Source organism: Pseudomonas extremaustralis, from assembly GCF_900102035.1.
Taxonomy (GTDB): Bacteria; Pseudomonadota; Gammaproteobacteria; order Pseudomonadales; family Pseudomonadaceae; genus Aquipseudomonas; species Aquipseudomonas extremaustralis.
The window spans coordinates 2,040,517-2,097,379 of record NZ_LT629689.1; the positions used below are offsets into that span (position 1 = coordinate 2,040,517).

A 56,863-nucleotide genomic window follows, 5' to 3' on the forward strand; every position below is an offset into this window, starting at 1 on the left:
ACCCCCGACAGCTTCAATTCCTGGGCCTTGGCGGCGGTGCCGGCCCCCCAGCTGCACATGTACTTGTCGCCTTCGCGCAGCTCCCGTGCCTGCACGGCAGCCGCGCCGCCGGCCAATGAGCAGGCGATCAGCATGATTCCAACAGTGCGCATTTGCTTCCTCACCTAACCACCTGAAAATGAAAGCGATTCTGGCGAGGATTTTGTTACAAAGGGGCCATTAAATTGCCTTATCGGCTATCACCACCGGTAGGTCGCGCTCGCCTGCACCGTGCGCTGGGAGCCATACCAGCACCACGAGTACGAATAACACGACGCGACGTACTCTTTATTCGCCAGGTTGGTGGCATTGAGCGCCAGGCGCAGGTTGTCCTTGAGGCGGGCGATATTCGGGATGTCGTAGTGCACCGCTGCATCGAACAGGATGTAGCCCGGCACTTTCAAGGTGTTGGCGGTATCGCCCCAGGACGAGCCGACGTAGCGCGCGCCCGCCCCCATGCCGAAGCCTTTGAGGTTACCGTCGCGGAAGGTGTAGTCGGCCCACGCCGAGGCGGTATGGCGCGGGACCGCGTAGGTGGTGGTGCCTTCGGCGGAGAGTGCCGAGCCTACGCCGATATCGCTGACGGGCGCATAGCGCACGGTGTTATTGGACTGGCTGATGCGGTTGTCCAGATAGGCATAGGCCGCCGTGATGTCGAGGTTGTCGTTGAGACTGGCCTTGCCTTCCAGCTCGAAGCCACGGGATTGCACTTCGCCGTCCTGGCTCTGGCAGCGCCCGCTGCCGCACAGGTGGGTGGGGTCCGGATCGGTGGTCAGCACGTTGGTCTGGCGCAAATCGAAGATCGCCGCAGTAATAAAGCTGTTGCTGCCCGGCGGCTGGTACTTGATCCCGATTTCATATTGCTTGCCTTCGGTCGGCTTGAACACCGAGCCACCGTAACCGGTGCCCGACTGCGGGTTGAACGACTCCGCGTAGCTGGCATAGGGCGCCAGGCCATTATCGAAGAGATAGACCACGCCGACCCGTCCGGTAAACGCCTTGCTGTCCAGGGCGGACTGGCTCTTGGCCCCGGTGCTCAGGGTCCGGGTGCTGCTGTCGGTGCTGGCCCAGTCATAGCGACCGCCCAGCAACAACACCCACTTGTCCCACTTCATCTGCTCCTGCAGGTACACACCCGTTTGCTCGCTGCGTGAGGTGCCATCGGTGGTGTAGGCCGGCACCGGAACAGCCGCACCGTAGACCGGGTCGAAGATGTCCAGGGTTGGCCCGGCGGTATACGTGCCGGAGCCGGACAGGGTGTTGGTGCGGGTGTTCTGATAGTCGAGGCCCATCAGCAACGTGTGCTGCAGCGGGCCAGTCTCGAATTTGGCTTGCGCCTGGTTGTCGAGGGTGTAGGCATCCATGTCGACATCGGTGGCGATGGTAGAACGGCGGATGGTGCGGTAATCCGTCTGCAGGTAGTTGTTGTAGAGGCTGCGGTACTGGCCTTCGCTGCGCAGGTAACGCGCATTCTGGCGCACGGTCCACACGTCGTTGATGTGATGCTCGAACGCCCAGCCGATGGAGTAGTGCTCGCGGTCGCTCTTCTCGAAATCTTTTTCGCCGTCGTAGAAATCCACATCGATCTTGCGTCCGGTCGGGCTGTGCAACACCGATCCCCACGCCGGTACCGAGCCGTAGGACGCGCCTTTGGGGTCCTTCTGCAAATGCCCGAGCAAGGTCAGCGAAGTGTCTTCGTCCGGGCGCCAGGTAAAAGCGCTGGACAACGACTGACGGCGGGTTTCGGTGTGTTCGACCTGGCCGTCGGCGTCGTCGAAAAGGCCGGCGACGCGGTAGGCATACACCCCCTGATCGTCGATTGGGCCACTGAGGTCGAAGGTCGTGCGTTTTTTGTTGAAGGTGCCGTACTCGACGCCCACTTCATGAAACGGCGTGTCCAGCGGGCGCTTGCTGACCATATTGATCACCCCGCTCGGCGTGCCCTGCCCATACAGCACCGAGGCCGGGCCGCGCAGCACTTCGACGCGCTCCAGGTCGAACGCGTCCTTCTGCGGCAAGGCATCGCGACTCGATGGCATGCGCAGGCCGTCCAGATAAGTCGCCGGGGCAAAACCGCGGATGGTCAACTGGTCGAGACGCGACGCGGTGGCGCCACGGGTTTCCGGAATCACCGCGGCGCTGTAGCGCAGGATCTGGTTGAGGCTCTCGGCGTTCTGCGCGCGCATCTGGTCTTTGGTGACAATGGAGATCGACTGCGGGGTCTCGATCAGCGCGGTGTCGGTCTTGGTGCCCGACAGACTGCGGCTCGCCACATAGCCGGACACCGGCCCGGTGGGGCTTTCGGCCTGGTACGCGGCGCTGATGGTGGTGGCTTGCAACTCCATGGCTGCGCCCTGCTCGGGGATAGCTTCCAGGCGGTAGCGCTCGGCGGAGATCTTCAACGCTTGCAGGCCGCTGCCCGCGAGCAACTGGGTCAGTGCCACATCGGTTGCATATTGCCCGCTCACACCGTTGCTGTGCTTGCCCCGCGTCAGGCTGGCATCGAATGCCAGCACCAGGCCCGCCTGCTCGGCCAGGCTATTGAGCGCCTGGTTCAAGTCACCGGCCGGGATCTGGAAACGGCGCAAGGCGCTGCTGCTGTCTTCGGCGAAGGCGGTTTGGACGTTCAGCAACGGCACGGCGGCAAAAGCCATCGCCACTGACAGGGCCAGTGGGTGCAAGGGACGAGCGAGGCGCGACATAGGAAATCCTGGTTAATAGGGGTTCTATTAACCATGACGGCCATGTCTGAAAATCGGGCAAGGATGAGAGCGATTTTTATTTGAGAGCTTTTCAGGTGACGCGCCGCCACTCGACGCGGTCGCCTATTCCTGGGGCCAGAGCATCAGCTCAGCCCCACGCCACCACCAACAATCCAATCCCCAATGCCAGGCACAACGGGGAATAAAAGTAGGTATCCAACCTGGCGAAGCGCGATCCACCGACCTTTTTGAAAAAGCCCACCAACTCCGAATCCCCAATTGCCCTGGCAAACATCAGCACTGCAATCGCGCTGATCCCCCACTGCAATGCGCCATGGGACACCGGCGAGAAATACAGCCCAGCCCGCAGGCAGACCAGCAGTGCAATCGCCACCAGCCCCATCGCCACCAGAAAGGTGCCCAGGGCCGAGGGTTTGAAGGCGGGACGTGGCCCCGTGGCGAATTCGCCGGGCAGTTGGGGGATGGCCGCGAGGCTGCCGAGTTTGCCGCCGGCGGCCCAGTACAAGTGCACCATGCTGATGCAGGTAAACACCCCGACGATCCATCGTGCGACGACAAAGCTCATGGCGGTTCTCCCTGAAAAGATGCGAAACAGGATAGTCGCCCTGGGAATTTTTGCCGGTATTTCGTCGCAGACGGATGCAACTCAACGACCGTTATTTCAAGCTCGCCTCAACCTTCTGCGCCACGTCCTGCGGCAACCAGGCCTTCCACACCTCGGGATGTTCCTTGAGAAACGCCTGGGCCACCGCCCGTGGCGCCGTGTGCCGCTCGCTCATGGTCGCCAAGGCTTTGTTCAGCGGATCGATCGGAAACTCGACCTTCTCGAAAACCTGTGCAATCTGCGGATGCTCCTTCTGGAACGGCGCGGACACGCCGATGCTCAACTTGGAGGCCAACGACCGCGTGGGCTTCGGATCGGGGTTGTCCGCATCCGTCAGCGTCTTCCAGGCCTCGGCGTCGAACGGCGGCTCTTCCAGTTGAATCAGCTTGTAGCGTCCCATCAACGGCGTCGGCGACCAGTAGTAGAAGACTATCGGCTTGCCACGGCGAATCGACGAAACGATTTCGGCATCCAGTGCCGCCCCCGAACCGCTGCGGAAGTTCACGTAGCTGTCATCCAGGCCATAGGCCTTGAGTTTCTGTTTGTTGACTACTTCCGAGGTCCAGCCGATGGGGCTATTGAGAAAGCGTCCCTTGCCAGGGGATTCGGGGTCCTTGAACACGTCCTTGTAGCGCGCCAGGTCCGTCACGCTCTTGAGCTCCGGGGCCAGGGGCTTGATGCCTTTGGCCGGGTCGCCCTTGACCACGTACTCCGGCACCCACCAGCCTTCGGTGGCGCCCTTGACGGTATCCCCCAGGCCGATCACCTTGCCTTCGGCCTCGGCCTTGACCCACACCGGGCTGCGACCGGCCCACTCTTCGCCGATGACCTGGATATCATTCTTGGCCAGGGCGGTTTCCAGGGTGATGGTCGTGCCGGGCAAAGTGTCGGTGGGCAGGTCATAGCCCTTCTCGACAATAACCCGCAACACTTCGGTGATGAGGCTGCCGCTCTCCCAGTTCAGATCGGCAAAATGTATCGGCGCCTGGGCGGCCGAAACCGGCACAGCAGCCACGGACAAACCCAGGGTCGTCAGGGACGCGGCCAACAGCGTTCTCAATCCTTTCATGCCTTCGCACCTCGCGATATCGCTGCCAATAGCGCACGGCTTTGCTGCCAATGCGCGAAGCCTCTGAATAGTTAAGTCAACTCAACTGTAGTAGAGGTTCCGGAAGACAACGGATGTTCGAGGTGGTGGCTGATTACTCGCTGGCCTTGAAGGTGACCAGTTCACCCTTGCGCCATTTGGCGGCCTTGCCGGTCACGGCCTTCAGGGTTTTGGTCAGGCCTTCCTGCAGTTGCTCGTTGGCGGCGAACACCAGCATCACGCTGTGGCCTTCCTTGAATACGATGCCCTGGCCTTCAGCCGAGGAAACGAAGGCGTAATCGCCCAGGCCATACACCGTCAACTTGATGTCACGGAACTTCAATTCAAACTTGCCGCCTTCACGACTGGGCAATACCGCGGCGCGGAAATGATCGCCGACTTTGAGTTCCAGGTGTTGTTTGTCATCGACCACCAGGGCCGTTTCGGTATCGATCTCGGCGACGTAGATGCCTTCCGGCGTCTGTTCGGTGATGTAGACAAAACGTGATTGAAACTGTTTGACCAACTTCGCGCGCAAATCACCCAGCACGAATAACGCGTGCATATCCAGATTACTGACTGCCAAGGAAACGCCCCCATATTGAAAAGAGCGCTGTCCGCCACGGCGGGCAGCACAAAAAAACGGCCATCACGGCACGCGCACACAACACATTCGTAGAAAAAACTGAAGAAGATTCCGCTGTTGCGCCATGAGACTAGTACAGACATATGCGATGTACCTTATGCAAGGTCATCCGGCATTACAGGAAATCACAGGTTCAACGACCCGAGAATACGGGTCGACCAACTTCAGAAAACAACCCTATTAAAAACGCAGTTTTCAGACAGCCCACACAAAAGTACATACCTGCCAATGGAACCAGCGGTTGGCGGCCGACGACAATACTAAAACAGCTGCACCGCGCAAAACTACTCAAAACCCTACAGGCGGGTCAACCGAATCGATCGAAAGGAGCAGGCCATGCAACGACTCATCGACGACGCAATGTCTTCGCACAATCGCTCTTCATCTCAGCATGAGGCTCAATACTACCGCTTGCGCGGCTGCGACGGGTACTTGGATTCAGTTCTTTACCAAGTCGTACCTGCCGGTCGAAACTTTTTCCATATCCGTGAAGTACTCAGCGGACGCATAAAAGGCTTTCGCAGCGATCATATCCAAGCCTGCGAACTGGCGAAAAAACTTGAAGCCATCCTGCATGAATCTCCTGGGGGGATCGTTTCGTCACCTTAATGACTTTACTGCGCCGCCGACCCGCAACAACTGCCATACTGGCCCGTCCACTGAACTTTGCCCCTCCCCGGGCCAGGTTTCACCAGTGCAGTTATCTCCAAGGGAAGGCTATACGTGACGGAATTTGATATTGGCGAATTTTTCATCCATGGCGAAGCAAGAGAGGTTGAAGGTGAGTTTCAAGCGGTGATCGTGATGCGGGCCAAGCCGCCGCTGGCCACAATGACCGCGCACCAAGTGGAAAAAGATCGCTGGTTCAAAACCGCCGACGCCGCCGCCATGGCGGCCAAGAACGCGGCCAAGGCCCTCAAGAACGCCGTGGATGCCGGAGCTTTGAATTCCTGAGATTCTGCGACATCCGACAGAACTATGCCGCGTGACAAGCCTCCCATGCATAACGCCCCCTTGCATGGAGAACGAAATGGACGCACCAATCCCCACCCTTGAAACCCTGTTCGCACAATTGGGCCTGGACTCAACCCCAGGCGCCATCGATGCGTTCATCGCTGCGCATCCGTTGTCCGAGGAGGTGAAACTGATCGACGCCCCCTTCTGGTCCCCCCAACAGGCACAGTTTCTCAAGGAGGAACTTCGCGAGGACGCCGATTGGGCGATGGCCGTGGACGAATTGAATCAACGTCTGCATCAATCGCGCTGATTACACTGGCCCCGACAATCAATATGTACCCGATGCACCGCTATCGGGCTCCCCCACAAAGCGATAGCGGATCAATGCAGGCGGTCTGACTGCTCCTGGCGTAACAGGGCTTGCCAGGCAGCCTTGCACTCTTCGGCCTCATCCCGGCTGGAGAACGCGGTACCGCGCTGCTCGCCGTTGAGCAGCACGACCCAGCAGGCTTTCTGTCCCTGGGCACGCAGGGTTGGGGGTACGCCGCTGCCAATCATCACGGCGACATCGACTTTGGTTTGCATGGAACGTCTCCACCACATTAGTTAGCTGACTAACAATGCGCGCCATGCTACGGTTTTCTGCCCGTCGGAAAAAGCTATCCCCCGGAATAGCTTTATTGCACAAGCCGCAATAATTAGCGGCCCGCACCTATCTCAACGCTTGGCCGCCTCAGGTTTATAGCCCAGCCGCAGCCCGCCCCAATGCCGGCCCTTGACCATGATCGGCACCGACAGGTCATGCATCAGCTCGCCCGTATCGCGGGTGTAGGTCTGCAACAGCATCGCTTGCTGATGGCTGCCACAGCGAATACCGGTGCGGTCGTCGAATTTGCGCTTGGTGCGGTTATGCACGGCATCCACTTGGACGTCGCCGGTCAGCGCCTGGGAAAACGCCTTGTTGTGCGTCGGTACATACCCCTGGGGCGTGCAGGCAATGGCGAATACCAACCCTTCGTGACGCGGCAGCAGTGCCTCTTGGATCTGCGGCAATACCCGGTCGGTGTAGCCGTCAAACCGGCTGTGGTATTTGCTCGGGCTGGTATTGGGAATCAGCGTGTAGCTGCGGTCGAACAGGTCATCCTGGCTGATGCGGTTCTCTTGCAGATCGGCCTCGAACTGCGCGGCGATCTGGCTTGCGCCTTCACGCGCAAGGTCATAGATGCGCTGGTGATAGTCATCCAGACCGACTTCCGCCAGGCGTTCGCTGATGGTTTCGGCCTGGCCTTCCATCTGCACGGCGGCTTCCGCCAGTTGACGCGTCTGCTGGTCGCTCACCGTCAGGTCGCTGCGCATTTGCTCGACGGCATGGAACAGACTGTCGAGCTGGGTGCGGTTGGTGTCGGTGCCTTGGGCGATTTCATTGACCTGGCCTTCCACATCCGCAGCCAGGCTGGCGATCGTTTCCAATTGCTCGCCGGCCTGCTCGACCTGCTCCACCCCGGTGTGCAAATCCGCCGAAAGCTGGCGAATCTGCTCCACTACCTGGCCGGTGCGTTGCTGGATATCGGCGACCATCACCCCGACTTCATCGGTGGCCGTGGCGGTGCGCCCGGCCAGCCCACGCACTTCATCCGCCACCACGGCGAACCCGCGCCCGTGTTCACCGGCCCGCGCCGCTTCAATCGCCGCGTTGAGCGCCAGTAGGTTGGTCTGGCTGGCAATCGACTGAATCACCAGGGTCACCCGCTGGATTTCCTCGCTGCGCTGGCTCAGGGCCTCGATCAGCTCGCGGCTGGCATTGGCACGCTGGCTGAGCTGGTGCATGCGGGTGATCGACTGGCCCAGCACTTCACGACCCTCGGTACTGCGTTGATGGGCCTGGCTGGCCGCCGCCAACGCTTCCCGGCTGAGTTGGGAGGTGAGTTTCTCAGTGTCGATCATCACTTCGGCACTGCTGACAATCTGCTGGGCCGCGCCCAATTGCGACTGCACACGGGCCGCCAATTGCTTGACCGAGTAGGCCACGGCAGCGGCGGAGAGTGCATTATGACTGGTGGTATGGGACAGGTCGCGAGTCAGCTCACCAATGGCATCGGTGGCTTCGGACGGTGCCGCGCGGGGCGTATGACTTTTCAGCCGAGGCAGCCAGATCGCCAGCAGCGCCAGCGGTAGACAGAGATATATCGACAGGTTGGCAAACGCCAGGCCCAGCAGCACCAGCACCAAGGCGGTGCTCTGCAGGAGCGGCGTCAACCAGCCAGGCAAACCGCTCGCCACCGACTGCGGTGGCACAGCTGCGCCCATCAGAGTTCCGTCTGCAGCCATGTTCGTCACCCCACTGCTTGTCATTATTGTCTCTGCATTAAACGCCACTATCGGGCCATTATCCATGGGCCTTTAGTGGGGTAGCTTGCAGCAGGTCAATAAACGGAGCGTAGCAGGGTATTTACCGGGAATCGCTTTCTCTGGGGAACCACGCAGGCGATCCCCCAGCTTCACCGCATCAGGCTTGGCGCTGGTGCTTGTCGATCTGCTCGTGGCGCTCTTGCGCTTCGATGCAGTACTTGGTGGTCGGGCTGATCAGCAAGCGCTTGAGGCCGATAGGCTCGCCGCTGTCATCGCACCAGCCGAAGGAATCTTCCTTGATGCGCTCCAGAGCACGCTCGAGCTGCGGCAGCATGCGCTGGTCGCGGTCGATGGCGTTAACCAGCCAGGTACGCTCTTCTTCAACGGAAGCAGCGTCGGCCGGGTCGGCCGGGGTGTCCAGGCTTTCAATGGCGATACGGTTCTGTTCAATGCGCTCGTGGTGTTCCACTTTCATGTCTTGCAGCAACTGCTCAAAAAAAGCGTGCTGTTCGGCATTCATGTAGTCATCCGCCGGCATGGCCAGCAACTTTTCCTTTGTCATTGATTTCTCTATAAAAAATACGTGCATTAAGGCGAATAAGGGAGCGTTCCGAAGCGCCTGTGCAGGTCTCGGAAAGGCGCCGTCCATTTCAAGCGCCACTCGGCACTCAATTTACGAGGGGCGGCAGTCTAAGGCCGAGTTGAGGGCTCAGCAACTGAAATGACAGGCAATTTTTCCGATATAACCCCAAAAGACACCAGGACGGGCTTGGCGAATGGTTATCGGAGTGCGTTTATAGCAAGAAATTCAAGTTTGTGGAGCTATATAGAAGACAAACGGTTAGAACGGGCTCACACCGATCAACCTATAAGAGGGGCTTGCTGCCGATGGCGGGGTGTCAGTCGCGGGCAATCCCGACTGTCCCAGCGCAATCGGGTGCAAGCCCCCTTCCACATGTTCCACTGCGTCAGCGCTTGAGCTTGCGCTTGTTGCGGTACTGGTCGATCACCACCGCCACCACGATGATCAGGCCCTTGATGATGTCCTGGATATACGCATCCACGCCGACAAAGGTGAACCCGCTGGCCATCACCCCAAGGATCAACGCGCCGATCACTGTACCGGTGATGCGCCCTACCCCGCCCGCCAGGCTGGTGCCGCCGATGACCGCGGCGGCGATCGCGTCCAGTTCATAGGACATGCCCATGCCCGCCTGACCGGTGGCCGCGCGTGCCGAGGCGACCACGCCGGCCAGGCCGGCCAGCAAGCCGGCGATGCTGTAGACGATGATCAAGTGACGCTTGACGTTGATCCCCGAGGTCCGCGCCGCCTGCATGTTGCCGCCGATGGCATAGGTGTACTTGCCGTACTTGGTGTAGCGCAGGGCGATATGGAAGATCACCGCCACCACCAGAAAGATGATCACCGGCATCGCGCCATGGCCGATGGCCGTGTACGAATCCGAGAGCATGCTCACCGGTTGGCCTTCGGTGTAGTAACGCGCCAGGCCACGGGCCGAGACCATCATGCCCAGGGTCGCGATGAACGGCGGGATACCGGTGACCGCGATGATGCTGCCGTTGATCGCACCCGCCAACAGCCCCACCCCCAAGCCCATCGCCACCGGAATCCATACCGGCAAGTCAGTCAGGCTGGGAAACACCGCGCGGGAAAAATCCGAAGTTTGCGCCAGACTGGCAGCGATCATCGCCGACAACGCCAGCACCGAGCCTGAGGACAGGTCGATCCCCGTAGTGATGATCACCTGGGTCACGCCGATTGCCAGCAAGCCGATGATCGAGACTTGCAGGATCATCAGCACCAGGCGCTGGGAGTTCATCAGGAAGCTCTGGTCACGCACGATCCAGCCGAACACCTCAAAAACCAGGCCGATGCCGATCAGCACCAAAAAGATGCTCAGTTCGGTCGGCAGCCGCCGACGACTCTTGGTCGGCAGCGTCGCCGGCTTGTTATCGGTTATCGCGTTCATCACCCATCACCTTCTTATTCTGTGGCACGGACCAAACGCAGGCCCGCGCGTCTGTTCGTCAGTGGACCGCGGTCATGCCGGAGGCCAACTGCATGACTTTTTCCTGGGTCGCTTCAGCACGGTCCAGGGTGCCCATCAGTTCGCCTTCGTGCATCACCATCACCCGGTCGCTCATGCCCAGCACCTCGGGCAGTTCCGAGGAAATCAGGATCACCGCCATGCCTTCGCTGGCGAGGAAAGCGATCAAGCGATAAATCTCGGCCTTGGCACCGACGTCGATGCCACGGGTCGGCTCATCGAGGATCAGCAAGCGCGGATGGGTCATCAGCCAGCGCGCCAGCAGGGCTTTCTGCTGGTTGCCGCCGGACAAGGTGTCGATGCATTGCTCCAGGGACGGCGTCTTGACCCGCAGCTTCTTGCACATGTCTTCGCACAGGGCGCGCAGGGCCTTCTGCTGGATGAAACCGTTGCCCGAATAGTGCGGCAATACGGCCATTTCCATGTTTTCCAGCACCGACAGACACGGAAACAGCCCGCTGAGCTTGCGGTCCTCGGTCAACAGCGCGAAGCCTTTTTCGATGGCCATGTGCGGGTCGCTGATGCGCACCGGCTTGCCGTCAAGTTCGATCTTCCCGCCATCGCTTGGGGTGATGCCGAACAGGGTTTCCGCCACATTGGTGCGACCCGAGCCCATCAGGCCGGCGATGCCGAGGATCTCGCCGGCATGCAGGTCGAAGGACACGTCCTTGAACACCCCGTCCAGGCGCAGGTCGCGGACCGACAGCAGGCGCTCGCCGATGGGCGTCTCGCGCACCGGGAACAACTGGCTCAGCTCGCGACCGACCATCATCGAGATCAGGCTGTCGCTGTCCATGCTGTCGGCGCGCTGCAGGCCGATGTACTGGCCGTCGCGAAACACCGCCACTTCATCGGCGATGGCGAACACTTCGTTCATCTTGTGGGTGATGTAGACAATGCCTTTGCCCTGGGCCTTGAGGTCGGCAATGATCGAAAACAGGTGGGCCACTTCCTTCTCGGTAATAGCCGACGTCGGTTCATCCATGATCAGGATGTCGGAGTCGTAGGACACGGCCTTGGCGATCTCGACCATCTGCCGCTCGGCGATGCTCAGGTTGCCGACATGTTCCTCCGGGTCCAGGTTGATGCGCAGGCGCGCCAGCAGTTCGGCGGTGCAGCGGTGCATTTCGCGGTGGTTGACCATGCGCAGGCTGTTGAGCTGCTCGCGGCCGATCCAGATGTTCTCGGCGATGCTCATGTGCGGCATCAGGTTGAGTTCCTGGTGGATCATCGCGATCCCGGCCTTTTGCGCCGCCAGCGGCGTCTCGAACACGATCGGCTTGCCGCGCAGGCGGATTTCACCGGCGTCGGGCTGGTAGATACCGGCGATGATTTTCATCAGGGTCGACTTGCCCGCGCCGTTCTCGCCCATCAGCGCCAGCACCGAGCCTGGGCGCACGCGCAGTTGCACATCGGCCAGGGCGACGACGCCGGGAAAGCCTTTGCTGATATTGAGGATTTCCAGCAGGTAGGGCGCTTCCAGCGGCGGCGGCTGGATACCGGGAGGCTGCGAGACAGTCGCTTGAGCGAGCATAAGGAGGTACTCCATCTACAGGGCGGCCCATGCCGCCCTGCCGGCTTATTGTTGTGATGTCGGGGCTACTTGAAGTCTTTGACGTTGTCCGGGGTGATCAGCTTGAACGGGATGACGATGTTCTGTTCGATCGTCTCGTGCCTGGCCATCTTGCGTGCCGCCTCCAACGAGCCGACCCCTTGGCCCTTGGCGTCCTGGAACACCGACACGGTCATCTCGCCCTTGGAGATCGCATTCAAACCGTCCGGCGTGCCGTCGACCCCGGCAATCAACACGCTGCCCGGCTTGGTCCCGGCGGACTTGAGCGCCATGGCCGCGCCAATCGCCATCTCATCGTTGTTGGCCAGCACCGCGTTGAATTCGCGGCCCTGGGTCAACCAGTCGTTGACCAGGGTCATGCCGCGATCACGCAGCCAGATGCCGGTCTGTTCCTGCTCGATCTTGATGCCCGGGTATTTGGCGAGGACTTCCTTGATGCCCTTGGTGCGGTTGGTGGTGGAGTTGTTCGCCAGGTCGCCCAGCAGGATCACGATCTTGCCCTTGCCGCCGAGTTTGTCGGCGATGTACTGCATTTGCAGGCGGCCGGCTTCTTCGTCGTCGGAGGTCACAGCGGCCACGCCCTTGGGCAAGTCTTTCTGGTCGGGACGGCGGTTGACGTAGACCAGCGGAATCCCCGCCTCGATCGCCGACTTGCTGATGCGCGCCGTGGACGCGGTGTCCACTGGGTTGACGATGATCGCGTCGACTTTCTGGCTGATGAAATTCTCGACCTGACTCAATTGCTTGACCACGTCGGCGCGCGCGTCTTCGAACTGCAGTTGCACCCCATCGCCCTTGGGATAGGACTTGGCGTGCTTGTCCATGTACTCGCGCACGTTGGTCAGGTAGGTGTCATCGAACTGGGACATGCTCACGCCGATCTTCAGATCGGCGGCCAGGGCAGCACCGCTGCCCAGCAACAGGGACAAGGCCAGGGCGGTAAAACGGATCGGGGTCTTCATGAACGGTCTGTCTCCACTTTATTGTTGGTTTTCTGGACGTTGCGTTTATCAGAGCGAGGTGGGCAGCCTTACGATGGGGGCGCCGGGGATGCAGCAGACCAACGCGCCTTTGTTTTCGACGCACAGCACGTTGAGCAAGGAGAAGTAGAACGGCCGGGCGCGAGGCAGGTCGCGTGGCGTGTGGGCAGGGCGTAAAACTCGCAGTACAGCGTTGAAGATTTTCATCTGACGGTACCTGGTTGTTTTTGATCTTGTTTTTGTCGAGTCGTCCAGATCGAGTCCGGGACGTACTTTATGCAACCTGGAAAAGACTTTATTGGAAAATAATTTCTATATCAACATGTTTTAGAATTTTATTCTATTTTTGTTGAAACCACCTGCTGACGCTCGGCGCTCAGGCGTGCGGCGTCCAGTATCCGCGTGGTCTCCAGCGCGTCATACGCATCCACGGGCAGCGGCCCCTGGCCCTGCACGGCACGTTGCAACTGGCGATAGAACTGCGTCCAGCAACCCTTTTCCGATGGCACGCGCTCGCGCTCCGGCCCCTGTTCGAACCAGCCCCAGCGACGATGCTCCTCGGCGCCCCAATGTTCACCTTCGGTTTTCGGCGACTTGCCGGCTATCAATGCGTCCTCCTGGCCGTCCAACCCTTCGATGGTGTAGCAACCCAACGTGCCGCTGACGCGAAAACGCGGCGCCTGGCTGTTTTGCAGGGCGTTGCCCCACAGGTGGGAAATCACCCCGTTGGCGTGGGTCAGGGACACGAAGAAACCGTGGTCGAGGGCCGGATACTGCGGGCTGAACTGCAACTGCGCGAACACCCGGTCCACCGGGCCGAACAATTGCAGCGCCTGGTCCACCAGGTGGCTGCCCAAGTCACGCAACCAGCCGCCACCGCTGGCATTGCCCACGGCTTGCGGGCTGTAGCGTTCGACGCGGGACTCAAAGCGGGTGACGGTGCCCAAAGCACCGGCATCCATGAGTTTGCGCAGGGTCAGGTAATCCGAGTCCCAGCGGCGGTTCTGATAGACGCTGAGCAACACGCCCTGGCGCTCGGCGGCGGTGATCAGCGCCTGGGCCTGTTCCGCGTTGGCGGCGAACGGTTTGTCGCTGACCACCGCGACGCCGTGTTCGATGGCTTCCAGTACCAGGGCCGGACGGCCTTTGAGGGTGGTGGAAATCACCAGGGCATCGACGCCGGCCTCGACGATCTGGCCGATGGAATCGAAGGCCTTAAGGCTCGGGTGGTCGTTTGCCAGCTGTTGGCGACGTTCGGGGGAACGAGTCACCACGCCGACAAACGTCGCGCCGGGCAACGTCGCAATCAGCGGCGCATGAAAGAAGCGCCCTCCGTGGCCGTAGCCGACCAGTCCAATTCGCATGATTCACTCCTTCTGTGAAGTGCAAACCCAATCCACATGTGGGAGGGGGGCTCGCTCCCGATAGCAGTGTGTCAGTCAACTAATGTGTCCCTGATCCATCGTCATCGGGAGCAAGCCCCCTCCCACACTGATCGCGTCAGCCGTAGAAATGGGGGCGTTCGGGCAGGCTGACCTTGACGATCTGCCCACTGCCCTGCGCTTGGATGCACGCATCCGCCGCCACCGCCGCCGCAAACCCGTCCCACGCCGACGGGCCGCCGACCTGGCCGGCCAGCACGCTGTCGATGAACGCTTGCAACTCTACGTCGTACGCACCGATAAAGCGGTCCTTCCAGTCCATCAGAATCGCGTTGGACAGCTTGGCGCCACTGCGCAGTTGCACCTGGGACGGCTCGGGCAGTTTGGCGATACCGGTCTCCCCCACGACTTCGCACTGGATGTCGTAGCCGTACTGGCAGTTCACGAACACTTCCACATCGATACGCGTGCCCTTGGCGGTTTCCAGCAGCACGATCTGCGGGTCGCGCAGGTGGGCCAGGGCCTTACTGGTCTTGCGCGGGAACACCACTTGCACGGACACATAGTCGTCGTCGAGCAACCAGCGCAGCACATCCAACTCGTGGATCAGCGTGTCGGTGATCGCCATGCCGGTGGTGTAGTTTTCGCCGACGCTCGGGTTGCGGTGCGCGCAGTGCAGCATCAACGGCTCGCCGATCTGGCCGCTGTCGATCACCGCCTTGAGGGCGCGATAGCCTTCGTCGTAAGGGCGCATGAAGCCGACTTGCACCAGGCGCTTGCCGTGGGCGACTTCGGCCTCGACGATGTGGCGGCAACCGTCGGCGGTGACCGCCAGGGGTTTTTCGCAGAACACCGGTTTGCCGGCAGCGATGGCGGCGAGCACGAACGCCTCGTGGCTCGGGCCCCATGACGTCACGAGAATGGCTTCGACCTGCGGCGACTGGATCAGCGCATGGCCGTCGGGGTACACCTCGGCGTCCAGCTTCAATTCAGCGACCACCTTGGCCGCCTGTTCCAGATTGATGTCGGTCACCGCCACCACCTGGCTGTTGAGCAAGGTCTGGCTGCAACGCCGAATATGATCCCGGCCGATGGCCCCCGTCCCGATAACGCCCAGCTTCAAAGACATACGTTCACTCCTCTTGTTATTAGTACTGCCGGGCCTTGGCCAGCTGTTCATTGAGTTTTTTCGCTGCCGCGTTGGTCCGCTCGCTGGTGGACACCTGGGCCACACCCACGCGCCACCACGACAGGTAGCCGTGCACCATGGTCTTGGGCAGCACCTTGATATCGATCAGCGTCGACACCGTTTGCATGCGCGCATCGGCCAGGGCCGCCCGCAGCTGTTCCACGCTGCTGACCTTGTAGGTCTTGCAGCCATAGGCCGCCGCGCTCATGGCGAAATCCACCGGCACCAGGCCGCCGTCGAGCTTGCCGCTCTCGGGGTTGCGGTAGCGGAACTCGGTGCCGAAGCTGTCCATGCCGTTGCCGATCTGCAGGTTGTTGATGCAACCGAAAGCCATGTTGTCCAGCAGCACCACGTTGATCTTGCGTCGCTCCTGGATCGAGGTGGCCAGCTCCGAATGCAGCATCAGGTAGGAGCCGTCGCCGACCAGGGCATACACCTCTTTGGTCGGCTCGGCCAGCTTCACGCCAAGGGCGGCGTTGATCTCGTAGCCCATGCACGAATAGCCATATTCGACGTGGTAGGTGTTCACCCCTTTGCTGCGCCATACCCGCTGCAAGTCGCCCGGCAGGCTGCCGGCGGCGGCGACGATAATGGCGTCGTCGGCCAGGGTGTCGTTGAGCACGCCGAGCACGCGGCTCTGGGTCAGGCAGGAGCCGGTCAGTTCGATGAATTCACGCAGTACGGCGCGATCCAGGCGGTCATCGACCTCGGGCACGAACCCTTCGCCCTGATACTCAACCTGATGCACACGATCCACCTCTGCCTGCAACTGCGCCTTGGCCTCACGCACCTGCTCGCCCCAGCCGCTGCGGTAATCGCCGAGGGCATCGGCCAGCGCTTCGAGGGCGACTCTGGCATCGCCCAGCACTTGCACGCCGTCGAGTTTCACTGCATCGCAGGGGCTGATATTGAGGTTGAGGAACGTCACGTCGGTGTGTTTGAACAGGGATTTGGACGCGGTGGTGAAGTCGGTATAACGCGTGCCGATCCCGATGATCAGGTCCGCTTCCGGCGCCAGCAGGTTGGCCGCCAGACAGCCGGTCTCGCCAATGCCGCCAACGTTCAGTGGGTGACTGGAGACCACCGCGCTCTTGCCCGCCTGGGTTTCGGCGAAGGGAATCCCATAGCGTTCGGCAAAGGCTTGCAGCGCCGCATTCGCGCCGGAGTATTTCACCCCGCCGCCACAGATGATCAACGGTTTGCGCTTGCCCCTGAAGGCCGCCAGCGCATCGCCGATCATCGCCGTGGTGGGTGCACGCCGCTCGATACGGTGCACGCGTTTTTGCAGGAAATAATCCGGGTAGTCCCAGGCTTCGGCCTGCACGTCCTGGGGCAGCGCCAGGGTCACCGCGCCGGTTTCGGCGGGGTCGGTGAGCACGCGCATGGCGTGGATCGCGGCGCTCATCAGTTGTTCGGGACGGTTGATGCGGTCCCAGTATTTGCTCACCGAACGGAACGCATCGTTGGTGCTGATGCTCAGGTCGTGGAACTGTTCGATCTGTTGCAGCACCGGGTCAGGCTGGCGGCTGGCATACACATCGCCGGGCAACAGCAGCAGCGGGATGCGATTGGCGGTGGCCGTCGCGGCGGCGGTCAGCATGTTCGCCGCACCGGGGCCAACGGACGCGGTGCACGCATAGATCTTGCGACGCAGGTGCTGCTTGGCAAAACCGATGGCGGCGTGGGCCATGCCCTGCTCGTTGCGGCCCTGATGCACCACCAGGTCGCCGCTGTCCTGCTCCAGGGCCTGGCCCAGACCGAGCACATTGCCGTGGCCGAAAATCGTGAACACTCCGGCAACGAACTTGCTCTGCACGCCGTCGACTTCGATGTATTGGTTATCCAAAAACTTCACCAGGGCCTGGGCCATGGTCAATCGGGTTGTGCTCATGTCGCGCGCCTCAGAGGTCCAGCAGCCAGCTGTGCTGCGGGTCGTTATGGAAATGCCAGGCACGCTTGGGGCCGGCCATCACGTTCAGGTAATAGGACTCGTAGCCATACGGCACGCTGACCGGGTGATAGCCCTTGGGCACCACTACCAGATCGCTGTTTTCCACGGCCATGGCCTGGTCGATGCTGCGGTCATCGGTGTAGACCCGCTGGAACACGAAGCCCTGGGGCGGGTTGACCTGGTGGTAATAGGTTTCTTCGAGAAAGCTCTGGTGCGGCAGGTCGTCGGTGTCGTGCTTGTGTGGCGGGTAGCTGGACGAATGCCCGGACGGCGTGCGCACTTCCACCACCAGCAGCGAATGGGCCGGCTCGCTGTCGGGCAGGATGTCGCACACGTAGCGAGTGTTGGCGCCCTTGCCGCGCACGCTGCGCTTGCAGGCTTCGGGGCGGATCAGGCGCGGGGCGTAACCGGGCGCGCCGGGGGCGGCGCAGACGGCGATCTGCACATCGCTCAAGGCCGTGACCTGGGCGTCGGTGCCCGGTGGCAGGTAGGCGGCGAACGGGGATTTGTCCTCGAACACCGATTGACGATCACCGAGGTTCTGCCAGTCGAAGCCGTCGCCCTGGATAGTCACCCGGCCGCTGAGCAGCACCAGGCACAGCTCCCGATCACCGGCACTGACCGGCAGGGCTTCACCCAGGCTCAGGCGGTAAGCGGCAAAGCCCACATACTCCAGGCGCCCGTCTTCCAGGGCGACCATGGTGCGTCCGCGTTGGTTGCTTTTGACCAGCAAGCTCATCACTTAAGTCCTCTCGTTGAGCAGCGCGCGCAAGGTGTCGTAGCCCTTTTTCGCATAGACATAGCTGGGCGCCACGGCCGGGTCCTGCTCGGCTTCCACCACCAGCCAGCCTTCGTAGCCGGCAGCCAGCAGTTCGTCGAGCAGCGGCGCGAAGTCGATATCGCCATCGCCGGGCACGGTGAAGGTGCCGTTGACGATGCAGTCGGGGAAACTCCACATCTGGTTGCGCGCCAGTTGCACCACCGGTTTGCGCACGTCCTTGAAGTGCACATGGCAGATGCGATCGATGTGTCGGCGCAGCACCTCGAGGGGTTCGCCGCCCCCCATGTAGCAGTGGCCCGAATCAAATAGCAGGCCGACTTCGGGGCCGGTGCGGCGCATCAACTGGTCGATGTCTTGCGGGGATTCGACGTACGCGCCCATGTGATGGTGGTAAGCCAGGCGCACGCCCTGGGACAGGGTGAAGCGCGCCAGTTCGGTGAGTTTGTCGGCGTATTCCTGCCAGGCGTGTTCGCTGTGGAAACGCGGGCGTTCGATCAAGCGGATGCGCGAGCCCTGGATGGAGTCGGCGACTTCGCCGTACACCAACACGTTGGCGCCATTGTGTTTGAGCAGCTCGACATGGCCGGCGATGGCTTCGATTTCTTCGGCCACCGAGCGCCGCGCCAAGCGACTGGAGTACCAGCCGGAGACCAGCGCCAGGTCATAGGGGCGCAACACGTCGCCGACGCCTTTGGCGTCCTTGGGGAACTTGCCGTTGAGCTCGAAACCTTCGTAGCCGATGTCCTTGCCTTCGCTCAAAGCGGTGCTCAGCGGCGTTTCACCGCCCAGCGCCGGCAGGTCGTCGTTGCTCCAGGAGATCGGGTTGATGCCAATTCGGATGGCGGGCATGGCTGCACCTTTATTTATTGTTTTCAGCTATCACTGAGATCTGCTTTAGGTGGGAGGGGGCTTGCTTCCTCCCACCGTGGAATTGCATTGCACATTTAGAACGGCGATCAGGTCCGGGCAGTGCACCAGGCATCGATGAGCTGTTCGAAGGTGGCCTGGACCCGTTGAATCAACCGCTCGTCATCAATCTCCCCCGCCATCCACGCGCGGCTCGGTTCCTGGAAGATCGTGCGGCCCACCGCGAACCCTCGGCAGGTGCTGCTCTGGCGCGCTTGCCGGAAGCCTTCAGCCAGGCATTCGGCCGAGGCATTCAGGCCCAGCAGCACCACGCCACGGCAGTACGGGTCGCGCTCATGGATCAGCTCGTCGAGCTGTTTCCACGCCTGGGCCGACTGCGCTTCGATCTTCCACCACGCCGGGTAAATACCCAGGTTGTACAGGCGCTTGAGGCTGCGGTAGAGCACATCCGGGTAGGTCGACGGGTGATCCTTGGGCGGGATGACTTCCAGCAGCAGCTCATGGCCGCTGACCAGCGAGGCCTCGTACACCGCCTTGAGTTGCGCTTCCTGTTCCAGGCGCAGCATGGGTTCGTCGTCGGGGTGGAATTGCACCAGGCACTTGATGATCTGTTCCTGGGGCCAGGCGATCAGGTTGCTGCCGATCGAACGACCATGCTCGAACACCAGGGGCCGCGAGTTCTGCACTTCCACCGGGCGGCCAATCCACCAGCCACGTCCGCTGGCGGCGTTGAGCGCGTCCTGGCCGAAGCGCTGGTCGGCCAACAGGCCCACATCGGCTTCGATGCCTTGCTCAGCGAGCTTTTTCTCGACGCGTTCGATGGCCTGGATAAACAGCTGCTTGATCGCGCTGATGCGGCTCGGGTCCTGGCCGCCGCGTTGCGCCAGGTCCACCAGTTGCCAGCGGTGGTCGAAGGCGAACACGAACAGTTGCTTCCAGGCCTTGCGCGGCACGCTGACGCGGTGCAGGCGTTGCAGGGTCACGTCCTGATCCGGGCGCGTGATCGGCACCGGGCTGTTGAACAGGTATTCCAGCTCGGCGGGAGTCGGCATCGCCGGTGCACAGGCGTGGCGCGACACCACCAGACCGCCGCAGGCGTTGGCTAACTGGCTGCAACGCTCATCGCTGGCGTCGTTCAGCCAACCGCTGAGGAAGCCGGACATAAAAGCATCGCCCGCGCCCAGCACATTCAGCACTTCAACCCGCACGCCGGGGTAGATCGCCCCATCTTCCAGGCGCGCAGGGATCGCGCCGTGGATCACCGTGCAGCCTTGCGGGCCGAGCTTGACCACCAGGGTCGCCGGGGTCAGCTCGCGCACGGTGCGCAATGCGCTGAGCAAATCCTCGCTGCCGCCAGCGATCAAAAACTCTTCTTCGGTGCCGACGATTAGGTCGAAGCGCGGCAGGATGTTCTGCACGTGCTGGCTGACATTCCGGTCGGCGACAAACCGCGTCTCGCCGTCGGCCTTGCCCGCCAGGCCCCACAGCACCGGGCGATAGTCGATGTCCAGCACGCGCTTGACGTTGTGCCTGGCGGCGTAGTCCAGCGCCTGGACGCTGGCCTTGTACACGCCATCGGTGGAGAAATGCGTGCCGGTGATCAACAGCGCCTTGCTGGAGGCGATATAGGCTTCGCTGACGTCTTCGGCGCGCAGGGCCATGTCGGCACAGTTTTCGCGGTAGAACACCAGGGGAAAGGTTTCGCGGTCCTTGAGGCCCAGCAGTACCAGGGCGGTGAGGCGTTCCGGGTCGACCTGGATGCCGCTGACATCGCAGCCTTCGCGGGCCAGGGATTCGACCAGGAAGCGCCCCATGTGGTCGTCCCCTACCCGGCTCAGCATCGCCGACTTGAGGCCCAGCCGCGCCGTGCCGAAGGCGATATTGGCGGAAGAACCGCCGAGGTATTTGGCAAAGCTGGACACGTCCTCAAGCCGCGCCCCCACTTGCTGCGCATAAAGGTCGACGCCCAGGCGCCCGAGGCAAATCAGATCCAATTGACGCCCACTGGCAAAACGAGTCTGGCCCATGCTGGCTCCTGTTATTTTTATCAGCCTGCGTTGTGCCGCCGTGGCGACGGCAAACGCTCTTGGTGGGAGCAGACTAGAACGTCCGGCGGCCTCAATCAATATTTATTCCATAATTATTTTCAGTGGAATATTTTTTCCAATACGCCAACATAGACGCCTGCCAGCCGCCATGGATCGTTTCAGCAGGCCACGGCGGCCGTGATGCCGGGGTATTTTTTTACGCCTACCCTGTAGACTTGCGCCATTCACCAGCGCACCAGAAGAACACGCCAAAAGGATTGCCCATGTCCCGCACCGATCCCGAGACCCACCTGGAAGACACTGTCCCCAGCCCTCCGATCAATGCCGAACGCCTGCTGCAGCTGATCACCGACGAATACGAAAGCCTGCCGCGCCAACTCAAGCGCATCGCCAGCTACATGAGCCAGCAGAGCGACCGGATCATGGTCGATCGCATCAGCGACATCGCTCGCGAATGCGAAGTGCACCCGTCGGCCATCGTGCGGTTTTCCCAGCGTTTCGGCTTCAGCGGCTTCAGTGAGATGCAGGCGTTGTTCCGCGAGGCCTACACCCACAAGACCACGCCGGTGCAGAACTACCAGCAGCGCATCCGCAGCATGATCGCCAACAAGTCGCAGAAAGCCAGCGGCGGCGACCTGGCGCGCGAGTGCGTGAATGCCACGCTGTCGGGGATCGAGCGCCTGGGGCTGGAGCTCGATGACGCAGCTTTCGAGAAAGCCGTGGACCTGGTGGTCAACGCCGACAACATCTACGTGGTCGGCGTGCGCCGTTCCTTTGCGGTGGCCGATTACCTGGTCTACAACCTGCAGCACACCAACAAGCGCATCCACCTGATCTCCGGCCTGGGCGGCAGCTACCGCGAGCAGATGCGCAGCGTGCGCGCCAATGACCTGGTGATCGCCATCAGCTTCACGCCCTACGGCAAAGAAACCCAGCACTGCCTGCGCATCGCCCAGCATCACCAGGCCAAGACCCTGATCATCACCGACAGCAACCTGTCGCCCCTGGCCAAGCGGGCCAACGCGGTGTTGCTGGTCAATGAAGGTTCTTCGTTTGCCTTCCGCTCGCTGAGCGCCACCTTGTGCTTGTGCCAGGCGTTGTTCATTGCGGTGGCGTATCGGTTGGAGTTGAAGGTGGATGAGATCCACGAGCAGGTCGGCTTCGAAGACTGACCGGCCCCAAAAAGCAAAAAATGGGAGGGGCTTGCCCCCTCCCATATCGGACCGAGCGGAGCCCGGAATCAGTGCATGAAGATCGCGATCAGGATGATGACCGGGATCGGCACACCGAGGAACCACAGTAGTAATGAGCGCATGATGTTCTCCTTGAATTAACGAACGTAGGCGTCGGTTTCGACATACACCACCGCATCCCGACGACGACCGCCGAAGGTGGCTGCGAGGCTGGCGAAGAAGGCACCGATCAGCAGCGCCACGAATGTCCACAGCGAAGTCCAGGCGGCGACTTTGGCGGCGGTCTCGGCGGCTTGCTTGGCTTTGAGCTTGGCGTCTTCGATGGCTTTACGGGCGTCGCCGTAGACCTTGTCGATACGCGCCTCGGCCTCGGACTGGCTGAGGTTGGTGCGCTGGCTGATCAACTGCGCGAGGTACGCACGGTCTTCGCCGGCGAGTTGGCCGTCGTTGCTCAAGGTACGGGCGAAGATACGCGCGACGACACCGTGCACCGCATCATCGCTGACCGCCGCCGGGCGGTCGTCGCGGAACAGGCTGTCGACGTAGTAACCGAAGTCCTCGCCGTGGGCGCCCTTGGCCATGGTGCCCGCCGCCTGGCTGATCCCGCTGGCGGCACCGGAGGCCACGCGGGCACCGGCTTGCACCCCACCGCCGACCACACTGCTGACCGAGCCGACCACCAGGGTCGCCGTCACCAGCGTTGCCACGGCCCAGGCCAGGAAGCCATGGGCGGTGTCGCGAAAGTACACTTCATCGCCGTGCAGGTTGGCCCACTTCACCCGCAATCGGCCGGCGATGTAGCCGCCCAACCCCGATGCGACGATCTGGGTGAACGCCAGCCAGATAATGGTGGAAATGCCAAGCCCTTTGGCGCTGATGCCACTGTCGGCCCACGGCGACACCGCCGAAAAGCCCAGGCCGAAGCCCAGTAGCACCAGAATCAGCGAGAGTGCCGCTGCGGCGGCGGCCCCGGCAAAGATCGCGCCCCAGGAAACCCCGGAGCGCGCGCTCGATTCTTGCAGCGTGGATGACGATGTGATCATTGTTGTTGTGCTCCCGGCAGGAAAAATAGTGTTACAAGTCTCAAAAGGGACAGTGCAGCCGGCGTGCCAGGCGCGACAAAAATCAAAATCTTTATATTTCAACAAGTTAAGTAAATTGAACTTACTGAAGCCTTGCAACTTGCAAGAAATGATCGCTGCAGGCGTGCGTTATGCATTCCCAGGGCAGACGCACATGAAAGTTGTGTCAGTTTTGCCAACATGACGTTTTATTTAGGAAGCGTTCAGCCATTTCTTGGCAAAATGCCCCCAATTCCGTAGGAGCCGGCTTGCCGGCGATAGCGGTCTTCCAGTGTGAATCGCTCACCAGGTAACCCTATGACCCGCATTTTGACCATCGAGGATGACGCCGTAACGGCCCGCGAGATCGTCGCCGAGCTGAGTAGCCATGGACTGGATGTAGATTGGGTGGACAACGGCCGCGAAGGCCTGGTCCGCGCGGTAAGTGGTGATTACGACCTGATCACCCTCGACCGCATGCTGCCGGAACTCGATGGCCTGGCCATCGTCACCACCTTGCGCACCATTGGCGTGTCGACGCCGATCCTGATGATCAGCGCCCTCTCCGATGTGGACGAACGCGTGCGCGGCCTGCGCGCCGGCGGCGACGATTACCTGACTAAGCCATTCGCCTCCGATGAAATGGCCGCCCGCGTCGAAGTGCTGCTGCGGCGCAAAAGCACGGTCAAGGAATTCGAGACGGCCCTGCGCGTGGCCGACCTTGAGTTGAACCTGATCAGCCGCGAAGCCAGCCGCGCCGACCAGCCGCTGAGCCTGTTGCCCACCGAATACAAACTGCTGGAATTCCTGATGCGCAACACCGGGCAGATCCTGTCGCGGATGATGATCTTCGAGGAAGTCTGGGGTTACCACTTCGACCCCGGCACCAACCTGATCGACGTACACATCGGTCGCCTGCGCAAGAAAATCGATCCCCCGGGCCTCACGCCGCTGATCCGCACGGTACGAGGTTCCGGGTATGTCATTGCTGAACCCCTCTAAGGGCTGGCGTTCTTCCAGCAGTCGTCTGCTGGCGCTGTACAGTTCGTTGTTCGTGGCCTGGAGCTGCATCCTCATGGGGGTGCTGTACTACGAGGTGTCGGATTATCTGAGCGACCTGTCGCGCCACTCCCTGATGCAGCGCCAGCACTTGTTCCAGCGTTTCGACGGCGAAGAACTGGTGGAAGCCCTGACCACCAGCATGACCTTCGACATGAAGGGCGTGGACGCCTACGGACTGTTCGATGGACGATTCAACCCCCTGAGCGGGCCGATCCGCGCGATCCCACAGGACCTGCCCCTGGATGGCAAGATCCACACCCTGTCCAACTGCGTCGATTCCGACGACCCCAAACTGCCCAAGGACAGCTGCGACGCCGTGGCCACCCACACCGACGACGGGCGCTGGCTGGTGCTGGTGCGCGCCAACGGTTCGCTGTTCGGCGTTACGCGGATCATCTGGCATGCGTTGCTGTGGGCGCTGTCCCTGACGATCATCCCCGGCGCCGCCGGCTGGCACTTGTTGCGCCGCCGCCCGCTGCGGCGGATTCGCGGGATCCAGGCCAGCGCCGAAGCCATCGTCGCCGGCGACCTGACCCACCGCTTGCCACTGTCGAACCGGCGTGACGAACTGGACATGCTCGCGGCCATCGTCAATGCCATGCTCGACCGCATCGAGAAGCTGATGAACGAAGTCAAGGGCGTGTGCGACAACATCGCCCACGACCTGCGCACCCCACTCACGCGTTTGCGTGCGCAGCTTTACCGCATCAAGCAAGAGGCTGAGCAGGAGTCGGACTACGCGGTAAAACTCGACGATGCGATTGCCGAGACCGACACCCTGATGGCGCGCTTTCGCGGGCTGTTGCGCATCTCCGAGCTGGAAGACCACCAACGCCGCTCGGGTTTCCTGGTCATGGACCCGTTGCCGCTGTTACGCGAATTGCACGATTTCTACCTGCCCCTGGCGGAAGAAGGTGAATTGCAACTACGCCTGGAAACCCCGGACTCCCTGCCGTGGATCACCGGCGACCGCGCACTGCTGTTCGAAGCCCTGGCCAACCTGCTGAGCAACTCGATCAAGTTCTCGCCACCGGGCGGCGAAGTGATCCTGCGCGGGCTCAACGATGGCGGCAGCACACGCATCGAAGTGCACGACTCCGGCCCGGGCATACCGGCCGCGGAACGCGACGCAGTGTTCCAGCGCTTCTACCGCGTGGACGAAGGCGACCAGCGCGGCGGCTTCGGCTTGGGCCTGTCGATTGTGGCGGCGATCATCAACTTGCACGGATTCAAGCTGGAAGTGGGCAGCAGCGCAAAAGGCGGCGCACGCCTGATCCTGGAGTGCCGCCAGCAATTGATGCCCGACACCTGAGACCTATGTAGGGCAAATGTGGGAGGGGGCTTGCTCCCGATAGCGCAGTGTCAGTCACCAACAATCTCGACTGCTCCACCGCCATCGGGAGCAAGCCCCCTCCCACACTGGGCCTCGGTTGCCTGTCGGATCAGGCGGGGAAGTTGGCGCGCAGTGCTTCCAGCCCGCCGCTGTAGACGCCGGTAAACAGTGCCTCTGCGGCTTCGTCCGTGGTGCCCGGTGCCGGGGTGAATACGCCGGACCAAGTCACCTTCGCCGACGACTCCGTCAGCGCCTCGACCTGCAGGGTCGCCAGGTAAGCCGTGACCGGAAACGGCGATTCTTCGATGGTGTAGCTGTACGTGCGACCGACGTTGTCGAAGGTCTGCATACGCTCCACCACCACACTGCCGTCGGCGGTTTGCAGGTGGCGCACGCGGCCGCCGTCGAGGGGCTCGCTCTTGGCGATCAGCGGCAGCCAGTCTGGCAGGCTGTTGAAGCCACCGACCAATTGCCAGACCTGATCGGCCGATACCGGGATTTCAATCACTGCTGATGCTTTTGGCACAGTCAATCTCCACAAGTCGTAGGAAAACGTCGTCCAGACTGCCACGCCCGACGTTTCAATGCATCCATTCCCGCCACCGATACCACAACATCCCCAGCGCCAGCAGCGGCGAACGCAGCGCCTTGCCACCGGGAAAGGTCATGTGCGGCACCTGGCTGAACAGGTCCAGGCCGTGGCTGTGCCCAGCGTGTATGGCCTCGGCCAGCAAGCGCGCGCACCAGTGGGTCACATTCAAGCCATGCCCGGAATAGCCCTGGGCGTAGAACACATTCGGGTACTGCTGCAAGCGCCCGACCTGCGGAAAACGGTTGGCAGTGATACCGATCTTGCCGCCCCACTGGAACGCAATAGCGGTGTCGGCCAGTTGCGGGAACACCTTGAGCATTTTCGGGCGCATGTACGCGGCGATGTCCGCGGGATCGCGCCCCGAGTAATGACAGGCGCCGCCGAACAGCAGGCGGCGGTCGGCAGAGAGCCGGTAGTAATCCAGGCCGACTTTCTGGTCGCACAGCGCCAGGTTCTGCGGGATCAATTGGTGGACCATTTCAGCCGACAGCGGCTCAGTGGCGATGATGTAACTGCCCGCCGGCAGTACCTTGCCGCTCAGGCGCGGTTCCAGTTCATCAAGGTACGCATTGCACGCCAGCACCAGGCTGGCGGCGCGCACGCTGCCACCTGCGCAACGCACGCGCACGCTGTCGCCGTGGATCAGTTCCAGCACCTCGGTGTGCTCGAAGATCCGCACCCCCAGGGACTCGGCCAACCGCGCCTCGCCCAGCACCAGGTTCAGCGGGTGCAGGTGCCCGGAGCCCATGTCCACCAGGCCGCCGGCGTACTGCGTCGAATCCACCACCTCGCGGATGTCCTGCGGGCCCACCAGACGCGTCTCGTGGGGATACCCCATGCGGGCCAAACGCGTCTGTTCGTCCTTGAACGCCGCGAACTGCGCCGGGGTGTTGGCCAACTCGCAGAAGCCCCAGCGCAGATCGCAGTCGATGCCGTGCTTGCGAATGCGCTCGCCCACCAACGTCACCGAGTCGATTCCGGCCCGCTCCAGCTCGCGCACGCCCTCCTCGCCCACGTACTTGGCGAACCCCGAGACGTCATGGCCGATGCCGCGAATCAACTGCCCGCCGTTGCGCCCGCTGGCTCCCCAGCCGATGCGCCGGGCTTCCAGCAGAATCACCGACAGACCGCGCTGGGCCAGTTCGATGGCGGTGTTGACCCCGGTGAAACCGCCGCCGATCACACATACATCGGCGCTCAGGTCGGCATCCAGCGACGGACGCTCGGGCATGGCATGGGCCGAGGCCAGGTAATAGGACTGGGCGTGGTCGCTGGCGCGAATCATTTGTTGGTCTTCACTTTGCTCCACGCGCGGGTCATCAGGCGCATGGTCGTCGGGGTCGGCGTGGTGGAGATGTAGAGTTTGTCGAGCACGGACTGGGGCGGGTACACCTCAGGGTTGTTCACCAGTTCCGGGGCCATGAAGGCCTTGGCCGCCGGGTTGGCGTTGGCGTAACCCACCGAGGCGCTGACCTTGGCGATCACTTCGGGGTCGAGCAGGTAGTTGATGAACGCATGGGCCTCTTTCGGGTTACCGGCGTCGGCGGGGATCGCCAGCAGGTCGAACCACAGGTTGGAGCCTTCCTTGGGAATCGAGTAGGCGATATTCACCCCGTTCTTGGCTTCCTTGGCGCGGTTGGCGGCCTGGAACACGTCGCCGGAATACCCGAAGGCCACGCAGATATCGCCGTTGGCCAGGTCCGAGATGTACTTGGATGAGTGGAAGTACGTGATGTACGGGCGCAGCGTCAGCAGCTTGGCTTCGGCCTCTTCGTAATCCTTGGGATTCTCGCTACGCGGGTCCTTGCCCATGTAGTTGAGGATCGCCGGGAACAGTTCGTCCGCCGAGTCGAGGAAGGCCACGCCGCACTGGTTGAGCTTCTTGATGTTCTGCGGCTCGAACAGCACCGCCCACGAGTCGATATGGTCGATGCCCAGCACCTGCTTGACCTTGTCGACGTTATAGCCGATGCCATTGGTACCCCACAGGTACGGCACCGAGTGCGCGTTGCCCGGATCGTTTTTCTCCAGCAGCTTGAGCAGCTTGGGGTCGAGGTTCTTGAAGTTGGGCAACTGCGCGCGGTCGAGCTTGAGGAACGCGCCGGCCTTTACCTGGCGCGCCAGGAAGTGATTGGACGGCACCACCACGTCATACCCGGTGCGCCCCGCCAGCAACTTGCCCTCCAGGGTTTCGTTGGAGTCGAACACGTCGTAGATCACCTTGATCCCGGTCTTGGCCTGGAAATCGGCCAGGGTGGTCTCGCCGATGTAATCGGTCCAGTTGTAGACGCTCACCGTCGGCGCCGCCTGGCTGGCACTGCTGAACGCGGCCACGAGGGCCAGCGGGAGAAGCTTTTTCACAAGACGCATATCGACACCCCTTTGCTTGTTTTAGACGCTCAGCAGCAGGAACTCCCGCTCCCAGGAACTGATCACCCGTTTGAAATTTTCATGCTCGGCGCGCTTGACCGCGACGTAGCCGCGTACGAACTTGTCGCCCAGGTAATGCTTGACCGTGTCGCAGTCCTCCATCCGCGCCAGGGCGTCTTCGAGGGTGAACGGCAGGCGCAGGTTGCGCCGCTCATAGGCGCGGCCTTCGACCGGGGCGCTCGGTTCGATGCGTTCGATCATGCCCAGGTAGCCGCACAGCAGGCTTGCCGCAATCGCCAGGTACGGGTTGGCATCCGCGCCCGGCAGGCGGTTTTCCACGCGCATGGCGTCGGGGCTGGAGGTGGGCACGCGCAGGCCGACGGTGCGGTTTTCTTCACCCCACTCCACGTTGACCGGCGCCGAGGTGTCCGGCAGAAAGCGGCGGAACGAGTTCACGTTCGGCGCGAACATCGGCAGCAGCTTGGGGATGTACTTTTGCAGGCCGCCGATGTGATGCAAGAACAGCTGGCTCATGTTGCCGTCGGCGTCGACGAACACCGGTTGGCCGGTGGCGATGTCCACCACGCTCTGGTGCAGGTGCATGGCGCTGCCCGGTTCGTCGGCCACCGGCTTGGCCATGAACGTCGCGGCCACGTTGTGCTTGAGCGCGGCTTCGCGCAGGGTGCGTTTGAACACGGTGATCTGATCGGCCAGGTCGAGAGCGTCACCGTGGCGGAAGTTGATTTCCATCTGCGCCGGGCCGTCTTCGTGGATCAGCGTATCGAGGTCCAGGCCCTGGGCTTCGCACCAGTCGTAGACATCTTCAAACAGCGGATCGAACTCGTTGGCCGCATCGATGGAGAACGACTGGCGCCCGGTTTCGGCACGACCGGAACGGCCAATCGGGGTTTTCAGCGGCAGGTCCGGGTCTTCGCAGCGTTGGGTCAGGTAGAACTCCATTTCCGGCGCGACGATCGGCTGCCAGCCCTGCTCGGTGTAGAGCTGCAGGACCTTTTTCAGCACGTTGCGCGGCGACAGTTCGATGGGGTTGCCCTGTTTGTCGAAGGTGTCGTGGATCACGATCGCGGTGGGTTCGATGGCCCAGGGCACCACGTAGGTGGCGTTCGCGACGGGGCGGCAGACCATGTCGATATCGGCCGGGTCGAGCAGGTCGTAGTAGATCTCGTCGTCGACAAAGTCCCCGGTCACCGTTTGCAGCAACACACTTTCCGGCAGGCGCATGCCTCGCTCATGCAGGAACTTGTTGGTGGGCGCAATCTTGCCGCGTGCGATGCCAGTCAAGTCGCTGATCACGCATTCGACTTCAGTGATCTTGTGTTCTTTCAGCCAGGCCGACAGCTGATCGAAGGGGGCATTCATAGGGACCTCGTCATGGATGGGATGCGGCACCGGCTTGTACTGCCGGCGCATTGAGGTCTATCTTGGGCCAGCCTTCACGGGCCATCTATCCACTTTGCACGAACCACAGCGCACCAATAGAGTGCGCACGGATCATCCATGACACAGGCAACCGCTTTGCGCGTACAGGCCTTCACCACCGGTGACGTGGCCGCTCAATGCAGCGCGACACCCGGCTGGGTGCAGCACTACCAGCAGATGTCTCCAGGGCACTTTTTTGGGCAGATCCGTTACCTCGATCTGCAAGGCGTGCACGTCTACGAAGAGTCTATGAACACCCGCGTGGAGCAGCACTTCAACGCACCGCCGGGCGCCCTGGCGTTCTGTTTCGACGGCAGCGACAACGCGCTGTATCTGCTCAATGGCGAAAGCCGCAACACCTGGATCACCCCGGAAAACTACCGCGAAGTGGCGGTGGTGTTCGGGCCGCAGTTCGTACAGCGCCATGGCCTGGACCTGGCGAAACTCGAAGGCCTGTTCATGGCGCCGCTGACCGGTCAGCAGAACGTGCTGTTCACCCGCTGGCTCAGCGGTACCCTCACCCGCCTGGCGAGCACCCACGACCCGATCGGCCGCGATGCCCTGACCCAGCAGTTGCTCGACGATTGCCTGTTCATTCTGGATAACGCCTGCGTGGGCCTGGACCGCAGTTCGTTGCAGCGCCGCAGCGAAGAGCGCCGGCTGATGGTGCGCATTGGCGAATGGGCGGCGGATGCACCGGATGAAAGCATCAATGTGCTGGAACTGGCGCAGATCGCGGGCGTGCCGCTGCGCCAGTTGCAGCAGGGCTTCAAGACCTACACCGGGATGAGCCCGGCGCAGTGGTTGCGCCTGCGCCGGTTGAACGGCGCACGGCGCGAGTTGTTGAGCTCAGCCCAGACCACCGTGGCCGAGGTGGCGATGAATTGGTCGTTCTGGCATTTGGGGCGGTTCTCCCATAGCTACCGCGCGCTGTTCAAGGAACTGCCCAGCGAAACATTGAGACGCTCCGGCTGAATGCCCATCGGGAGCAAGCCCCCTCCCACAATGACCGCATTTCAAGGTTAGAGGGGTGGGTTCGTGGCATTGGCTGGAGGTTGCCAAGGCCACGAAAACCGCTGCCTGAACACAATCAAAAAATGTGGGAGCAAGCCCCCACAGGGATTGCATTTCAAGGCTAGGGCTTGAGGAAGGCTGCCATCAGTTGGTTGACTCGTTCTGCCGCTTCCAACTGCACCATGTGCCCTTGCCCCGGCAGGATTTCCACCTGGGCCTCCAGTCCTTGGGCGTGGTCTGCCGGGATGATTGCGTCGTCGCTACCCCAGATCACCAGGCTCGGCTGCTGCCCCACCACGTTACGCAGATCCAGGCGCTGTCGCCCGCCTTCGAACAGTTGGGCATTGAGCTGGCGCAGCGCCTGATCCACGCCTTCCAGGCGCTTGAACTTGAGCATGTCTTCAAGCATCTGCCGCGTCACCAGCGCCGGGTCGCTGAACAGTTGCACCAACTGCGGCTTGAGCGCGTTGCGGTTGGCGGCGTCGGTAAAGCCTTGCAGGTAGTCGGCGTTGATGTCCGCGCCCAGGCCGGCGCTGGCGATCAGGGTCAGTGAGGCGACGCGCGCGGGGGCCTGGCGCGCCACGCTCAGGCTGACCAGCCCGCCCATCGAGTGCCCGGCCAGGTGCACGCGATCGAGTTCGAGGTGATCGAGCAAGGCCAGTACCGCCTGGCTCAATTCCTCGGCATCCCCCGTGTGCAGCGACTTGCCCGACTCGCCATGCCCCGGCAGGTCAAGGGCGATCACCCGGCGCTCGGCGGCCAGGGCCGGTTGGTTGAACAGCCAGTTGTTCAAGTCGCCACCGAAGCCATGCACCAGCACCAGCGGCGTACCGCCCTCGCCCTGGTCGAGATAGCGCAACAAGCGCCCGCCCAGTTCGACTTTCTGCGCACTCGGCCCGCACGCTTCGGCCTCGGCGGCACTGGACACGAAGCCGGCGTTGAAGCTCTCGATCACCGCGTCGATCTCCGCTTCCGTGGCCTCGCCCTCCACCACGATCCCCAGCAGCGCGCCCACCGGCAAGGTCTCGTCGCTCAGCGCCAGCACGCGGCGCAAAACGCCGCTGAACGGTGCCTCGACGCTGCTGGAGATCTTGTCGGTCTCTACATCCAGCACTTCCTCGCCCTTCTCCACCCGGTCGCCGGGTTGCTTGAGCCAGACATCGATGCGGCCTTCGGTCATCGACAAGCCCCACTTGGGCATGGTCAAGGTATGGATCATGCGGCGTTCCTCTTGTCGGCGATCTTCAGCACCGCGGCTTCGATCTTCGCGGCGTTGGGGATGTACAGGTCTTCCAGCGCATCGGAGAACGGCACCGGCGTGTGCGGCGCGGTGACCATTTCGATGGGCGCGCGCAGGAAGGAGAACCCCTGCTGGGCCACCAGCGCACTGATATCGGTGGCGATGGAACAGCGCGGGTTGGACTCGTCGATCACCACCAGGCGCCCGGTCTTCTCCACGCTTTCGAGGATGCTGTCTTCGTCCAGCGGGCTGGTGGTGCGCAGGTCCAGCACTTCGCAGTCGATGCCCTGGCGCGCCAGGTTGGCGGCAGCTTCCAGGGCGATGTGCACCATGCGCCCGTAGGTCACCAGGGTCACATCCTTGCCTTCGCGGACAAAGTTGGCTTCGCCGAAGGGCACGGTGTACAGCTCTTCCGGCACTTCGCCCTGCAGGCTGTAGAGCATTTTGTGCTCGAGGAAGATCACCGGATCGTTGTCGCGGATCGCCTGGATCAGCATGCCCTTGGCGTCATAGGGCGTAGCCGGGCACACCACCTTGAGGCCGGGAATGTGCGTCCACATCGAGGTGAGCATCTGCGAGTGCTGGGCGGCGGCGCGCAGGCCAGCGCCGTACATGGCGCGCACCACCAGCGGCGTGGTGGTCTTGCCGCCGAACATGTAGCGGAACTTGGCGGCCTGGTTGAGCAACTGGTCGAGGCAGCAGCCGATAAAGTCGACGAACATCAACTCGCACACCGGACGCATGCCACGGGTGGCAGCGCCGACCGCCATGCCGACATAGCCGACTTCGGACAACGGCGCATCGAGTACGCGGTCGGGAAACTGCGGGTACAGGCCCTTGGTCACGCCGAGCACACCGCCCCAGGCGTCTTGCTCACCTGGGGAACCGGTGCCGCCGGAGACGTCCTGGCCGATGATGAACACGCTCTGGTCCCGACGCATTTCCTGGGCCAGCGCTTCGTTGATTGCCTGCTGATAGCTGATTTTGCGAGCCATGAAAGTCTCTCCACATCTTGTTTTTGTAGGGGATGGCGATTAGCGGTAAGCGACGTACACATCGCTGAGCAGGTCGGCGGCCTGGGGCTTTAGATCGGACTTGGCCAGGCGCACGGCGTCTTCGATCAGTTGCGCGACTTCCCCGTCGATGCGCTCGAACTGCGCGCTGTCGAGCCAGCCTTCGGCGGTGCAGCGCTGGCGGAACAGCGCCAGGCAATCGTGGGATTCGCGCAGGTTCTTCACTTCGTCCGGGCCGCGATAGGTTTGCGCATCGCCCTCGAAGTGGCCGTAGAAGCGGCTCAGCTTGACCTCGACCAGCGTCGGCCCCTCGCCCTTGCGCGCCCGCTCCACCGCGACGCCCAGCGCCGCGTGCACGGCAAAGAAATCGTTGCCGTCGACGATCACCCCCGGCATGCCGAAGCCCACGGCGCGCTCGGCGATGTCCTTGCACGCCACCGACCAGCCGGAGCCGGTGGCTTCGGCATACCCGTTGTTCTCGGCGACGAACAGGCACGGCAGCTTCATGATCGACGCAAGGTTCATCGCTTCGAACACTGCGCCCTCGTTGGAACCGCCGTCGCCGAAGAACGCCACGGCCACGCCCTGGCTGCCCTTGAGCTTGGACGCCAGCGCCGCACCGGCCGCCAGCGGCGCACCGGCGCCAACGATGCCGTTGGCACCGAGCATGCCCTTCTCCTGGTCGGCGATGTGCATGGAGCCCCCCTTGCCGCCGCACACGCCGGTTTTCTTGCCGTAGATCTCGGCCATCATGCCGAACACATCCACGCCCTTGGCGATGCAATGGCCGTGGCCACGGTGGTTGGAGGCGATGCAATCTTCATCGTTGAGGTGGGCCATGACCCCGGCGGCGCTGGCTTCCTGGCCGGCATACAAGTGCACGAAACCGGGGATCTCGCCGGTGGCGAATTCCACGTGCAGGCGTTCTTCGAAATCACGGATGGTGCGCATCACGGTGTAGGCATGGAGCAATTGATCGGTGGACAGGTGAGTGGACATCTTGTTGTTCTCCAGGTTGTCTCGACACACAAAAGGCTGGCGGCGGCCAGCTGTAAGCGGTTCAGCACAGCCTGTGCCAAGACCCGGAAAAACCTGGCAAAGCCTTGACCCAGAGCAGTGCCGCGCGGTTGTACCGGGGCCACCGGCCTGCGCAGAATGAGACGCGCCATTGCAGCCTGCAGGCCGCGTCTCAGGCCGGATGAGACGCTGCGTCTCACCTCGGGCAGTTGGTCAGGCCGCCCTTGTCCCCTCGCGCTCATCGGCGCTTAATGGCGGGCATAACAACAAAGATCGAGAGCCGGAGGCCTTATGCTCGCCGCGAACTCCAGAGATCACGTCGACTGCGTCAGTCGTGTGGTCCGCAATGCCGATCGACTGCCCCAGGCGCCGGTGCCGTCGCTGATTTTCGATTCATGGCGCCGCTCCATGGAGCAACACCACCTCGACCCCGGCTCGCTGCAGGGGCCGCGCATCCTCACCGAACCGCTGCTCAAGGAATGCCGCGAACGCGCCGAGCTGTTCATGCGCATCGCCAGCGAAGAAGTCGGCCAACTGCACCACCGCGTGCGCCACGCCGACTACTGCGTGATGCTCACCGACGCCCAGGGCCAGACCATCGACCACCGGGTGGACACCGCCATTCGCAACGACTGCCGCAAAGCCGGGCTGTACCTGGGCACCTGCTGGTCGGAAGCCGAAGAAGGCACCTGCGGCGTGGCCACGGTGCTGACCAGCAAGGCGGCGGTGACGGTGCACAAGCGCGATCACTTTCGCGCGGCATTTATCGCCCTGACCTGCTCCGCCGCACCGATCTTCGATCCCCAGGGCAACCTGCTGGGGGTGATGGACGCCTCGGCGCTCAGATCCCCGGATGACCGCCGCAGCCAGCACCTGGTGCGGCAGATGGTGGCGCAGAGCGCCCAAGCCATCGAAAACGCCTTTTTCATGCACAGCGCCCAACAGCACTGGGTACTCCAGGCCCACAGCACGCCGGGTTATGTGGACAGCCAACCCGACCTGCTGCTGGCCTGGGACCAGGACGGTCGCCTGCACGCCTTGAACAGCAAGGCGCGCCAGGCCCTGCGTCGGCGTTTTGGCCAGGTGCCGGAATATATCGGCGACGTGTTCGACCTCGATGCGTTGCGCGCAGTGACCGATCAATCGACCCAGCAACTGCACTGGCTGGGCGAGCCGGGCGCGCTGCACGTGCGGGTCAACGCGCCACGGCGCAAACCGGCGCGGGGGACGGCGAACACCCAGGTCGACCCACGCGTGGAGGAACACCTGCGCCTGGCCGTGCGGGTCAAGGACCGCAACCTGCCGGTGCTGGTGCAAGGGGAAACCGGCGCCGGCAAGGAAGTCTTCGCCCGCCAGTTGCACGAACGCAGCGCCCGGCGCGCGGGGCCGTTCGTGGCGGTGAACTGCGCGGCCATCCCGGAGAACCTGATTGAAAGCGAACTGTTCGGCTATGTGGCCGGGGCCTTTACCGGCGCGTCGAGCAAAGGCATGCCGGGGCTGTTGGTGCAGGCCGATGGCGGCACGCTGTTTCTCGATGAAATCGGCGATATGCCCCTGGGATTGCAGACACGCCTGCTGCGGGTGATGGCCGAGGGCGAGGTGGCGCCCCTGGGCGCGGCGAAAACCCGCACGGTGGATATCCAGGTGATCTGCGCCAGCCACCGCGACCTGGCGACGCTGGTGAGCGAAGGCCGCTTTCGCGAAGACCTGTACTTTCGCCTCGGCTGCGCACGCTTCTGCCTGCCGCCCCTGCGCGAACGCAGTGACAAACTGGCCCTGATCAATCGGCTGCTGGAGCAGCAGGCCCATAGCAGCGCGATCAGGATCGGCATCGGCCAGGCGGCCCTGGAATTACTGTTGGGCTATGCCTGGCCAGGCAATGTGCGGCAACTGCGCCACGTACTGGCGTATGCCTGCGCCGTGTGCGAAGGCGACACGATCCAGCTGGCGGACTTGCCGGTAGAGGTACGCGGTGAACAGGTCGAGGCACTGGCCGAACCCAGCGTCAGCCCGGAACGCCAGGTGGTGCTGGACGCGTTGATCCGCCATCGCTGGAAGCCACTGCCGACCGCCCAGGCGCTGGGCATCTCAAGGGCGACGTTGTACCGCCGCGTCAACCAGTTGGGCATCGACATGCCCGGCAAGCACTGAAGATGTGGGAGGGGCTTGCCCCCTCCCACACCGGACCTCAGCGGTAGACGAGGCCGCCATCGATCAACGGTGACTGCCCGGTGATGTAATCCGCATCCGGCCCGGCGAGGAACGCCACCAACCCGGCCACATCCTCCGGTGTTTCGGCGCGGCCCAGGGCGATGCCGTCCACGTATTTCTTGTAGGTCGCGCCCACTTCGGCCCCAGTAATCTCGGCCATGCGCTTGTCGATCTCGACCCACATATCGGTGCCCACCACGCCGGGGCAATAGGCATTGACGGTGATCCCGTCGCTCGCCAGTTCCTTGGCCGCCGCCTGGGTCAAGGCGCGCACGGCGAACTTGGTGGCCGAATACACCCCCAGCAGCGCAAAGCCTTCGTGCCCGGCGATGGAGCAGGCGTTGATGATCTTGCCCTTCTGCTTGAGCGCCTTGAACTTCTTGCCGGCGGCCTGGATGCCCCACAACACGCCTTGCACGTTGATGCCCAGGGTGCGTTCGACTTGTTCCGGGCTGACGTCCAGCAGCGAATCGATCTGCGCCACACCGGCGTTATTGACGATGATGTCGAAGCCACCGAGCGCCTGGTGCGCATGCTCGACCGCCGCCACCACCTGCTCGCGCTTGGACACATCGGCGATGAACACCGAGGCCTTGCGTCCCAGGGCCACCACCTCGGCGGCCACGGCGTCGAGCTTGGCGCCGTTGATATCGACCAGGGCGATATCGGCACCGTCCCGGGCCAGGCGCAGCGCGATGGCGCGGCCAATGCCCTGCCCGGCGCCGGTCACCAGCGCGACCTTTCCAGCGATAACGTTTCCAGCGGTACCCATGACGACCTCCTGCAACGATGAGAGAAGCCTTGTCTATCGCAGAGGCCCACCGGAGCTGTCGAGGCGCCGGTGGATCGGCGTATCCCCTGAGACGGGATGTCTCAATACGCCAATCCTTGTAAAACCACGCACTTATGCCTAGCTTATGCGCCCCCTCGCCCCGCGCTTTAAGGCCCTGCCCCATGGTTTTGCGTTTTCGCCCCGTCGTCACTTCACGTTTCGCCCTCGGCCTGCTGCTCAGCGGTGGCATCGGCAGCAGCCTGGCTGCGGAAATCGAACTGCCGGCGGTGCAGATCCAGGGCCAGGATGAGTCCGGCTATCGCAGTGACACCGCCTCGGTGGGCGGCTTCGACGCCGCGCCGCTACTGGACACCCCGGCGTCGATCAGCGTGATCAATGCCGCGATGATCAAGGATCAGCAAGCGCGCCTGCTCAGTGAAGTGCTGCGCAACGATGCCGCGGTCGGCGACAGCTATGCGCCTATCGGCTATTACGAGAACTTCGTGGTGCGCGGCTTCTCGCTCAATGCCGCGAGCAGCTACAAGATCAACGGGCGCACCATTACCGGCGAGCAGAACGTCGCCCTGGAAAACAAACAGCAGGTGGAAGTGCTCAAGGGCCTGGCCGGACTGCAAAGCGGGATTTCCGAACCCGGCGGCGTGATCAACTACGTGACCAAGCGCCCGGAAGACGTGCGCTCGGTGACGGTCTCCACCGATGATCGCGGCAGCGGTTATCTCGCCACCGATGTCGGCGGCTGGTTCGGCAGCGAGCAGCAATTCGGCCTGCGCGCCAACGTCGCCCATGAAGACCTCCATTCCTACGTGGAACACGCCAACGGCCAACGGGATTTCGTGTCCCTGGCCTTCGACTGGAACATCAGCCCCGACGCGGTGCTGCAACTGGACGCCGAATACCAGAACAAGCAACAACGCTCGGTACCCGGTTACCAACTGCTGGGCGGAACCGAAGTGCCCCACGATGCCTCGCCGAAAAAACTGCTGGGGCACCAGAGCGGTTCCAAACCGGTCGGCATCGATTCGCTGAACCTCAACGGTACGTTTGACTACCGCTTCAGCGATCAGTGGAAAGGCAGCGTCAGCGCCGCGCACAGCAAGGTGGTGATCGATGACTACAGTTCGTTTGCCTGGGGCGGCGACACCCATGGGCTCGGCAACTACTTCACCTCCGCAGGCAACTACGACATCTACGACTACCGCAGCCCCGACGACACGCGCCGTGACGACGAAGTGCAGGCCGCCTTGACCGGCCTGTTCGACACCGCCGGCCTGGGCCACGAACTGACCTTCGGCACCAGCGCGTTTCGCCGGGTGATCGACAAGCGTGCAGCGGTCAACGAGTGGCTCGGCAGCGCCAATATCGATCAGGAAGCACCGACCTATGCGCCCACCGACGTGCCGCTGAACGACAGCCATCGCGCCCTCGACAGCCGCCAGTACGGGCTGTTCGTCACCGACCGCATCCGCTTCAACGAGCAATGGCAAACCGTCCTCGGCGGGCGTGAAGTGCGCCTGGATGAGAAAGCCTTCGACAGCGATGGCAACCAGGCCCGTCACACCCAGCAGTACGTGTTCCTGCCCCAAGCGGCGTTGATCTATAAACCGATCGAAAACCTCTCGCTGTACACCCGCTACAGCAAGGGCCTGTCCCTGGGCGGCAGCGCGCCGTGGTTTGCCAGCAACAAGGACGAAACCCTGGCGCCGACCACCTCGCGCCAGATCGAAGCCGGGGTGAAATACGACTGGCACCGCATCAGCTTCGCCGCCGCCGTGTTCCAGATGCGCCAGGCCTACCAGTACGCCAAGCCGGACGGCGCCGGCAACTTCACCTATGTGCAACAAGGCCAACAGAAAAACACTGGGCTGGAATTGTCGGCCAACGGCTGGGCCACCGACCGCCTGCAGATCGCCAGCAGCGTCGCGGCGATTCGCGCACGGGTGACCGGCAGCGGCACGCCGGACTATGAAGGCCACCAGGCGATCAACGTGCCAGTGCTGCGCGCCAGCGTATACGCCGACTACGCATTACCGTGGGTGAACGGCCTGGCGGTGCTGGGCGGTGTGCAATACAGCGCCAAGAAATACGCCAATCGCACCGGGAATGTGGAGGTGGGGGATTATGCGGTGGTCAACGTCGGCAGCCGCTACACCACCAAACTCGATGGCTACGAGACGGTGTTTCGCCTGAGCGTCGACAACCTGTTCGACAAGCGCTACTGGCGCGATGCCGGCGAATACATGGGCGACGACTACCTGTTCCAGGGCGCGCCACTGACGGCGCGGTTGAGTGCGACGGTCAACTTCTGAGGTTTGGTCCCGATAGCAGCGTGTCAGTCACTGCATGAGCTGGCTGAACTACCGCTATCGGGAGCAAGCCCCCTCCCACAATTTAGACCGAGTTCAAAGAGCGAGTACCGAATTGGCCAAGACCACGAAAGGCAAAGTTCTGCGTTGATTTGAATATGGGCAGGTTCTCTAAATGTGGGGCTTGCTCCCGATAGCGGAGTGTCAGTCACCACATAAGCTAGCTGAACAGCCCCCTGCGACCTTCCGCTCAAACCGCTTGCGCCATATGCTCCGCAATCCGCGCCCTCAGCCAGCGCTCCGCCGGATCGTTGTCATGCACCCCGCTCCAGACCATCGACAGCTCCGCCGCATCGATCGCGAACGGCGGGTCCTCAGCGCGTAACGTCGTGCCTTCGGTCAACGCACACGCGGCGTAATCCGGCACTGTCGCGATAATCTGCGTACCCGCCAGCAACGCCCGCAAGCCGCTGAATTGCGGCACCGCCAGCACCACCCGCCGCGCACGACCGATGCGCGCCAGGTCGAGGTCGATGTTGCCGCTCAGATCCCCCGAGAACGACACCATCGCATGGGGCCGCGCGCAGTAGGCGTCCAAGGTCAGTGGCTCGACGCCATCATCCCCACGCAGCACCTTGCAGGGAATGTCCCGCAGTTTCTTGCGCTTGGCATTGGCCGGTAATTCGGTGGTGTAGCTCACCCCCACCGTGATTTCGCCGCTGGCCAACAACGACGACATCAGCAAGTAATTGGCACGCCGCACCACCACGACGATGCCCGGGGCTTCTTCGCGCAGTTGGCTGAGCAGCGGCGGGAACAGGCCGAATTCGGCGTCGTCGGACAGGCCGATGCGGAACACCGCGCAACTGGTGGAGGGGTCGAAATCCTTGGCGCGGCTGACGGCGCCGGAAATGGTGTCCATGGCCGGTTGCAGCTCCTTGAGTATCGCCAGCGCCCGTGGCGTGGGTTCCATCCCGCGTCCGTTGCGCAGCAGCAACGGGTCGTCGAACAGGTCGCGCAAACGCCCGAGTGCCGCGCTCACCGCCGGCTGGCCCATAAAGAGCTTTTCGGCGACCCGGGTCAGGTTCTTCTCGAACATCAGCGCTTCGAAAATCACCAGCAGGTTCATGTCGACGCGGCGCAGGTCGTTGCGGTTCATGGCGGTATCCAAACGGTGACAAGCGCGCAGATAAACATGCCGCACGTCAGCGGGATTGCATGGCTGTGCTGTCTTTTCCGCCAATTTTGCACCTGCGTACCTGGCAAAATTAACAACGATTAACTCGTCAGCCAGACGGTCCGGCACCAAGAATGGAGCGGTCTAAACTTGCATCCATTCACCGGGAACGCTCCCATCGACTGCGGATATCTGTCATGGCCCGACTTGAGTATTGTGCTCCGCGCTTATCCGCCACCGGCGGCCTCTGCCCCCGGCGCGAGCGCATCGCCAAACAATTGATCCTCGCCAACCTCGGCGAAAGCCTGGCCATCGCCGACCTGGCCCAGGCCTGCGCATTGTCGCGCAGCCACTTCTCGCGGGCGTTCAAGTGCAGCACCGGGCTGTCGCCGCAACAATGGATTCGCCAGCAGCGACTGCTGCGCGCCAAGGAGCTGATCACCCAATCGAACCTGAGCCTGACGCAAATCAGCCTGGAATGCGGGTTCTGCGACCAGGCACACTTCTGCCACATCTTCACCCGCAGCGAGGGCATCAACCCGATGGCCTGGCGAAATCGCCAAGTGCGTCACAAGCCTTCCGTGATCGCTGCCTAGTGGCCGGCACGCGCCTGGAATATGCTGGCCGCCTACCGTTCCCGAGGCGTGGGCAACCATGAATGACCTGAGCGACCAGGCCGTGCACTTCGGCCCCTATCGCGTCCACCCGCGTCAGCGCGTGGTGCTGGAAGCCGGTCGGCCGTTGCGCCTGGGACGGCGCGCGGTGGATATCCTGCTGATCCTGTTGGAACAGGCCGGCAATGTGGTGAGCAAGCAGGAACTGATCGCGCGGGTCTGGCCGAAAAGCGTGGTGGAAGACGGCAACCTGCGGGTGCATATGGCGGCCTTGCGCAAAGCCCTCGGCGATGGCCAGGCCGGGCAGCGATACATCGTCACGGTGGCCCAGCGCGGCTACAGTTTTGTGGCCCCACTGAGCATCGAACCGATGACGCTACCCACCGACGGTGCGCCCCAGCACCCCTGCCACAACCTGCCGTTGCGCCACACCCGCATGATTGGCCGCCAGGCGCTGATCGACAGCCTGGTGCAGCAACTGCCCACCCAGCGCTTTATCACCCTCACCGGCGCCGGCGGCATCGGCAAGACCACCGTCGCGCTGCGGGTCGCGGAACTGCTGATCGGGCATTACCGCGATGGCATTCGCCTGCTGGACCTGGCGCCCCTCAGCGCCGCATCGATGATCCTGCCCAACCTCGCCGCCCTGCTCGACCTCTCCCACGCCGAGCATGAGCCATTGATCACGTTTGCGCGCCGCGTGCAGGAGCGCCAGTTGCTGCTGGTGATCGACAACTGCGAACACCTGCTCGACGACATCGCCCTGATCAGCGAAACCCTGCTGCGTCACGCGCCCAGGCTGCACATCCTGGCCACCAGCCGCGAGGCATTGCGCGCCGAGGGCGAGTCGGTGCAACGCCTGGAACCCCTGGCCTGCCCGCCCGCCACCGGCAACCGTGCCCAGGCCCTGGGCTACCCAGCCCTGCAATTACTGATCGAGCGGGCGATGTCTCACCAGGACAGCTTCGAACTGAGCGACGCCGAGCTGCCAGTGGCCATCGACATCTGCCAGCGCCTGGACGGCATTCCCCTGGCGATCGAACTGGTGGCCGCGCAGATCGAGCGCTTCGGCCTGCCGGGATTGCTGGTGCAAATAGAAGACAACGTGGGCCTGCTCGGCCGTGGTCGGCGCAGCAGCCTGCCCCGTCATCAAACCCTGCGCGCCACCCTGGATTGGAGTTTCGACCTGCTGAGCCCGTGCGAGCAGATCTGCCTGCGCCGCCTGGCGGTGTTCCGTGGCGGCTTCAGCCTCGCCAGCGCGGCGGCAGTGATCGCCGGGGAACAGGTAGCGCCGGCACAAGTGCTGGGCTCAATCACCCAGCTGGTGGCCAAATCCTTGCTCAACGTCGAGGCCGGTGACGACGAGGTGGTCTACCGCTTGCTGGATATTACCCGCACCTATGCCCTGGAAAAGCTCGGCCTTGCCGACGAACTCGACGCCACCCGCGAACGCCACGGGGCACGCTGCCTGGCGCTGATGGAGCAAGCGGCGCAGGAATGGGAGTCGGTCGCGACCCAGGCCTGGATCGACCGCTATGCACACTTGCGCGAAGACGTGCGCGCCGCGCTCGATTGGGGCCTGGGTGCCGGCGGCCAGCACATGCAGGCTATCCGCCTGACGGTCAGTGCGATGCCACTGTGGCAGGAGCTGTCGCTACTGCGGGAACACGCGCTCTATGTGGATAAGGCGCTGGCCCTGATGGACCAGGCCAGCGCCCCCTGCGCGCGCTTGAAAATGCAGCTGCAACTGGCCCTGGGCAGCCTGACGTACCACGCGCGGGGTGGCGCGCCCCGCACCATCGCGGCGTTTGAAAACGCCAAGCGCCTGGCGGACGACTGCCAGGATCTTGCCGGCCAAATGCGTGCGGTCTCCGGGCACATGGCAGTGAATCTGTGTGCCGGCCGTTACCGCCAGGCGCAGGCGTTGAGCGTGCAATTCGATCACCTCGACCCACGCAGCGATCCGCTGCTGGGCCTGAGCGCCCAGCGCCTGCGCGTGCTCGCGCAGCATTTCACCGGAAACCAGGCACTCGCCCGGCACAATGCCGAGCAGGTGCTCCAACGCATGGCGCACAGCGGCTCGCTGAACCGCTTTGCCTACCGGGTTGGCGTGCAATACGACCAGAGCGTGGCCTCGCTCACGGTGCTGGCGCGGATCCTCTGGCTGCAGGGTTTCCCCGACCGCGCGTGGGCCGTCGCCAGCCAAGCCCTGGAACTGGCGCTGCACATCCATCACGGCACCTCGATCTGCTACACCCTGGCCCTGGCCGGGGTGGTGATCGCCCGCTACAACGGTGACGACGAAGCGGCCCAGACCCTGCAGGCGCTGCTGCTGGAACACTCGCACAAGCATTCAGTCCAGTTGTTCCAGACCTGGGCCGGCCACTACACCGGTGTTGTGGAACCCAAGGATCTGCGCGGCCTGGGGCTGATCGCCGACATCCTGATCACCCTGGGCGCCGGCGACGTCGATGACGTGGCGTACGAACGCGCGCGCCTAGGCGACGCCGGCTGGTGCACCGCAGAGATTCTGCGGGTACGCGCCGAAAGCCTGGCCGATGAGCGCGCGGCCGAAACGTTGCTGCTCGAAGCCCTCGGCCTGGCGCACCAACAGGGCGCGCTGGCCTGGGAGCTGCGATGCGCCACTTCGCTGGCTCGGCTATGGCAGACCCAAGGCCGCGTGCAGCCTGCGCGTGAGTTGCTGGGTTCGGTCTACGGCCGATTCACCGAAGGCTTTGCCACTCGCGACCTACTGCGCGTACGCCGCCTGCTCGATGAGTTGCAGGACAAACGCCCGGCCTGAAAACGGCCCCAGGTAATGCCCATAGCCATGCTGCAAACGCGCGACCTGCTGCGGATCACGCAGTTGCGCGAGGGCATAGCTGCGCGTGCTGTTGAGCAAGCGATAGCGCTCGGGACCCAGGCCCGGCTCCACGCACAGCAATGAGGTGCCCACCAGGCGTGCCAACAAATAGGCCAGGTCGGCGTGTTCCAGTTCGGTACCGGCGACCAGCGCGCTCAAGGTGGGCAAGGTGACGGCCATCTTGAACAGCCCCAGTTGCAGGAACAGCCAGCGCTCCGGCAGGCTCAGGCGTTCGTAGGTCCAATCCAGTGCAGCCGCCAGGGATCGATGGCGCTCGACCGCCGTGCGCCGGCCCCGTTCCAGCACCTGTAGCCCTCGACACAGCTGTGCGTGCACACCGCGCACACCAAGGGCCTCCACTTGGGCGGCGGCCAGTTCCAGGGCCAAGGGAATGCCATCGAGGCGCCGGCATATATCCCGTAGCGGCGTCAGGTCCTGAGGGCGCAATGCGTACCCTTGCTGACCGGCGCGCACCCGTGCGACGAACAGTTGCACCGCCGGGTAAGCCATCGCCTGCTCGACGCTGCCCACTGCCGAAGGCCCCGGCACCGCCAGGCGCGGCACGCGCAGCACCCATTCGCCCGGCGTGCCCAAGGCTTCGCGGCAGGTAACCAGTGCGCTGACCTCGGGGGCCTGTTGCCGCAATGCCAGCAACAGATGCCGGCAGGCGCCGAGCAGCAGGTCGGCGCCGTCGAGTACCAGCAATAAATGACGCGAAGCGATTTGCCGACACAGCTCTACGGCGCTGGCACAGGGATCGAGGTGCAACGCCCCGGCCACGTGACGCAGCATGGTTATCGGTGCCTCGACCGTGTCCAGATCGACCCACCACACACCATCGCGATAACGCGGCAGTACGCGCTCGGCCAGCGCCAGGGCCAGGGTGCTCTTGCCCACGCCGGCGCAACCGGTGAGGGTCATCAGTCGCGACCCGGACAGGCGCCGCACCAGCACGCCCAACAACTCATCGCGGCCGATCACCGGGCTCAGTCGCGTCGCCAGGTTGTGCTGGGCGATCACGCCCGCCGCGGCGCCGTGCACGGGCGCTGCCAAGCAGTAACCCCGCTGGGGATCGTTGAGGATATAGCGCTGGCCATCGAGGGCGCGGCGCAATGCGGCGATATGCACGCGCAGGTTGTTCTCTTCCACCACGCTGCACGGCCACACCCGCTCGATCAGCGTGGCCTTGCTGATGAATTGCCCAGGCGCCTCGAGCAGCACGGCAAGGATATCCAACGCCCGACCGCCCAGTGGCACCGGCCAGCCGGACTTGCTGACCAGCCGCTGTTGCCGGTGGAAGGCATAAGCACCGAAACGCACGGTGCCATCCGCGCCGATCGCCTGAAGGTCATTCATATCCGCAATAGCGCCGAAACGCCCGGTCTTGGGCGGTCGCGCATCCTTTTCCGTGGGCTTGTGGCTATCTTGCCAGCTGGCAATGACAGGACAATGCTGGCACGGGGAGCGATACGGACATTCGAGTGCGCCAGACGGACATCCTGTCGTTAACTGAACTGCTGTCGGTATTGGGTCGGGTTCAGGCCGAGTTTTTCGGTAAATAGCGCGCGCATGTGCCGCACGCTGCCAAAGCCTGCGTGAAAGGCCACGGTCTTGAGCGGCAGGTCGGTGGTTTCCAGTAACTGGCGCGCGCGGTCGATACGCGCGCCTTGCAGAAAGGCCATCGGGGTCATCTGCACGTCCTTGGCAAACAGCCGGGCAAAGTGGCGCGGGCTCAGGCCGGCGAGTTCGGCCATGGAGTCGATGGTATGGGGCTGCTCCAGGCGCGCCAGTATCTGGTTCTGCACGCGGGTGATCGCGGTTTCCTGGGGCGATACGGCGGCGGTCATCGGGCTGAACTGAGTTTGGCCACCCTGGCGTTTCATCACCACCAGCAGCACCTTGGCCACTTCCACCGCGACTTCCTTGCCATGGTCCTGGGCCACGATCGACAGCGCCAGGTCGATGCCTGCGGTGATCCCGCCCGAGGTGATCAACCGTCCATCCTGCAGGTAGATGCGGTCGGTCTCGACGATGGCCTTGGGGAAGGCCTTGATCAAACGCTCGGTGTAGTGCCAGTGCGTGGTGACATGGTGATGGTCAAGCAAGCCGGCATGCCCCAGCACGAATGCCCCGGTGCAGATCGAGCCAAAGCGCCGCGCGCGGGGTACGGCGTCTTTCAGCCAGGGCAGCAAGGCGGGATGGCATTCGTTATAGGCACCGGGCCCGCCGGGCACCAGTAATAAGTCATAGGCGTCCTGGGCCTGCTCCAGCAGCAGATCGGCGTGCACCACCACGCCATTGGAGGCGCGCAACGGGCCCGGCTCGGTGCCGATCGTGAGGATCTGGTAATGCGCCTCTGGCGGCAGGTAGCGGTTGGCAACGGAAAACACTTCGAGCGGTCCGGCCATGTCGAGCAGCAGGAAATCCGGAAAGAGCGCCATGGCCACGGTGTTCATAGGGAAGAGTCCATCGGGAAGAAGAAGGCAGGCGGCATTATGGCATGCCTTTTATTGTCAATCTGATTGCGACAGTTATTCAGATTTCAGCTTCTTAATGATCATTTCAGTAACCAGTAATCTCTTTCCCAACACCGGCGCACTGCATCCCGCAGACCGCGCTCACTTGAGGACAAGACCATGCTGACCCTTCGCAAAGCTTCCGAACGCGGCGCCGCCAATCACGGTTGGTTGAAGTCGTTCCACACCTTCTCGTTCGCCAACTACTGGAACCCCGCCGAACAGGGGTTTTCCGACCTGCTGGTGATCAACGATGACCGCGTCGCCGCCGGCCGTGGTTTCGGCCAGCACCCGCACCGCGATATGGAGATCTTCTCCTATGTGCTCGAAGGCGCCCTGGAACACAAGGACACCCTGGGCACCGGTTCGGTGATCCGCCCCGGCGATGTGCAACTGATGAGCGCCGGCAGCGGCGTGGCCCACAGCGAGTTCAACCACAGCCAGAGCCGTGGCGTGCACTTCCTGCAAATCTGGATCGTGCCCGCCGTGGCCGGTGCCGAACCGCGCTATCAACAGGAGCATTTCAGCGAGGCGCAGAAACGCGGGCGCTTGCAACTGATCATCTCGCCGGACGGTGCCGATGGTTCCCTGAGCGTGCGCCAGGATGCACGGGTGTACGCCGGACTGTTCAACGCTGACGAAACCGCGACCCTGGACCTGCCGCCGGACCGCCATGCCTATATCCATGTGGCGCGGGGCAGCGTTGAAGTCAACGGCCAGCGCTTGCAGGAAGGCGACGGCGCCCGGGTGCGGGATGAGCGGCAGATCCGCTTGAGCCATGGCGAGGACGCCGAGGTGCTGGTATTCGACCTGCGCCCTCTCGAGCTGCCGCAGATGCCATGAGCGACTTGACGATGGCCTGCCTGACGGGCCATCGCTGGCGTCGATAGTCACCATCATTGCAATGAAGTTCTCCAAAAAAATGCAACGCGTAACATCAAACCCATACCCGGCAACACCCTACTAAAACACTCGGAGCACACACTCATGAAACGCCAAATCTTGCTTAGCCTTGCTTTCTCGGTACTTGCTGCAAACGCCTTCGCTCACCCTGTGGTCGCTGAAGGCGGTGCGGATCGCCTGATCGACAGCCGTGTCGCCGAAGGTGGCGCTGATCGTCTGCAACAACGTGGTCTGGCTGAAGGCGGCGCCGATCGTCTGCAGGAACGTGGCCTGGCCGAAGGCGGTGCTGATCGTCTGCAGGAGCGCGGCCTGGCTGAAGGTGGCGCTGATCGTCTGCAGGAACGTGGCCTGGCTGAAGGTGGCGCTGATCGTCTGCAGGAACGTGGCCTGGCTGAAGGTGGCGCTGATCGTCTGCAGGAACGTGGCCTGGCTGAAGGCGGTGCCGATCGCCTGCTGGACAACCACGCCTAACCTTGCGACGCTTGCGAGGTTCCCCAAAACCGGCCTGATCAGCCGGTTTTTTTTCGCCTGACACTAATTAGCGTCACTCTGTCGCATCATATCCCTGCTGTCGGGGCGCCTTGGGTGATGGCCTTTTAACCGCACACAATAAAGGGCCAATCCCCGCGCAGCGAAAAAACCGTTGAGGCTAAAATACTTAACGAAGATTAAATACTTGCACTAGCCTGTGTGTAAGTCCGTACACACGCCCGCGTTATATCCCTCTATGCCTCCCTTCTCTCGTGCAAACCAAGTGCGAATGTTAAAATTTGTCACGTTTACCCGTAATCAATTCGATTAGTATCTAAACGCTAGCAGCGATTGAACTGACGGCCTTGCATGCCGGAAAAGGGAGTAGGGTGATGCATTTTTCCAATGTCCTCGCTATTGCACGGACTCAATCGAAATCGGAGGATTTTCGGGAGCTAATAGTTCGCACTGTAGCGAATGATTTAAAAGTCGATACACGTTGCTACGGGCAACTAATCGACACCCAGGAAAGTCATGGCCAGTACCGAGCCATCATTATAGAAGTCGATACACCCTCAGCCAGTAGTCAAACCCTGGACATAATAAAAAGAGCCCGAGATGAAAATCCGGAGTGCACGATATTCGTCGTCGTCACGTTCGCCTCCACCTTGAGCAAGACAAAATACTATCTGGCCGGTGCGGACTACTGTACCAAGGTCGCAGAAACCTCCCCCGAAAAAAAATTAAGCCTGTTCGATGCATTTCTCAGCGACAGTGCGCGGTTCAATCACTGCACGCTGATACTCGATCAGGATCGCATGTGCCTGTACGGTGACGGCAAGAAGCTGGAAATATCCTTTGTTGAAATGAGAGTGCTGGATGCCCTCATTCAAAATCGGCTGCTTAGTCACAATGAGATTGCCGGCGTCATGGGCCTTAATACCAAGTATTACGATTCGAGGGCGCTGGAAAAGTCCATCAGCCGTTTGCGCAGCAAAATCAAGGCGCACTACGGGGAAAACATCATCCAGAATATCCGCGGTTATGGTTACAAACTCAGCCAGGGCCTTATTTGTGCCAGCCATTTCCAATCGGTCAAGGAGAGGTCGAACCGTGAATAGCGAAAAAATATCCCCGGCAGAAAACAGGCACGTCAAGATCGTCAGGCAGGCGATCGTCGACCGGGCCCACGGGTTATGGGGCAGTGAAATCAGAACAGTGGGCGACCTGAATGATGAGCACCGCGATAGCGCCTGCCTCACCGCCTTGCAGCATATCCGCCCAGGCCCCAGAGCGCCCCAGGTGCTGAACCACAAGTTTCTGCGCATTGGCCAAATCGCCTTGATGAACAACGGCACGCTCAAAGCGATCATCCAGACCGCCCGCGAACTGGAAGAACAACAGCAGCCCTTCACCCTCAGTCTCGACAACCCTCTGGATGCCCTGCCCGGCCCGCTGGAACGCCGGGCCATGGTGCGCCAGCTCTACACCTTGAAAGACCAGTGCGGTATCACCCTGGCCTACAATAACTACCGGCTCGATACAAAGCCGGCAGACCTGCTGCTTGATCTCAAGCTCTACGACTATATAAAGATGCCCTTCCCGGATTCTGCCCTCAGGTTGAGTCTCAACACGCGTTCCGATCTGTTCGACCGGTTCTATGACCGCATGCTAGAGCTGATCAGTGCGTCCAGAGTGTGCTTCATCGCTGATACCATCGAGTTCGCCGACAGTGCGCTACTGGCCAAGAACCTGCCTTTTGAATACTTTCAGGGCGGTTATTACTCCCCTGCTGACGGCCTATGACCATTTCACCTTCCTGAGATCGGTGGACACTATGAGTTCCCTAAAGAAGTACGATTTTACTTCGCAACTTGCGGCCATCGGGCTGCCGGACTTCACGCCCAATGCTGACTTCTTTTATTACGACGTCAATGCGCCATCAATGGCGGACGGTGCCGAGGGCACGCCACTGCTCACTCACCCGCACGTCGACGGCGGAGATCCGCAACCGATCCGCCAGCGTTTGAGCACCTATATCTTTACTCACAGCATCAGCTTGCCCTCGCATCCGTTCAACACGGTACGACAAGAATCCAGAATGCCAACGCCCAAGGATCATGACAGCACGCGGCATCACCCAGCACTCGCCGAACAGACAGGCACCGAAAAACCTCACCTGCATCCGCAGGATTTCTGGCTGCTCACTCAACATGACCGGGCATTGGTCAAAGGCGGACTGCGTATTTCCTTGACCACCATTGAATCCGCGCTGATTAAAAAGATGCTGCACCATGAAGAGCGTGTGGTCAGTAAAGAAGAGTTGATCCGCAATATAGGCCGCGAACCCGATTTATACCGGGGGCTGGAAATGTGCCTGAGTCGACTGCAGGATAAGTTCAAGCGGGCCAACGACGGTGAACGCCTGTTCCGTGCCGTCAGGAACCGGGGTTATTGCCTGACGCAAAAAATCAAGAAACCGCTGGAACTCAACCCGTCGCGCCGATAAAACAAAAAAACAACTTGGACGTTAACACTCAGCCTGCCTTTTATCACACTTTTGTACCTGCCCTTTTATAACATCCAGCACTAAGAATATGCGCTCGACGCTGTTATAACTCGTCAGCCATTGCCCCCTGCTCTTCATTACTATCAATGGGCACGCGACTTCGCGCGCCCGTTGTTTTTTTATACCTTTAATCTCTTAAATCCTGCCACCACGTGCGTGGTCACCACCGGGAGCAGAACTATGCTGAATAACACGAGAATGCATCGAAACCTGACCCCCAAGGGTTTGACGTTCTGGGGCCAATGGACACTCGCATCGAGTTTGGTCGTCGCCGTATTATTTATGTTGGTTTTATGGAAGACCGGACAACTTGAATATAACTATCGAGTGCTGGCCGCCTTTACCATACTGGCCTCGCTTCCGGCTTATAGCCTGTGTGATGTCTACAGTAAGAAAGATGACTATGCGGTGGGTCTGGGGCGTTTATTCATGGGATGGCTGCTCACCATTGGCATATTGTTTATCGTGGGGGCAGCGTGTAATGCCAGTTCATTGTTTCCGTTGGAAACGCTATTACTGTGGGCCGCCGTCAGCTATCCATTATTGGCACTGAGTTATATACCGCTGCATAGTTTATCCCGGTATTACCACCGCCAACTTCACGAGCGGCATAAGTCATTGATCGTGGGCACCGGCAAACTGGCGGTGGACTTGGCCAATACCCTCTCGCGCCAAAAGCGCTCGCCGCTGGTAGGGCTGGTGGGCAGCCACACCGATGCCGCCGAAGGCGCAACCTCGCCCATTCTCGGCGAACTGCCGCAATTACCGCAGCTGATCCGCCAGCATGGCATTCGCCGGCTCTACATCACCCACTCATTGCAAGATGCCACCCACATCGAGGCGTTGTACCTCAACTTGCTGGACATCAGCGTGGATGTGATCTGGGTACCCGACCTCAATAACATGCTGCTGCTCAACCATTGCGTGGCCGAAGTGGACGGGCTGCCGGCGATCTACCTCAATGAAAGCCCACTGACCAGCCGCCCGACGGCGGCCCTGAGCAAAGCGCTGCTGGACAAAACCCTGGCGCTGCTGGCGATCATCGTACTGAGCCCGCTGTTGTTGCTGTTCGCTGTGTTGATCAAGCTCACCTCCCCTGGCCCGGTGATTTTCAAGCAGGACCGCCACGGCTGGAATGGCCAGGTGATCAAAGTATGGAAGTTCCGCTCGATGCGCGTGCACGACGACCATGAGGTACGCCAGGCCAGTCGCAACGACTCACGCATCACCCCCGTGGGCCGGTTTATCCGCCGCACCTCCATCGATGAACTGCCGCAGTTGTTCAACGTACTGCAAGGCACCATGGCCCTGGTGGGTCCACGACCCCATGCGATTGCGCACAACGACTTTTACTCGGGGAAAATCCACGCGTACATGGCCCGCCATCGAATCAAGCCGGGCATCACCGGGCTGGCGCAGATCAATGGTTGCCGGGGAGAAACCGAGACCCTGGAGAAGATGCAAAAGCGCGTGGATATCGACCTGCGCTACATCAACACCTGGTCGCTGTGGCTGGATATCAAGATCCTGGTCAAGACGCCGTTCACCCTGCTGTCCAAAGACATCTACTGATCCCCAGCCGCATGTAGGAGCGAGCTTGCTCGCGAAAAACTCAAGTATGCCGCGGGGCACCTGGCGCCCCGAGTCATCGTTGACGACTTTCGCGAGCAAGCTCGCTCCTACAAGGGGATTCAGGTGTTATTCGGTGATCTTGTCGATGTTCTTGTAGAACAACTCACTGTCGCGCCCATCGGTCATCGAATGCAGTGAATAGGCGCGATTCAAGCGTGCCCCGCCATCACGCGTCAACGGAGCCCAGACCACATTGGCGCGGCGCATGGTCGACAGGCTCATCAACTCATCGAACGGAATGGACAGGTAGAGGCCTTTGTCGAAGCTGCCTTCGCCAAAGTCTTGCTTGGACACGTTGGTACGGGTGACCCACGCGCCAATGCGCACGCCATTGTTGAATTCCCGCGACAAATCCAGGGTGGCGCCCCAATCCCTGGCCAGGTAACGGCCGACGCTCAAGGCGCCCTGCAGGTTGAACGGCAGGTCGGTGTAGCCGGTGATATGCCCGGTGACGGTGCGGTAGTCGCGCAGGCTGAAGTCCTGCTCGAAGCCGCGTTGGCGCACGTAGTTCAGATCCGCCCCCACGGCCCAGCCCTGGCCCATCGGACGGTACAGCACTTCACTGCCGACACCGGCGTACATCGACTCCAGCAAACCGCCATAGACCATGCCGTATAAGTCTTGGTCCAGCCGCGCCGCGTGGTTGAGCTGGAAGGTCGGCAAGGTCACATCGGAGGTGGTCATGTAGCGGCGCAGGTCGGTGCGCACCCGTGGCAAGCCGCTGGGTGCGTCATAGGTAAAGCCGTCGTAGTTGTTCAGCAGGTTGACGCTCAGCAAGCCGCTCCACCAGGTGTTGCGGGTGAAACGGTACTCGGCGTCGAGGTCGGCGGAAATCTGGTAGAGCAAGCCATCCGGGCCACCGACATTCTGCTTGTAGCCCAGGCCCAGGCCGTAGCCGAAGGGTTTCGGCGTTTGGGTGTAGAGCACGGTCTGGGCAGGGGTATCGGCGCGGTTGACTTCGGTTTGCCGGTGCAGGTCCTGCAAGTCCTCGCGGTTGTTGACCACCTCGCGGAAGGTCGTGCGCGGCACGCTGGTGGCCTCGATCGGCATGGCATAGCGTTCGTTCACCAGGGTGAACCAATCGATCTGGTCATTGACGCTGTTGTCGAGGATACGACTGGCGCGCCCCACCGCCTTGGCGCTGTAGAAATAGCGCTGCTGCTCACCGTACACCAACAACTCCGGCCCGCGCTGGGCGATGCTGCGCACGTTGTAGCCGGCGTTATCGTGCAGGCGCTGGGACACGGCAGCCCAATCCACCTGGTCCATCGGCGTGGTCGGCGCCTTCTCGGGCAGTTTGGGCGCCGGGGGATCGTAGGTTTTCACCGGCGCCTTGCGGCTGACGAAATTGGTGTGCAGGGTGATGCCGAACATGGCGGTGTTACCCCGCTCCCACGCGGCACTCACGTCGATGGAGTCGGCGAGCTTGTAGACCAGGCCGACGTTGACCGGCGAATCCTGGCGAAAGCTGTTGCTGCGCGGTTCGTTCTTGTAGTCGTTGCCTTCCACTTCGAGCTTGAGGCTCAAGGGCGCCCAGGGCGTCTGGTAGGCGACGCCGCCAAACAGCGCGGACCGCCCGCGAAAGTAGCCGTTGGAGAGACTGCCGGAGCCTTCGGCGGTGGGCCGCTCGTTGAAGCGGTCATCCAGCGCCCCCAACGGGTTGCCAATATCACCGCGACTGCCCATGTAGCCCCAGGCGATGCCGGCACTGAAGTCCAGGTCGCCGTAGCGTTTGCTGGCCACCAGGTACTCGCTGGAAAACAGCCCGGTGCCGCCCAGGTCCATGAACCCCACGGCCACCTCGGGCAACCAATGGCTTTCCTGATACAAACGCACTTTGGCATCGACGGCCTTGTCCTTGTAACTCTGGCTACCGCTGAAGGATTCGGCGCCATAGGGACGGTTGGTGATCGCGGTGTAGCGGAAGGTGCCTTCCAGCCAGTCCAGCGGCTGCATCGAAAAACTGTAGCGGCTGTAAGGTTCGGTGCGGTTGGCGTTCACGCTGAGTTCGCCGGCGGGGGCCATGCGTGCGGTGGGGGTTTGCAGCAGCCCGACGCCGCCAAAATCGCTTTGGGTGTAACGGGGATCGCCGTGTGCGACGCCACAGGGCACCAGCAATACGGCCGCAATACATAATTTCAAGGCGTGATCTCGGCCAGGGGTTGGGTGGCAATGAATTCGGCCAATTGCTGATTCAGTTCGGGGGTGGGCGGGTCCAGGTCGTCGCTGCGGATCGGCACCAACAAGGTGCTGCCGGGCGCGGGCGGCGCGCCTTCTTCACGGTTCCACGGGGCATTGCCCAGGCGGGTGACGTGGCCGTCTGGCTGGATCAGCCACAGGTAGTCGGCATCCGCCTGCGGCCCTGGCGGACAGGCGCGCAGGTAGTCACCAGCCCGTTGCATCGGCTGGAAGGCCAGGGTGCAGGCCGTGGCGACGGCGCCCAGCACGCGCACATAGTCCGGGCGCGGCGGATAGACCAGGCGATCGCCCGCGCTGATCGACGGGTTGGGCGCAAAGCCGACTTCCACCGCCACCGGGTCCAGCGGTGTGAGGCGGCGGCCGGTCACCGGCAGCGCTTGCACCTGTTCATAGAGCTGCGTGGCCACACGGGCCCGGCCCTCGCGTCCGGCGGCCAAGGCGACGCGACGCAGGGTGTCGAGGTCGAACAGGACACCGGCCTTGAGCCGCGTCTGGCGTTCCAGCAACGGCTGATGCAACCAGGCCGCTCCCAGCCAATAGCCCTGGGCATCCGGCTGCGACGCAGTGAGCACATCAAGCAAGCGGGCCTCGGGCTGCAAGGCGACCGTGCCCGGATGAGCGACTTGGCCGCTGACCGACACGGCGGCGGCCAGGCACAGCGGCGCGCAACCGCACAACAGCGCCAGTGCCGCGAGTTTTCCAACAGTCATGGGGCGTCCTTGCGGGTCGGTTGTAGCTGGGTGATGGTCAAGGTCAGGCGGGGGGTGAGGTGCTGCTCGCTGTGCACGATGAAACCGTTGGCGGGGTCGACCCAGTAACGGTTGCGCGTGGTAAAGCCCAAGGCCTCGGCCTCAATGTCTTCGTCGACCCGCAGCAGCGCGTAGGGCTTGTCGAGAATTTCCAGGGTCTCCATGCCCTTGCGGGTCATGCGACTGGTGACCGCAATGCCCAGCCGATAGCCGTCGACCAGGTCGATCCGGCGCGTGCTGCGATAGCCGTCCGGCACGCGATGCAGGCCTTGCTCGAACGGCGACGGGCCTTGCCAACGGGTGCCATCCAGGTCCACGCCCAGGCCAACGGTGCGCACGACCAGGCCGTCGCGCATCAGCAGCACCTGCTTGCCGGAGGCGACCCAGAACTGCAGGTCGCCACGCTGGCGAATCAATGCCATCACCCCTTCGCTGGACACCGTAGTGACCTTGATCTGGGGAAACGGCACCGCGTCGACCTGGGCCTGGGTCAATGTCAGCGGCCGGGGCCCGGTCACGGCCGCTTTGAAGGTATCGATAGAGGCCGTCATCAGTGGATTGCAGCCAGCCAACAGCCACGCCAACCCCGTACAAGTAGCGATTTTCAGACTGTTCACGCAGGTCCCACCCTATCGGCTGTTGGCTTCGCTCAGATTGTTTTGAGTGGAGGCACCGGTGCCGATGATCGAAGCGGACGGCACCAACTGGCTGATCACGCGGTTCCAACGTGTGATACCGGCCGGGCCGACGAACACTACGTCCTGGGGCTGTACATCAAAGCGCGTGGCCAGGGCCATGGCCGAAGGCGATGTGGCTTCGAGCTTGAACACCTTGGCCGGCTCCACATCGATGTGCTGCGCGCCGCGAATCACGTAGATGGCGTCGGCATTGGCGGTGTTCTGGTTCATGCCGCCCACCGAGCCCAGCACGTCGGACAGATTCATGCTGCGGGTCTTGAACGTCAGGGCTCGAGGCTGCATGACCTCGCCCATCACGTAGATGCGCTTGCGATCGTTGTACGGCAGGTACAACTGATCACCGTCCTTGAGGTAGATATCGTTCAGGCGCGACTGCTCCAGGTTGAGCGTGTCGAGGTCGAGGATGTAGCGCTTGCCGCCACGGGTGAGCGTGAGGTTCGACAGGTCGGCATTGTTCGAGTCGATGCCTGATGCGGCGACGGCTTCCATCACGCTCATCGGCGTGGTGGTGATCGGCACCGGCCCGGCCTTGACCACCGCACCGGTGACCACCACGCGTTGGCTGGCAAAGCGCAGGATGCTGAT

The 56,863-nt window shown here is 62.3% G+C and carries 52 protein-coding genes (2 of these 52 running past the window's edge); 18 read left to right on the forward strand and 34 right to left on the reverse strand.

Annotation, left to right across the window (positions count from 1 at the left end):
- The 5 genes from BLR63_RS09500 to BLR63_RS09520 all read right to left on the reverse strand — a co-directional run.
- Window positions 1–152: the start of a Valyl-tRNA synthetase gene (locus tag BLR63_RS09500; protein ID WP_042946783.1), read on the reverse strand. The gene continues 178 nt to the left of window position 1, outside the view; only the first 152 of its 330 coding nucleotides appear in the window; it begins with the start codon at window positions 150–152; its stop codon lies beyond the left edge, outside the window.
- Window positions 153–239: 87 nt separating this feature from the next.
- The gene (locus BLR63_RS09505; RefSeq protein WP_010564792.1) at window positions 240–2,741 is read right to left on the reverse strand and encodes a TonB-dependent siderophore receptor; all 2,502 of its coding nucleotides are present in this window, start codon (window positions 2,739–2,741) and stop codon (window positions 240–242) included.
- Window positions 2,742–2,889: 148 nt separating this feature from the next.
- A complete protein-coding gene (locus BLR63_RS09510) occupies window positions 2,890–3,327 on the reverse strand; it encodes a DUF3995 domain-containing protein (RefSeq protein WP_010564793.1) in 438 nt (145 codons plus the stop codon).
- Window positions 3,328–3,418: 91 nt separating this feature from the next.
- A complete protein-coding gene (locus BLR63_RS09515; RefSeq protein ID WP_010564794.1) occupies window positions 3,419–4,435 on the reverse strand; it encodes an ABC transporter substrate-binding protein in 1,017 nt (338 codons plus the stop codon).
- Between the two features lie 133 nt (window positions 4,436–4,568).
- Entirely contained in the window at window positions 4,569–5,018 is a 450-nt protein-coding gene (locus BLR63_RS09520; protein WP_010564795.1) for a hypothetical protein, read from the reverse strand.
- 417 nt (window positions 5,019–5,435) lie between these two features.
- On the opposite strand from BLR63_RS09520, the gene BLR63_RS09525 reads away from it, so the two are divergent.
- From BLR63_RS09525 to BLR63_RS09535, 3 genes are all read left to right on the forward strand, one after another.
- The gene (locus BLR63_RS09525) at window positions 5,436–5,708 is read left to right on the forward strand and encodes a hypothetical protein (protein ID WP_078833910.1); all 273 of its coding nucleotides are present in this window, start codon (window positions 5,436–5,438) and stop codon (window positions 5,706–5,708) included.
- A gap of 114 nt (window positions 5,709–5,822) precedes the next feature.
- Window positions 5,823–6,053 carry a hypothetical protein gene (locus BLR63_RS09530; RefSeq protein ID WP_010564796.1) on the forward strand — a complete coding sequence of 77 codons (231 nt, stop codon included), beginning with the start codon at window positions 5,823–5,825 and terminating at the stop codon, window positions 6,051–6,053.
- 76 nt (window positions 6,054–6,129) lie between these two features.
- Window positions 6,130–6,366: a DUF2789 domain-containing protein gene (locus tag BLR63_RS09535; protein ID WP_010564797.1), complete on the forward strand. Its 237-nt coding sequence runs from the start codon at window positions 6,130–6,132 to the stop codon at window positions 6,364–6,366.
- Between the two features lie 71 nt (window positions 6,367–6,437).
- Here BLR63_RS09535 and BLR63_RS09540 read toward each other — a convergent pair whose 3' ends face one another.
- The 13 genes from BLR63_RS09540 to BLR63_RS09595 all read right to left on the reverse strand — a co-directional run bounded on the left by BLR63_RS09540 (window position 6,438) and on the right by BLR63_RS09595 (window position 21,224).
- A complete protein-coding gene (locus BLR63_RS09540) occupies window positions 6,438–6,641 on the reverse strand; it encodes a hypothetical protein (RefSeq protein ID WP_010564798.1) in 204 nt (67 codons plus the stop codon).
- A 132-nt stretch (window positions 6,642–6,773) separates the two neighbouring features.
- Complete coding sequence (locus tag BLR63_RS09545; RefSeq protein WP_373419532.1) at window positions 6,774–8,450, reverse strand: methyl-accepting chemotaxis protein; 1,677 nt, start codon at window positions 8,448–8,450, stop codon at window positions 6,774–6,776.
- 112 nt (window positions 8,451–8,562) lie between these two features.
- A complete protein-coding gene (locus BLR63_RS09550) occupies window positions 8,563–8,967 on the reverse strand; it encodes a TraR/DksA family transcriptional regulator (protein ID WP_010564800.1) in 405 nt (134 codons plus the stop codon).
- A 406-nt stretch (window positions 8,968–9,373) separates the two neighbouring features.
- Entirely contained in the window at window positions 9,374–10,396 is a 1,023-nt protein-coding gene (locus tag BLR63_RS09555) for an ABC transporter permease (protein WP_010564801.1), read from the reverse strand.
- 58 nt (window positions 10,397–10,454) lie between these two features.
- Entirely contained in the window at window positions 10,455–12,008 is a 1,554-nt protein-coding gene (locus BLR63_RS09560) for a sugar ABC transporter ATP-binding protein (RefSeq protein WP_010564802.1), read from the reverse strand.
- Between the two features lie 65 nt (window positions 12,009–12,073).
- Entirely contained in the window at window positions 12,074–13,009 is a 936-nt protein-coding gene (locus BLR63_RS09565) for a sugar ABC transporter substrate-binding protein (protein WP_010564803.1), read from the reverse strand.
- Window positions 13,010–13,057: 48 nt separating this feature from the next.
- Window positions 13,058–13,234, reverse strand: a complete 177-nt coding sequence (locus BLR63_RS31485) for a hypothetical protein (protein WP_162830763.1) — start codon at window positions 13,232–13,234, stop codon at window positions 13,058–13,060.
- Window positions 13,235–13,362: 128 nt separating this feature from the next.
- A complete protein-coding gene (locus BLR63_RS09570; protein ID WP_010564804.1) occupies window positions 13,363–14,391 on the reverse strand; it encodes a Gfo/Idh/MocA family protein in 1,029 nt (342 codons plus the stop codon).
- A 136-nt stretch (window positions 14,392–14,527) separates the two neighbouring features.
- Window positions 14,528–15,538, reverse strand: coding sequence for a Gfo/Idh/MocA family protein (locus BLR63_RS09575; RefSeq protein ID WP_010564805.1), 1,011 nt, complete (start codon window positions 15,536–15,538; stop codon window positions 14,528–14,530).
- Between the two features lie 19 nt (window positions 15,539–15,557).
- Window positions 15,558–17,489, reverse strand: coding sequence for a 3D-(3,5/4)-trihydroxycyclohexane-1,2-dione acylhydrolase (decyclizing) (iolD, locus tag BLR63_RS09580; RefSeq protein WP_010564806.1), 1,932 nt, complete (start codon window positions 17,487–17,489; stop codon window positions 15,558–15,560).
- Window positions 17,490–17,499: 10 nt separating this feature from the next.
- Window positions 17,500–18,288, reverse strand: coding sequence for a 5-deoxy-glucuronate isomerase (iolB, locus tag BLR63_RS09585; protein ID WP_010564807.1), 789 nt, complete (start codon window positions 18,286–18,288; stop codon window positions 17,500–17,502).
- Window positions 18,289–18,291: 3 nt separating this feature from the next.
- The gene (gene iolE / locus BLR63_RS09590) at window positions 18,292–19,179 is read right to left on the reverse strand and encodes a myo-inosose-2 dehydratase (RefSeq protein ID WP_010564808.1); all 888 of its coding nucleotides are present in this window, start codon (window positions 19,177–19,179) and stop codon (window positions 18,292–18,294) included.
- 107 nt (window positions 19,180–19,286) lie between these two features.
- Window positions 19,287–21,224, reverse strand: a complete 1,938-nt coding sequence (locus BLR63_RS09595; RefSeq protein WP_010564809.1) for a bifunctional 5-dehydro-2-deoxygluconokinase/5-dehydro-2-deoxyphosphogluconate aldolase — start codon at window positions 21,222–21,224, stop codon at window positions 19,287–19,289.
- Window positions 21,225–21,508: 284 nt separating this feature from the next.
- Here BLR63_RS09595 and BLR63_RS09600 point away from each other — a divergent pair, with 284 nt between their 5' ends.
- Window positions 21,509–22,417 (forward strand): MurR/RpiR family transcriptional regulator, encoded by a 909-nt coding sequence (locus BLR63_RS09600; RefSeq protein ID WP_010564810.1) that lies wholly within the window; start codon window positions 21,509–21,511, stop codon window positions 22,415–22,417.
- Between the two features lie 158 nt (window positions 22,418–22,575).
- Here the strand turns inward: BLR63_RS09600 and BLR63_RS09605 are convergent, their stop codons facing one another.
- Window positions 22,576–23,481, reverse strand: coding sequence for a hypothetical protein (locus BLR63_RS09605; RefSeq protein ID WP_010564811.1), 906 nt, complete (start codon window positions 23,479–23,481; stop codon window positions 22,576–22,578).
- Between BLR63_RS09605 and BLR63_RS31125 the strand changes: the two genes are divergently transcribed.
- The 3 genes from BLR63_RS31125 (at window position 23,474) to BLR63_RS09615 (ending at window position 25,873) form a co-directional block, all read left to right on the forward strand.
- Window positions 23,474–23,704, forward strand: coding sequence for a hypothetical protein (locus tag BLR63_RS31125; RefSeq protein WP_138984506.1), 231 nt, complete (start codon window positions 23,474–23,476; stop codon window positions 23,702–23,704). The genes BLR63_RS09605 and BLR63_RS31125 overlap by 8 nt on opposite strands.
- Before the next feature lie 113 nt (window positions 23,705–23,817).
- Window positions 23,818–24,501: a response regulator transcription factor gene (locus BLR63_RS09610; RefSeq protein ID WP_010564812.1), complete on the forward strand. Its 684-nt coding sequence runs from the start codon at window positions 23,818–23,820 to the stop codon at window positions 24,499–24,501.
- Window positions 24,479–25,873 (forward strand): sensor histidine kinase, encoded by a 1,395-nt coding sequence (locus BLR63_RS09615; RefSeq protein ID WP_010564813.1) that lies wholly within the window; start codon window positions 24,479–24,481, stop codon window positions 25,871–25,873. The genes BLR63_RS09610 and BLR63_RS09615 overlap by 23 nt, the downstream gene beginning before the upstream one ends.
- Window positions 25,874–26,003: 130 nt before the next feature.
- On the opposite strand, the gene BLR63_RS09620 is transcribed toward BLR63_RS09615, so the two are convergent.
- From BLR63_RS09620 to BLR63_RS09635, 4 genes are read right to left on the reverse strand one after another with little or no spacing between them, the layout of a single operon-like run.
- Window positions 26,004–26,420, reverse strand: coding sequence for an SRPBCC family protein (locus BLR63_RS09620; protein ID WP_081480360.1), 417 nt, complete (start codon window positions 26,418–26,420; stop codon window positions 26,004–26,006).
- A gap of 55 nt (window positions 26,421–26,475) precedes the next feature.
- The gene (locus tag BLR63_RS09625) at window positions 26,476–27,771 is read right to left on the reverse strand and encodes an NAD(P)/FAD-dependent oxidoreductase (protein WP_010564815.1); all 1,296 of its coding nucleotides are present in this window, start codon (window positions 27,769–27,771) and stop codon (window positions 26,476–26,478) included.
- Window positions 27,768–28,856: a polyamine ABC transporter substrate-binding protein gene (locus tag BLR63_RS09630; protein ID WP_010564816.1), complete on the reverse strand. Its 1,089-nt coding sequence runs from the start codon at window positions 28,854–28,856 to the stop codon at window positions 27,768–27,770. Before BLR63_RS09630 ends, BLR63_RS09625 begins: the two co-directional genes overlap by 4 nt.
- A gap of 21 nt (window positions 28,857–28,877) precedes the next feature.
- Entirely contained in the window at window positions 28,878–30,236 is a 1,359-nt protein-coding gene (locus BLR63_RS09635) for a glutamine synthetase family protein (protein ID WP_010564817.1), read from the reverse strand.
- Window positions 30,237–30,374: 138 nt separating this feature from the next.
- Here BLR63_RS09635 and BLR63_RS09640 point away from each other — a divergent pair, with 138 nt between their 5' ends.
- Complete coding sequence (locus BLR63_RS09640; RefSeq protein ID WP_010564818.1) at window positions 30,375–31,271, forward strand: helix-turn-helix domain-containing protein; 897 nt, start codon at window positions 30,375–30,377, stop codon at window positions 31,269–31,271.
- Between the two features lie 160 nt (window positions 31,272–31,431).
- Here BLR63_RS09640 and BLR63_RS09645 read toward each other — a convergent pair whose 3' ends face one another.
- The 3 genes from BLR63_RS09645 to BLR63_RS09655 are packed head-to-tail and all read right to left on the reverse strand — an operon-like array spanning window position 31,432 to window position 34,562.
- Window positions 31,432–32,529 carry an acetoin dehydrogenase dihydrolipoyllysine-residue acetyltransferase subunit gene (locus BLR63_RS09645; RefSeq protein ID WP_010564819.1) on the reverse strand — a complete coding sequence of 366 codons (1,098 nt, stop codon included), beginning with the start codon at window positions 32,527–32,529 and terminating at the stop codon, window positions 31,432–31,434.
- Window positions 32,526–33,545 carry an alpha-ketoacid dehydrogenase subunit beta gene (locus tag BLR63_RS09650; RefSeq protein ID WP_010564820.1) on the reverse strand — a complete coding sequence of 340 codons (1,020 nt, stop codon included), beginning with the start codon at window positions 33,543–33,545 and terminating at the stop codon, window positions 32,526–32,528. Before BLR63_RS09650 ends, BLR63_RS09645 begins: the two co-directional genes overlap by 4 nt.
- Window positions 33,546–33,584: 39 nt before the next feature.
- Complete coding sequence (locus BLR63_RS09655) at window positions 33,585–34,562, reverse strand: thiamine pyrophosphate-dependent dehydrogenase E1 component subunit alpha (protein WP_010564821.1); 978 nt, start codon at window positions 34,560–34,562, stop codon at window positions 33,585–33,587.
- Window positions 34,563–34,871: 309 nt separating this feature from the next.
- Between BLR63_RS09655 and BLR63_RS09660 the strand changes: the two genes are divergently transcribed.
- Window positions 34,872–36,731, forward strand: a complete 1,860-nt coding sequence (locus BLR63_RS09660) for a sigma-54-dependent Fis family transcriptional regulator (protein ID WP_010564822.1) — start codon at window positions 34,872–34,874, stop codon at window positions 36,729–36,731.
- A gap of 37 nt (window positions 36,732–36,768) precedes the next feature.
- Here the strand turns inward: BLR63_RS09660 and BLR63_RS09665 are convergent, their stop codons facing one another.
- On the reverse strand, window positions 36,769–37,563 hold the full coding sequence (locus BLR63_RS09665) for an acetoin reductase (protein ID WP_010564823.1): 795 nt from the start codon (window positions 37,561–37,563) through the stop codon (window positions 36,769–36,771).
- A gap of 182 nt (window positions 37,564–37,745) precedes the next feature.
- On the opposite strand from BLR63_RS09665, the gene BLR63_RS09670 reads away from it, so the two are divergent.
- Window positions 37,746–39,890, forward strand: coding sequence for a TonB-dependent siderophore receptor (locus BLR63_RS09670; RefSeq protein WP_010564824.1), 2,145 nt, complete (start codon window positions 37,746–37,748; stop codon window positions 39,888–39,890).
- A 247-nt stretch (window positions 39,891–40,137) separates the two neighbouring features.
- On the opposite strand, the gene BLR63_RS09675 is transcribed toward BLR63_RS09670, so the two are convergent.
- Entirely contained in the window at window positions 40,138–41,046 is a 909-nt protein-coding gene (locus BLR63_RS09675) for a LysR family transcriptional regulator (protein WP_010564825.1), read from the reverse strand.
- 215 nt (window positions 41,047–41,261) lie between these two features.
- Between BLR63_RS09675 and BLR63_RS09680 the strand changes: the two genes are divergently transcribed.
- Window positions 41,262–41,660, forward strand: a complete 399-nt coding sequence (locus BLR63_RS09680; RefSeq protein WP_010564826.1) for a helix-turn-helix domain-containing protein — start codon at window positions 41,262–41,264, stop codon at window positions 41,658–41,660.
- 58 nt (window positions 41,661–41,718) lie between these two features.
- Window positions 41,719–44,481, forward strand: coding sequence for an ATP-binding protein (locus BLR63_RS09685; protein WP_010564827.1), 2,763 nt, complete (start codon window positions 41,719–41,721; stop codon window positions 44,479–44,481).
- Here the strand turns inward: BLR63_RS09685 and BLR63_RS09690 are convergent.
- Window positions 44,428–45,897 (reverse strand): winged helix-turn-helix domain-containing protein, encoded by a 1,470-nt coding sequence (locus BLR63_RS09690; RefSeq protein ID WP_010564828.1) that lies wholly within the window; start codon window positions 45,895–45,897, stop codon window positions 44,428–44,430. The two genes, BLR63_RS09685 and BLR63_RS09690, sit on opposite strands and share 54 nt — an antisense overlap.
- 149 nt (window positions 45,898–46,046) lie before the next feature.
- Complete coding sequence (locus BLR63_RS09695) at window positions 46,047–46,997, reverse strand: GlxA family transcriptional regulator (RefSeq protein ID WP_010564829.1); 951 nt, start codon at window positions 46,995–46,997, stop codon at window positions 46,047–46,049.
- Window positions 46,998–47,177: 180 nt separating this feature from the next.
- On the opposite strand from BLR63_RS09695, the gene BLR63_RS09700 reads away from it, so the two are divergent.
- The 6 genes from BLR63_RS09700 (at window position 47,178) to BLR63_RS09725 (ending at window position 52,572) form a co-directional block, all read left to right on the forward strand.
- The gene (locus BLR63_RS09700; RefSeq protein WP_010564830.1) at window positions 47,178–47,900 is read left to right on the forward strand and encodes a pirin family protein; all 723 of its coding nucleotides are present in this window, start codon (window positions 47,178–47,180) and stop codon (window positions 47,898–47,900) included.
- Between the two features lie 144 nt (window positions 47,901–48,044).
- Entirely contained in the window at window positions 48,045–48,431 is a 387-nt protein-coding gene (locus BLR63_RS09705) for a hypothetical protein (RefSeq protein WP_078833891.1), read from the forward strand.
- A gap of 392 nt (window positions 48,432–48,823) precedes the next feature.
- Window positions 48,824–49,552 (forward strand): winged helix-turn-helix domain-containing protein, encoded by a 729-nt coding sequence (locus tag BLR63_RS09710; protein ID WP_010564348.1) that lies wholly within the window; start codon window positions 48,824–48,826, stop codon window positions 49,550–49,552.
- On the forward strand, window positions 49,545–50,237 hold the full coding sequence (locus tag BLR63_RS09715; protein ID WP_010564347.1) for a hypothetical protein: 693 nt from the start codon (window positions 49,545–49,547) through the stop codon (window positions 50,235–50,237). The genes BLR63_RS09710 and BLR63_RS09715 overlap by 8 nt, the downstream gene beginning before the upstream one ends.
- Window positions 50,238–50,268: 31 nt before the next feature.
- The gene (locus BLR63_RS09720) at window positions 50,269–50,940 is read left to right on the forward strand and encodes a winged helix-turn-helix domain-containing protein (protein WP_010564346.1); all 672 of its coding nucleotides are present in this window, start codon (window positions 50,269–50,271) and stop codon (window positions 50,938–50,940) included.
- A gap of 240 nt (window positions 50,941–51,180) precedes the next feature.
- On the forward strand, window positions 51,181–52,572 hold the full coding sequence (locus BLR63_RS09725) for an undecaprenyl-phosphate glucose phosphotransferase (protein ID WP_042946650.1): 1,392 nt from the start codon (window positions 51,181–51,183) through the stop codon (window positions 52,570–52,572).
- A gap of 126 nt (window positions 52,573–52,698) precedes the next feature.
- Here the strand turns inward: BLR63_RS09725 and BLR63_RS09730 are convergent, their stop codons facing one another.
- The 4 genes in view from BLR63_RS09730 to BLR63_RS09745 are tightly spaced (at most 12 nt apart) and all read right to left on the reverse strand, a layout consistent with a single transcriptional unit that may run on beyond the window.
- On the reverse strand, window positions 52,699–54,774 hold the full coding sequence (locus BLR63_RS09730) for a YjbH domain-containing protein (RefSeq protein ID WP_010564344.1): 2,076 nt from the start codon (window positions 54,772–54,774) through the stop codon (window positions 52,699–52,701).
- Window positions 54,771–55,541 carry a capsule biosynthesis GfcC family protein gene (locus BLR63_RS09735; protein ID WP_010564343.1) on the reverse strand — a complete coding sequence of 257 codons (771 nt, stop codon included), beginning with the start codon at window positions 55,539–55,541 and terminating at the stop codon, window positions 54,771–54,773. The genes BLR63_RS09730 and BLR63_RS09735 overlap by 4 nt, the downstream gene beginning before the upstream one ends.
- The gene (locus BLR63_RS09740; protein WP_231998153.1) at window positions 55,538–56,197 is read right to left on the reverse strand and encodes a YjbF family lipoprotein; all 660 of its coding nucleotides are present in this window, start codon (window positions 56,195–56,197) and stop codon (window positions 55,538–55,540) included. Before BLR63_RS09740 ends, BLR63_RS09735 begins: the two co-directional genes overlap by 4 nt.
- Window positions 56,198–56,209: 12 nt before the next feature.
- Window positions 56,210–56,863: the 3' portion of a polysaccharide biosynthesis/export family protein gene (locus BLR63_RS09745; RefSeq protein WP_010564341.1), read on the reverse strand. The gene runs 459 nt beyond the window's last position; only the last 654 of its 1,113 coding nucleotides appear in the window; its start codon lies off the right edge, out of view; it ends in the stop codon at window positions 56,210–56,212.

Coding starts and splice junctions, on each gene's coding strand:
- BLR63_RS09505 (WP_010564792.1), bottom strand. CDS start 2,741: ATGTCGCGCCTCGCTCGTCCCTTGCACCCACTGGCCCTGTCAGTGGCG.
- BLR63_RS09510 (WP_010564793.1), bottom strand. CDS start 3,327: ATGAGCTTTGTCGTCGCACGATGGATCGTCGGGGTGTTTACCTGCATC.
- BLR63_RS09515 (WP_010564794.1), bottom strand. CDS start 4,435: ATGAAAGGATTGAGAACGCTGTTGGCCGCGTCCCTGACGACCCTGGGT.
- BLR63_RS09520 (WP_010564795.1), bottom strand. CDS start 5,018: ATGCACGCGTTATTCGTGCTGGGTGATTTGCGCGCGAAGTTGGTCAAA.
- BLR63_RS09525 (WP_078833910.1), top strand. CDS start 5,436: ATGCAACGACTCATCGACGACGCAATGTCTTCGCACAATCGCTCTTCA.
- BLR63_RS09535 (WP_010564797.1), top strand. CDS start 6,130: ATGGACGCACCAATCCCCACCCTTGAAACCCTGTTCGCACAATTGGGC.
- BLR63_RS09540 (WP_010564798.1), bottom strand. CDS start 6,641: ATGCAAACCAAAGTCGATGTCGCCGTGATGATTGGCAGCGGCGTACCC.
- BLR63_RS09545 (WP_373419532.1), bottom strand. CDS start 8,450: ATGGATAATGGCCCGATAGTGGCGTTTAATGCAGAGACAATAATGACA.
- BLR63_RS09550 (WP_010564800.1), bottom strand. CDS start 8,967: ATGACAAAGGAAAAGTTGCTGGCCATGCCGGCGGATGACTACATGAAT.
- BLR63_RS09555 (WP_010564801.1), bottom strand. CDS start 10,396: ATGAACGCGATAACCGATAACAAGCCGGCGACGCTGCCGACCAAGAGT.
- BLR63_RS09560 (WP_010564802.1), bottom strand. CDS start 12,008: ATGCTCGCTCAAGCGACTGTCTCGCAGCCTCCCGGTATCCAGCCGCCG.
- BLR63_RS09565 (WP_010564803.1), bottom strand. CDS start 13,009: ATGAAGACCCCGATCCGTTTTACCGCCCTGGCCTTGTCCCTGTTGCTG.
- BLR63_RS31485 (WP_162830763.1), bottom strand. CDS start 13,234: ATGAAAATCTTCAACGCTGTACTGCGAGTTTTACGCCCTGCCCACACG.
- BLR63_RS09570 (WP_010564804.1), bottom strand. CDS start 14,391: ATGCGAATTGGACTGGTCGGCTACGGCCACGGAGGGCGCTTCTTTCAT.
- BLR63_RS09575 (WP_010564805.1), bottom strand. CDS start 15,538: ATGTCTTTGAAGCTGGGCGTTATCGGGACGGGGGCCATCGGCCGGGAT.
- iolD (WP_010564806.1), bottom strand. CDS start 17,489: ATGAGCACAACCCGATTGACCATGGCCCAGGCCCTGGTGAAGTTTTTG.
- iolB (WP_010564807.1), bottom strand. CDS start 18,288: ATGAGCTTGCTGGTCAAAAGCAACCAACGCGGACGCACCATGGTCGCC.
- iolE (WP_010564808.1), bottom strand. CDS start 19,179: ATGCCCGCCATCCGAATTGGCATCAACCCGATCTCCTGGAGCAACGAC.
- BLR63_RS09595 (WP_010564809.1), bottom strand. CDS start 21,224: ATGGGCCAGACTCGTTTTGCCAGTGGGCGTCAATTGGATCTGATTTGC.
- BLR63_RS09600 (WP_010564810.1), top strand. CDS start 21,509: ATGTCCCGCACCGATCCCGAGACCCACCTGGAAGACACTGTCCCCAGC.
- BLR63_RS09605 (WP_010564811.1), bottom strand. CDS start 23,481: ATGATCACATCGTCATCCACGCTGCAAGAATCGAGCGCGCGCTCCGGG.
- BLR63_RS09610 (WP_010564812.1), top strand. CDS start 23,818: ATGACCCGCATTTTGACCATCGAGGATGACGCCGTAACGGCCCGCGAG.
- BLR63_RS09615 (WP_010564813.1), top strand. CDS start 24,479: ATGTCATTGCTGAACCCCTCTAAGGGCTGGCGTTCTTCCAGCAGTCGT.
- BLR63_RS09625 (WP_010564815.1), bottom strand. CDS start 27,771: ATGATTCGCGCCAGCGACCACGCCCAGTCCTATTACCTGGCCTCGGCC.
- BLR63_RS09630 (WP_010564816.1), bottom strand. CDS start 28,856: ATGCGTCTTGTGAAAAAGCTTCTCCCGCTGGCCCTCGTGGCCGCGTTC.
- BLR63_RS09635 (WP_010564817.1), bottom strand. CDS start 30,236: ATGAATGCCCCCTTCGATCAGCTGTCGGCCTGGCTGAAAGAACACAAG.
- BLR63_RS09640 (WP_010564818.1), top strand. CDS start 30,375: ATGACACAGGCAACCGCTTTGCGCGTACAGGCCTTCACCACCGGTGAC.
- BLR63_RS09645 (WP_010564819.1), bottom strand. CDS start 32,529: ATGATCCATACCTTGACCATGCCCAAGTGGGGCTTGTCGATGACCGAA.
- BLR63_RS09650 (WP_010564820.1), bottom strand. CDS start 33,545: ATGGCTCGCAAAATCAGCTATCAGCAGGCAATCAACGAAGCGCTGGCC.
- BLR63_RS09655 (WP_010564821.1), bottom strand. CDS start 34,562: ATGTCCACTCACCTGTCCACCGATCAATTGCTCCATGCCTACACCGTG.
- BLR63_RS09660 (WP_010564822.1), top strand. CDS start 34,872: ATGCTCGCCGCGAACTCCAGAGATCACGTCGACTGCGTCAGTCGTGTG.
- BLR63_RS09665 (WP_010564823.1), bottom strand. CDS start 37,563: ATGGGTACCGCTGGAAACGTTATCGCTGGAAAGGTCGCGCTGGTGACC.
- BLR63_RS09670 (WP_010564824.1), top strand. CDS start 37,746: ATGGTTTTGCGTTTTCGCCCCGTCGTCACTTCACGTTTCGCCCTCGGC.
- BLR63_RS09675 (WP_010564825.1), bottom strand. CDS start 41,046: ATGAACCGCAACGACCTGCGCCGCGTCGACATGAACCTGCTGGTGATT.
- BLR63_RS09680 (WP_010564826.1), top strand. CDS start 41,262: ATGGCCCGACTTGAGTATTGTGCTCCGCGCTTATCCGCCACCGGCGGC.
- BLR63_RS09685 (WP_010564827.1), top strand. CDS start 41,719: ATGAATGACCTGAGCGACCAGGCCGTGCACTTCGGCCCCTATCGCGTC.
- BLR63_RS09690 (WP_010564828.1), bottom strand. CDS start 45,897: ATGAATGACCTTCAGGCGATCGGCGCGGATGGCACCGTGCGTTTCGGT.
- BLR63_RS09695 (WP_010564829.1), bottom strand. CDS start 46,997: ATGAACACCGTGGCCATGGCGCTCTTTCCGGATTTCCTGCTGCTCGAC.
- BLR63_RS09700 (WP_010564830.1), top strand. CDS start 47,178: ATGCTGACCCTTCGCAAAGCTTCCGAACGCGGCGCCGCCAATCACGGT.
- BLR63_RS09705 (WP_078833891.1), top strand. CDS start 48,045: ATGAAACGCCAAATCTTGCTTAGCCTTGCTTTCTCGGTACTTGCTGCA.
- BLR63_RS09710 (WP_010564348.1), top strand. CDS start 48,824: ATGCATTTTTCCAATGTCCTCGCTATTGCACGGACTCAATCGAAATCG.
- BLR63_RS09720 (WP_010564346.1), top strand. CDS start 50,269: ATGAGTTCCCTAAAGAAGTACGATTTTACTTCGCAACTTGCGGCCATC.
- BLR63_RS09725 (WP_042946650.1), top strand. CDS start 51,181: ATGCTGAATAACACGAGAATGCATCGAAACCTGACCCCCAAGGGTTTG.
- BLR63_RS09735 (WP_010564343.1), bottom strand. CDS start 55,541: ATGACTGTTGGAAAACTCGCGGCACTGGCGCTGTTGTGCGGTTGCGCG.